Source organism: Nocardioides malaquae (assembly GCF_015070385.1).
Taxonomy (GTDB): domain Bacteria; phylum Actinomycetota; class Actinomycetes; order Propionibacteriales; family Nocardioidaceae; genus Nocardioides; species Nocardioides malaquae.
Genome location: NZ_JADCSA010000007.1, coordinates 1 through 53,974, shown reverse-complemented (window position 1 = coordinate 53,974; position 53,974 = coordinate 1). Strand labels below are relative to the sequence as shown.

Below are 53,974 nucleotides of genomic sequence, written 5' to 3'. Positions count from 1 at the left end.
TCAACGAGGGGTGGGCGCCCCGTCAGGCCGCCGAGGAGACGCGCCGGCGACTGGGTGAGGAGCGCACCCCTGAGCCCCTGAGCGACGACGACGTGCGCCGCAGCCAGGGCGAGGCCGACCGTCTCCGCTCCCAGGACGTGACCGAGGCGATCGAGGAGCTGCTGCTGGCCGCGGAGCACCTCGACGTCGGTGCGGTCACCCGCCTGCTCGACGCCCGCTACGCGGTCGACTCCTTCGAGAGCGTGACCGACGACTGGTTGATGCCGGCGCTGCACCAGCTCGGCCTGGCCTGGGCCTCGGGCCGGGTCAGCGTGGCCGGGGAGCACATGGTCGCCCACGCGGTCGTGCGCAGGCTCTCGGCGGCCTACGAGGCGGCCGGCACGGCCGGGATCGGGCCCCGGGTGATCGTGGGCCTGGCCCCGAGGTCGCGCCACGAGATCGGGCTGCTGGCCTTCGCGGTGGCGGCACGGCGGGCCGGGCTGGCCACCACCTACGTCGGGGCAGACCTGCCGGTCGATGACTGGGTCTCGGCAGTGCACACCCGCCGGGCCGACGCCGTGGTGCTGGCGGCCAGCATGGAGCGCGACCTCGAGGCGGTGGAGGGAGTGGTCGGATCGCTCGGGACCGCCCGCCCCGAGCTCGTCGTCGCGGTCGGCGGCCAGCTGCAGGACCGCGCCCCGGCCTCGTGCGTACGCCTCGGGCACCGCGTCGGCGAGGGCGCCCGGCTGCTCGCCGAACGTCTCGCCTGACGCCCCCCGTACCTCGCGTCATCGGAGGGTTTCAGTCGCCAGGTGACCGAAACCCTCCGATGACGCCGTGCTGGGTGAGTCGGGTCAGCGCGGAGCCATCCGCAGCGCGCCGTCCATCCGGATGACCTCGCCGTTGAGGTAGTCGTGGTCGATGAGGCTCATCGCGAGCTGGGCGTACTCGTCGGGACGACCCAGGCGCTGCGGGAAGGGCACGCCGGCGGCCAGCCCCGCCCGGAACTCCTCCGACACCGTCGCGAGCATCGGCGTCTCGACGATGCCGGGGGCGATCGTCAGCACGCGGATGCCGTACTGCGCCAGGTCGCGCGCGGCGGGCAGGGTCAGCCCGACCACGCCACCCTTGGACGCGGCGTACGCGGCCTGGCCGACCTGGCCGTCGAAGGCCGCGACCGACGCGGTGTTGATGACGACGCCACGCGCGTCGTGCTCCAACGGCTCGGTGGCGGCGATCTTCTCCGCGGCCAGGGTCATCACGTTGAAGGTGCCGGCGAGGTTGACCTGGAGCACCTTGGCGAAGAACGCCAGGTCGTGCGGACCCTTGCGCCCGAGGATGCGCTGGGAGGGCCCGATGCCGGCGCAGTTGACGACGGTGCGCAGGGGGACGCCCGCGTCGGCGGCGATCTCGACGCCGGCCCGGACCTGCTCGGCGTCGGTCACGTCGACCGGCACGTAGGTGATCGCGTCAACCGACGGCGCGGCGTCGATCGAGGAGGGGAGGTCGAAGGCGAAGACCTTCGCGCCTGCCTTGGCCAGGGCGGCGGCGGTGGCCGCGCCGAGGCCGGAGGCCCCGCCGGTGACGATGGCGGCGGTGTCGGTGACCTGCATGCTGTTCCTTCTCTGTGCGGTGCTGCTCTGTGCGGGTGGGTGGGGGAGGACGGGCGTGGTCAGGCAGGGCCGGTGATCGTGCTCTGGTCGTCGCGGTCGAGCGACCGGGCGATGACCATGCGCTGGATCTGGTTGGTGCCCTCGAAGATCTGCATCACCTTCGCCTCGCGCATGTAGCGCTCGACCGGGAAGTCGCGGGTGTAGCCGAAGCCGCCGAGCACCTGGACGGCGTCGGTGGTCACCTTCATGGCGTTGTCGGTGGCGACCATCTTGGCGATGCTGGCCTCGCGGCTGAAGGGCAGGCCGGCGTCCTTGAGGCGGGCGGCGTGCAGCGTGGTGGCCCGAGCGGTCTGCACGGCGGCCTCCATGTCGGCGAGCAGGAAGCCGAGGCCCTGGTGGTCGATGATCCGCTGGCCGAAGGTCTCGCGCTCCTGGGCGTAGGCGACCGCATGGTCGAGCGCGCCCTGGGCCAGGCCGGTGGCGACGGCCGCGATCCCGAGACGACCGGAGTCGAGGCCGGCCAGGGCGATCCGCAACCCGTCGCCCTCCGCACCGAGGCGGCGGTCGGCGTCCACGCGTACGCCCTCGAGCAGCATCGTCGCGGTCGTGGAGCCGGTGAGCCCCATCTTCTTCTCGGGGTGGTCGGCGCGCAGGCCGGGGGTGTCGGCGGGCACGAGGAAGCAGGAGATGTCGTTGCGTCCGTCGCCGGTGCGGGCCATCACCTTGTAGAAGTCGGCCTCGCCGCCGTGGGTCGTCCACGCCTTCGCGCCGTTCAGGACGTACGCGTCCCCGTCGCGCCGCGCGGTCGTGCGCATGGCCGCGGGGTCGGAGCCGGCGTGCGGCTCGGAGAGGCAGTAGGCCCCGAGCAGGTCGCCGCCGAGCATGTCGGGCAGCCAGCGCTGCTGCTGCTCGGCGGTGCCGAAGCTGGCCAGGCCGAAGCAGGAGAGCGCATGCACGCTCACCCCCACGCCGACCGACGACCAGACCGCACCGATCTCCTCGAGCACCTGGAGGTAGACCTCGTAGGGCTGCCCGCCACCACCGAGCTCCTCGGGGTAGGGCAGGCCCAGGATGCCCATCTGCCCCAGGGTGCGGAAGACGTCGCGCGGGAAGGTCTCGGTGGCCTCGGCCTCGGCGGAGCGGGGCAGCAGCTCCTGCTCGGCCACCCGGCGGACCAGGGCGAGCAGGTCGCGGGCCTCGTCGGTGGGCAGGACGCGGCGTGCGGGCATGGAGGTGCTCCTGGGGAAGGGGGCTCGACGGCTTTGTAGCCTCGGCTCATCATACGTTCGTGGATGACAGGAGATCGCGGTGAGTGACCTGACCGGCAAGACCGTCGCAGTGCTCGGTGGCACCGGGCCCCAGGGGCGTGGACTTGCCCGCCGTTTCGCCGCTGCGGGCCTCGACGTGGTGATCGGTTCGCGGGGCGCGGAGAAGGCGGAGCGGATCGCCGCGGAGCTCTCCGAGGCGATCGGGGTGACGGTGCGCGGCGCCGTCAACGCCGACGCGGCCGCGGCCGGTGACGTGGTGCTCGTCGTGGTGCCCTGGGAGGGGCACGCGGAGCTGCTCACCGAGCTCAAGTCGCAGCTTGCCGGCAAGGTCGTCGTCGACTGCGTCAACCCGCTCGGCTTCGACAAGCAGGGCCCCTACGCGCTGGCCGTGGAGGAGGGGTCAGCGACCCAGCAGGCGGCGGCGATCCTGACGGAGTCGAGGGTGGTCGGGGCCTTCCACAACGTCTCCGCGGTGCTGCTGGAGGACCCGGACGTCGAGCGGATCGAGTGCGACGTGCTCGTGCTGGGTGACGAGCGGGAGGCGACCGACCTCGTGCAGGCACTCGCCGACGCGGTGCCCGGGATGCGCGGGGTCTACGGGGGGCGGCGGCGCAACGCCCACCAGGTGGAGGCCTTCACGGCCAACCTGATCGCCATGAACCGGCGCTACAAGGCGCACGCCGGCCTGCGCATCACCGACGTCTGAGCGATGTCGTCCCGCACGGGGTGTCACGGCGCTAGGTTGGCCTCGTGCGCAAGGAATGGTTGGCACTCTCTGCCGCCGCGCTGGTCACGGGGGCCACGGCGCTCTTCTTCGGCGCCCACCTGACCCCTCGCCCCACGGGTGACGGGCACATCTTCCGGCTGGCCTCGGCCGACCCGGGCCTGTGGACGACCTCGGCGCTGGTGCTCTTCGTCGGCGCCCTCGGGACGCTCTTCGGGATCTCCTGCGCCGTGGTGCTGGTGCAGCGGCGCGGGTTTCGCACGGGCGTCTGTGCGATGGCGTTGATCGCCTTCGCCTCGGTGGTGCTCGCGGGCTTCGCGATGCAGCTGGTGCTGCTCCGGGCGCTCAGCGCGGCCGGGGTGGGGGCCGACGCGCTCGCCGATGCCGTGGGTGACCCCCTGCAGCAGGGGCTGCTGGTGGGCGGCTTCGGCTCGTTCTACCTGGGTGAGCTGCTGCTCGCGCAGGCGTTGTTCCGCGCCGGCACCACCCCCACATGGGTGCCGCTGGCGTTGGTCGCCCATGTGCTGGGCGTGCTGGTGGGCGTCGCGTCGGGAGTCGACGCGCTGGGCGACGCCTCGGCCCTGCTCATGGTCGTCGGACTCGCCGGGGTGGCCGTCTCGGCCAACCGCCCCGACGTGCGCCACCGGGCGGGGGCTCACACATGAGTCACCGGATCTTCGGCCTGCCCGTGGCCGACGTCTACCCCCTCTACGTGAAGAAGGTCGAGCGCAAAGGGCGCTCGGCTGACGAGGTCGACCGGGCGATCTGCTGGCTGACCGGCTTCGACGAGGCGACGCTGCGTCACCACCTCGAGTCGGGCACGACGTTCGAGGAGTTCTTCGCAGCCGCTGAGCTCAACCCCGCCGCCGAGCTCATCACCGGGAGCATCTGCGGGGTGCGGATCACCGAGATCGACGACCCGCTGATGCGGAGGATCCGCTACCTCGACAAGCTCGTGGACGAGATCGCGAAGGGGCGTCCCATGGAGAAGGTGCTGCGCGCCTGACTCTCGTGGCGACCCGTGGCGCCCCGGGTGGCGGATCGAGTCAGTTGACCGAATCCGCACTAAGACCCCGGCGAGCAGGCGTACGGTCGGAAGGAACCACTGGACTCCAGGAGCCACCATGCGGTACCTCGACCTGCCGGAGCAGACCCGCCTGTCGCTGTTGCGCGGCTTCGTGGAGCGCTCGTGGCGCACCCCCGGTCCGGGCGCCGACACCGAGGCGCTGCTGCGGGCGCGCATCGGTGACCCCGTCGCGTACGAGGACGGGTTGCGCCTGCGGGCGGCCGTCGACGCGGTGGCCGCTGCCGGTTCCTTCGCCGAGCTCAACGTGGCCGAGCGGGTCTACGACGACCTCGCCCGCGAGCTCGACGCCCGTTACGGCACGGGTCTGGTCGTCGGGATCGACGAGGGGCTCGAGCTGGGGCTGCGGGGTTTCCGCTGCCAGGGGTTCGCGACCCGTTCGAGCGTGCTGGTGGGCGAGGAGCTGGTGGCGGGCTGACGAGGCCCACCGCCTCGCTCAGTCGGCGGGGTCGAGGCTCTTCGGGGTGCGTTCGCGCAGCCAGGTGGTCGTGCCCGGCGCCACGCCCTTGAGCTTGGGGCGCTCCAGCACCGGGGTGACGACGAGCGCCGCGCCCTCGGTCAGCGACCACTTCAACGCGTGGTAGACGGGCGACAGCGTCTCGTCGCTCTCGACGAGCAGCAGCCCGGGCGCGACCGGGCGTACCTCCCGCCACGGACCCTCCAGACGGCCGACCTCCTCGGGCGTCACCACGTCGGAGGTCCAAGCCAGGAAGACGGTCATGGCCCCATCGTGACGCGCCGGCGGTTGCGGAGCCGGGGAGACTGGCCGGATGGAGGACGTACGCGCACAGCTGGAGGACGAGCGACGCCGTACGCTGCGCCGCCTGGCCGCCCTGACCGGTGACCACGACGCGGTGGTCGCGGCCTCGAAGGACACCAACGCCGACGACGAGCACGACCCCGAGGGCGCCACGATCGCCTTCGAGCGCTCACAGATCGCGGCGCTGGTGCGGCAGGCCGAGGAGCACCTCGGCGCCGTCGACTCCGCCCTGACCCGGCTGGCCGACGGCACCTGGGGCACGTGTCGCTCCTGCGGCGGACCCATCGCTGCAGCCCGGTTGGAGGCGCGTCCGGTGGCGACCGAGTGCATCGACTGTGCCCGCGCGGCGGGCGGTCGACCGCGTCAGTGACGAGAGCGAGGGGGTGTCGCTCGCACCGATGGAGCCCTAGCGTGGCGCCATGACCTCCTTCGTCTCGCACACCTCGGTCGACTGCGCCAACGCCTACGCGCTCGCCCGGTGGTGGAAGGAGCTCCTCGGCTACGTCGAGGACCCCGACGACCCCAACGCGCCCGGCGACGAGGAGTGCGCCACCCAGGTGGCCGACCTCCGCGGGAAGTACGGTCCCGGCACCGGCTGGGTCGTGCTGGCCGACCCCGAGGGCAACGAGTTCTGCATCCTGCGCAGCGAGCAGGAGATCGACCGGGCCTGACGTCTGGGGTCGTGGGCGAGGATGGGGCCATGACCGAGGCATCCCGACCCCGCTGGTTCACCGACACCGACGACAACCACTCGCAGTGGTACGTCGACCGTTTCCGCACGCTCGCCGCCGAGGGCGCCGACCTCGAGGGCGAGGCGCGCTTCGTCGACGCGATGGCGGAGCGGGGAGCGCGGATCCTTGACGCCGGCTGCGGCCCCGGCCGGCTGGCCGGCGCCCTGGCGCGCCGCGGTCACACCGTGGTGGGCCTCGACGCCGACCCGGTGCTCGTCGAGGCGGCCCGCGCCGACCACCCCGGCCCGCAGTTCGACGTCGTCGACCTGAGCCAGCTCACCGTCGCCGACGTCGGGGGCAGCCCCGTCGACCTGGCCGTGAGCGCCGGCAACGTGATGGTCTTCCTGGCGCCGGGCACGGAGCGTACGGTCCTGGCGAACCTCTGCGCGGTCGTACGCCCCGGCGGACGCCTGGTGCTCGGCTTCCGGCGCGACGACCACTACCCGTTCGAGCGTTACGACGCCGACCTGGCCGAGCTCGCCGAGGCCGGCGTGGCCCGGGTCGAGCACCGGTTCTCGACCTGGCACCTGGACCCCTTCGAGGACGACTCCGACTTCGCGGTGACCGTGCTGCGAGTCGGCTGAGACGCCGCTCACCCGCCCGAGGGCTGGACCCCTCCGAGCCGGCCACGGCCGTCCTGCTCTACCGTCACGGCGAAGGTGGCGGGACGGTCTCGTCGCCAGAACGGGGGAACACCATGCGTCACCTCACCCGCCGCGTCGCAGCGGCCGCACTCACCGCCACCCTGGCGGTCTCCGCGGTCGGCTGCTCCGCGCTCGGCGGCAAGCCGTCGAAGGACGAGTACCGCGACGCCCTGTCGGCGAACATGGACGAGCAGGGCGGGAGCGCCGCCGACGACGCCGCCTCGAAGGACTTCCTGGACTGCCTGACCGACAACACCTACGACGACCTCTCGACCGAGGCCGTGCAGGCCGTCGTCGACGAGGACGAGGACTACGAGGCCTCGAAGGAGGACGAGGAGGTCATCGAGAAGGCGTCGAAGACGTGCGTCGAGGAGATGATGGGCGACCTCGAGTCCGAGATGCCCGAGCTGCCCGACATGGAGCTGCCCGACTCCGAGTGACTCGACTCCGAGTGACCCAGGCATGAACGACGGAGCCCTTCAGCCAGTGGCTGAAGGGCTCCGTCGTCTGCGGGGGCGTGACCCGGGCTACGGTCAGCCCTTGGCGGCCTTGCGGGCGCGCGACGCGGTCTTGGCGCGCTCACCGGCGTTGAGCACGACCTTGCGGATGCGCACGGTCTCCGGCGTGACCTCGACGCACTCGTCCTCGCGGCAGAACTCCAGGCACTGCTCCAGCGACAGCTTCTTCGGCGGGATCAGCTTCTCGAAGTTGTCGGAGGTGGCGGAGCGGATGTTGGTCTGCTGCTTCTCCTTGGTGATGTTGACGTCCATGTCGTCGGCGCGCGAGTTCTCGCCGACGATCATGCCCTCGTAGACCTCGGTGGTGGGCTCGAGGAACATCGTGCCGCGCTCCTGCAGCGACGTCATTGCGTACGCGGTCGCGGCGCCGGCGCGGTCGGCGACCAGGGAGCCCGAGGCGCGCGAGCGGATCTCGCCGGCCCACGGCTGGTACTCCTCGAAGACGTGGGCGGCCATGCCGGTGCCGCGGGTGATCGTCATGAACTCGGTGCGGAAGCCGATGAGGCCACGGGCCGGCACGACGAACTCCATGCGGATCCAGCCGGTGCCGTGGTTGGTCATGCCCTCCATGCGGCCCTTGCGGTTGGCGAGGAGCTCGGTGATCGGGCCCAGGTACTCCTCGGGCGCGTCGATGGTGAGGCGCTCGACGGGCTCGTGCACCTTGCCGTCGATGACCTTCGTGACCACCTGCGGCTTGCCCACGGTGAGCTCGTAGCCCTCGCGACGCATCTGCTCGACCAGGATGGCCAGCGCGAGCTCGCCACGGCCCTGGACCTCCCAGGCGTCGGGGCGCTCGGTGGGCAGGACGCGCAGCGAGACGTTGCCGACGAGCTCGGCGTCGAGGCGGTCCTTGACCAGGCGGGCGGTGACCTTCGAGCCCTTGACCCGGCCGGCCAGCGGCGAGGTGTTGGTGCCGATCGTCATCGAGATGGCGGGCTCGTCGACGGTGATCAGCGGCAGGGCCACCGGGTTCTCGGCGTCGGCGATGGTCTCGCCGATCATGATCTCGGGGATGCCCGCGATCGCGACGATGTCGCCGGGGCCGGCCCACTCGCCGGGCACGCGCTCGAGGCCCTCGGTCACGAGGAGCTCGGAGATCTTGACGTTCTTCACGGTGCCGTCGCCGCGCATCCAGGCGACGGTCTGGCCCTTGCGGAGCTCACCCTGGTGGATGCGCAGCAGCGCCAGGCGGCCCAGGAAGGGGGAGGAGTCGAGGTTGGTGACGTGGGCCTGCAGCGGCGCACCCTCGGTGTAGGTGGGGGCCGGGATGGTCTCGAGGATCGTCTTGAAGAGCGGCTCGAGGTTGTCACCCTCCGGGAGGGTCGCGTTCTCCGGCTTCACGGTGGAGGCGATGCCGGCCTTGCCCGAGGCGTAGAGCACCGGGAAGTCGAGCGCCTCGGCGCTGTGGCTGTCGTCGAGCAGGTCCATGAAGAGCTCGTAGGTCTCGTCGACGACCTCGTCGATGCGGGCGTCGCCGCGGTCGACCTTGTTGACGACCAGCACGACCGGCTTGTCGGCGTTGAGCGCCTTGCGCAGCACGAAGCGGGTCTGGGGGAGCGGACCCTCGGAGGCGTCGACCAGCAGCACGATGCCGTCGACCATCGACAGACCGCGCTCGACCTCGCCACCGAAGTCGGCGTGGCCGGGGGTGTCGATGATGTTGATGACCATGCCGTCGGGGGCGCTGGGGCCCGCGTACCGCACGGCGGTGTTCTTGGCGAGGATGGTGATGCCCTTCTCCCGCTCCAGGTCGCCGGAGTCCATCACGCGCTCCGCGACGTTCTCCGCCTCACGTTCGGAGAAGGCGCCGCCCTGACGGAGCATGGCGTCGACCAGGGTCGTCTTTCCGTGGTCGACGTGCGCGACGATGGCGACGTTGCGCAGGTCGTTCCTGCGAAGAGCAGTCATGAGCGTGGGGCATCACTTTCAGATCTCGGGATCGGCCGCCCGAACGGGAAGCCGATCCATCCTACGGGTCGAAGGCCCCGCAACCGGATTCGTCGGCCCCGGTGGGCCGGCCGCACCCTCGTACGCCCTGGGCGAGGGTGAGGCAAGACTTGCCTTCGCTGCGCCGTGACCCGGACCGGCCTACAGTGACCCGCATGAAGCTCACTGCCTCCCTCGAAGATGCGTTCAACCAGCAGATCACCCTCGAGTTCCACGCCTCGCTGGTCTACCGGCAGCTGGCCATCGAGATGGAGATCCACGACCTCCCGGGCATGGCCGGGTGGCTGCGCGCCCAGGCCGACGAGGAGATCGTGCACGCCAACAAGTTCATCGACCACGTCGCCGACCGCGACAACCACCCGCGCATCGGCACCCTCGGGGCTCCCGAGGTCACCGCGACCACCCCGCTGGAGGTCTTCCAGGCGGCGCTGGCCCACGAGGCGAAGGTGTCGGAGTCCATCCGGGCCCTCTACCGTCTGTCGGAGGCCGAGGGCGACCTCGACTCCCGTCCGCTGCTCAACTGGTTCATCGAGGAGCAGATCGAGGAGGAGGCCACGGTCCGTGAGCTCATCGGCCGCCTCGAGATGATCAACGACGACGGCCCCGGTCTCCTGCGCCTGGACGCCGAGCTGGGCAGCCGGACCTCCCCGGGCACCGAGGCGGGCTGAGACGTGCGACCCCGGCCGGGGCGCCCGGACCTGTCGCGCTGGGCCCACCTCGCTGACGTGCCCGTCGCGGACGCGGGGTCCCCGGTCCGGGTCCAGTGGCTGGGGGTGAGCACGGTGCACGTCACCGACGGCACCTCGAGCCTGCTCACCGACGGGTTCTTCTCCCGACCGGGCCTGGCCTCGGTCGCCCTGCGTCGGCTCGTGCCCGACGTGGCGCGCATCGATGAGGCGCTGCTGCTGGCCGGCATCGACCGGCTCGACGCGGTGCTGCCGGTGCACACCCACTTCGACCACGTCATGGACTCCGCGACGGTGGCGCTGCGCACCGGGGCGCGGGTCGTCGGCGGCCGGTCGACCGCCCACGTGGCGCGCGGCCACGGCCTGCCCGAGGATCGCATCACCACCGCGACCGCCGGGGAGCCCCTCGAGCTCGGCTCCTTCGAGGTCACCCTCGTCGAGGGCACCCACTGCCCGCCCGACCGCTTCCCCGGCGAGGTCACGGCCCCGGTGCCGCGCAGGGCGTCCTCACGGGCGTACCGCTGCGGCGAGGCGTGGTCGACGCTCCTCCACCACCGCCCCAGCGGTCGGCGGCTGCTCATCCAGGGCAGTGCCGGCTGCGTGCCAGGGGCGCTCGAGGGCCACAGCGCCGAGGTGGCCTACCTGGGGGTCGGCCAGCTGGGCGTGCAGAGCGAGGACTACACGCGGCAGTACTGGGACGAGACGGTGGGGCGGGTGGGTGCCCGCAGGGTCGTCCTGATCCACCACGACGACTTCTTCCGGCCGCTCACCCGGCCGCTGCGGGCGCTGCCCTACGCCGGCGACGACCTGGGCGTCACGATGGAGCGCCTGACCCGTTACGCCGAGCGTGACGGCGTACGCCTGTCGTTCCCGTCGCTGTGGCAACCGAGCGACCCGTGGGTGGGCGCCGTGGCGGACGCGAGCTGAGTCGTGCTCGCCACCCTCACCGGTCTGGGGCTCTCAGCGGCGGCCGGGCTCAACGCCTACATCCCCTTCCTGGTGGTCGCGCTGGTGGCGCGCTTCACCGACGTCATCACGCTGCCGCCGGCGTGGGCGTGGATCGAGTCGCCGTGGGCGATCGGCATCGGTGTCGTGCTGCTGGCCACCGAGGTGGTGCTCGACAAGGTGCCGATCGTCGACTCCTTCAACGACGTGGTCCAGACGGCGATCCGTCCCGCGAGCGCAGGCATCGTCGTCGCGGCGACGACCGCCGCCCAGGACGTGGAGGAGTCCTGGGACTTCCTGCAGGACAACGCCTGGGTCTCGGTCACCCTGGGCGTCGTGGTGGCGCTCCTCGTGCATGCCACGAAGGCGACCGTACGTCCCGTGGTCGACGCCGGCACCCTTGGTGCGGGCGCGCCGGTGGTCTCGACCGCGGAGGACACCGCCAGCGTCGGTCTCGCCCTCACGGCCATCTTCCTGCCCGTGCTGGCGTTCCTGCTGCTCGTCGGCCTTGTCGTGGTGGCCGTCTGGTCGTGGGGCAGGCTCAGGCGAGGGCGCGGTCGAGCGCGGCCTTGACGTGCAGCGAGGTGGAGGCGAAGACGGGCAGCTCGACGTCGGACTGCTTCACCAGGAGCTCCAGCTCGGTGCAGCCCAGGATCACGCCACCCGCGCCGGCGTCCCACAGCGACTCGATGATCGCGATGGCTTCGCGGCGCGAGGAGTCGGTGACCTTGCCGTGCACCAGCTCGTCGTAGATGACCCGGTCGAGCAGGTCCTGCTGCTCCTCGGTGGGCACCTTCACCTCGAGGCCGTGGGAGGCGATGCGGTCGGTGAAGAAGGTGCGCGAGGTCGAGAACTTGGTGCCGATCAGTCCGACGGACTCGAGACGGTGCTCCTTGGCTGCCTCGGCGACCACGTCGGCGAGGTGGATCAGCGGGATGTCCACGGCGTCCTGCACCTGCTCGGCCACGCGGTGGAAGGCGGTGGTGCACATCAGCAGGAAGTCGGCGCCGGCGCGCTCGACCGCGCGGGCGGCCTCGGAGACGATCTCCGCGACCCCGTCCCACTGCTCGTCGAGCTGCAGGGCGGTGACCTCGGCGAAGTCGACCGACGCCATCACGCTCTTCGCTGACGAGAGGCCGCCGACGCGCTCGGTGACACCCTCGTTGAGGAGCTGGTAGTAGACCGCGCTGGATTCCCAGCTCATGCCGCCAATGAGTCCGATGATCTGCACGAGCGACAGTCTGGCATTGATCCCGCAGAAGGGAAGTGCAACCCCCGCTCGTTCAGCCTTCCGTGACCCGGTGCACCTTGTGCTGGGCGGCCTGGGCGCGCGGGCGTACGACCAGCTCGTCGACGTCCACGTGGCTGGGCAGGGAGGCGATCCACCGGATCGCCTCGGCGACGTCCTCGGCGCGCAGCGGGTCGGGCACGCCGGCGTAGACCGCGTCGGCGGCGGCCCGGTCGCCACCCATCCGCACCAAGGAGAACTCGGGGGTGTGCACCATGCCCGGCGCGACCTCGGAGATCCGCACGGGCTCGCCGCACAGCTCCAGGCGCAGGGTCTGGGTGACAGCCCGGGCGGCGTGCTTGGCGGCCACGTAGCCCGCCCCACGTTCGTAGGCGACCCGGCCGGCCGTGGAGCCGACGGTGACGACGAGGGCGTCGCCGCTGGCGCGCAACGCGGGCAGGAGCGCCTGGGTGACCCGGAGCAGGCCCACGACGTTGACGTCGTACATCTGCCTCCACTGCTCGGGGTCGGCGTCCTCCACGAGGTCGTTGCCGAAGGCGCCGCCGGCGTTGTTGACCAGCACGTGCACCACCGGTCCGCAGGCCTCCGCGAGCTCGGCGACGGAGGCGGGGTCGGTCACGTCGCAGACCACCGCGGTGCCGCCGACCTCGGCGGCGACGGCGCTGATCCGGTCGAGGCGCCGGGCGGCGCAGACCACGTGGAAGCCGTCGCCGGCCAGCGCGCGGGCGGTGGCCGCCCCGATCCCGCTGCCGGCGCCGGTCACGACCGCGACCTTCCTGAGCGGGTCCGGACTGGCGTCGGCAGCGGCGGAGCGGGACACGTCGACGGCGTCAGGCGGGGTCATGGGCCTCATCCTCGCACCGGCGGTGGCAGGATCGGCGACCGTGACCATCATTGCGGCAGCAGACGGATCCGCCCTCGGCAACCCCGGTCCCGCGGGGTGGGGGTGGTACGTCGACCCGTCCTGCTGGGCGTCCGGCGGATGGCCCCACGGCACCAACAACATGGGTGAGCTGACCGCGGTGCTCGACCTGCTGCAGCAGACCGCCGAGGTGGAGGAGGACCTCGAGGTCCTCTGCGACTCCAAGTACGCCATCGACACGATCACCAAGTGGATGGCCGGCTGGAAGAAGAAGGGCTGGAAGAAGGCCGACGGCAAGCCCGTCGCCAACCTCGAGATCGTCCAGGCGCTCGACGTCGCGATGCGCGAGCGGCGCGGCAACGTCTCCTTCACCTGGGTGAAGGGCCATGCCGGCCACACCCTCAACGAGGAGGCCGACCGCATCGCCAACGCGGCGTCGCTGGCCTTCAAGGAGGGGCGTACGCCCGACCCGGGGCCGGGGTGGAGCGGTGGGTCCGACCGTGCCGACGACGCTGCCGACGACACTGCCGACGAGGCTGCCGACGACCTTCCCCACGAGCCGGCGCCCGAGCCGGAGCCCAGCCTCGACGAGGAGCCCGCCCTCGACCCGGTGGAGGCCGCCTGGGCCGCGGAGCGCGCCCTGCTCTCCGACGACGTACGCAGCGACCGCGCGGCGCTGGAGGCCCTGCTGCACCCCGGGTGGACGTTGCTGGCCGACCGGGGCCGGCTGTGGCGCCGCGAGGAGTGGCTCGACCGCGCTGGGCCGGCCGGCGACGTGGAGATCGAGGCGGTGGAGAGCACCGTGGTGGCCGACGGCACCGTGCTGCTGGTGTGGCGTGGCCGCGACCGCCTGGGCAGCGCGCTGCACGCCACGTGGTGGGTCCGTGAGGGCAGTCGGTGGCTGCAACGGTTCCACCACGTCTCCCGGACGTCTGACTAGAGTGGCCCCCTGCACGTCCGGGACCGGGAGGGGAGAACCATGACCGTGCGACAGATCGGTGGGCTGCTCGGCGCCTGCGGCGGAGTGGTGTGGATCGCCCGCTGGGCCGTGGCCCCGGGAGAGGGCGCCGCCGAGGCGCTGCGCTGGGTCGGCCTGGTGCTCGTGCTGCTCGGCCTGGCCTGCGTGGGTCTGACCCTCGTCAAGGGCACGGCGCTGTGGCTCGACGCAGTGGTCGCGGTGGCGGCCCCGGCGCTCTTCTGGGCCGTCTACGAGGTCGTCCGCGGCGAGGTGCGCGGGGCCTTCATCCTGCACGCGCTGCTGGGCGTGGTGTGCCTGCTGGTCGGGGCTGTCACGCTGGTCCGTGACCGCTACGGCGCGGCCGACGAGACCGAGGGCGTCGCTGCCCGCCGCTGAGGCCGCCGAGTCTGCTCCTTGGGTGCCGGGGAAGAATTGGCGGCCGGGACGGGTTGAGCCCTCCGGAGACCGGGCAGACGCACCACGGGTCGCCCCACCGACGTGACCGCGACGGTGCCGTATCCCTGACGGAAGGACGTGGCGTGGACCGTGTGGCGATGATCAGCCTGCACACGTCGCCGCTGGACCAGCCCGGCACCGGTGACGCCGGTGGCATGAACGTCTACGTGATCGAGCTCGCGCGCCGGTTGGCGCGCCGTGGCGTGGAGGTCGACATCTTCACCCGCGCCACCTCCTCGCGGCTGCCCGCGGTGGTCCGGGTCGCCGACGGCATCCAGGTGCGCCACGTGGCCGCCGGGCCGTACGAGGGGCTCGACAAGAACGAGCTGCCCAGCCAGCTGTGCACCTTCGCCCGCGAGGTGCTGCGGGCCGAGGTGGTGCACCCGGTGGGTCACTACGACGTCGTGCACTCGCACTACTGGCTCTCCGGGCAGGTCGGCGCCCTGGCCCGCGACCGGTGGAACGTGCCGCTGGTGCACAGCATGCACACGATGGCGAAGGTCAAGAACGCCGCGCTCGCGGTCGGCGACACCCCCGAGCCGCTCTCCCGGGTGATCGGGGAGGAGCAGGTGGTCGCGGCCGCTGACATGCTGATCGCCAACACCGAGCTCGAGGCCGACCAGCTGGTGCGCCTCTACGGTGCCGACCCCACCCGCGTCGACGTGGTGCCGCCCGGGGTCGACCTGCGCGTCTTCACGCCCCGCCGTGACCGCAGCCGGGTGCGGCGCGAGCTGGGACTGCCCGAGGACGCCTCGGTGCTGCTCTTCGCCGGACGCATCCAGCCGTTGAAGGCCCCCGACGTGCTGCTGCGCGCCGTGGCCGTGCTGCTGGAGCAGGACCCCACGCTGCGCTCGCGCCTCGTCGTGCCCGTGGTCGGCGGGCCCTCCGGGTCGGGCCTGGAGCACCCCGAGTCGTTGGCGGTGCTCGCCTCCGAGCTCGGCATCGACGACGTGGTGCGCTTCGTGCCGCCGGTCGACCAGGGTGAGCTCGCCCGGTGGTACTCGGCAGCCACCGCGGTGGCGGTGCCGTCCTACAACGAGTCGTTCGGCCTGGTCGCGGCCGAGGCCCAGGCCTGCGGCACCCCAGTCGTTGCGGCCGCGGTCGGGGGCCTCACCACGGTCGTGCGCGACGAGGTGAGCGGCCTGCTCGTCGACTCCCACGAGCCGGCGGACTGGGCCCACGCGCTGAGGCGCGTCGTCACCGACGACGTGCTGCAGCAGCGGCTGGCCTCCGGGGCGGTGGAGCAGGCGTCGGGCTTCGCGTGGGAGCGCACCGCCGACCTCACGCTGAAGTCGTACGAGCAGGCGCGGGCGCTGATGGGTGGCGCCGACACGCCGCTGCCCGGGGCGGTCACGAGGAAGGTGGCGATGTGAGCGAGCAGGACGGAACCGGGGCCTGGGCGGGCGACGCCCCGCAGGCCCGCGTCGACGAGGCCGTGGCACAGGTGGTCCGCGACCACTTGCGGCAGGCGGAGATCGACTTCGAGGAGGAGACCCCGGGGGTCTTCTCGTTCAGCCTGCCCGGCGAGCGCAAGCTGCAGACCCCGGTGCGGCTCGACGTCGGGCCGCACGCACTCGGCGTGCACGCCTTCGTGTGCCGCAACCCCGACGAGAACCACGCCGGTGTGCACCGCTGGATGCTGGAGCGCAACCTGCGCATGTACGCCGTCGCCTTCGCGGTCGACGCGGCCGGCGACATCTACCTCGACGCGCGGCTGCCGTTGTCGTCGGTGACCCCGGAGGACCTCGACGCCCTGCTGGGCTCGGTGCTGACCTACGCCGACGAGTCGTTCAACACGCTGCTCGAGCTCGGGTTCGCCACCTCGATCCGCAGGGAGTGGGAGTGGCGCAGGGCCAACAACCAGCCCACGGCCAACCTGGAGGCCTTCCGTGGGTGGCTCGAGGCCGGGGAGCAGCCCGCCGGCTCCTGAGCGAGGGTGACCCTCAGAGGTCGAGCTTGTAGCCGAGTCCGCGCACGGTGACGAGGTAACGCGGCTGGCCGGGATCGGGCTCCAGCTTCGTGCGCAGCCGCTTCACGTGCACGTCCAGGGTCTTGGTGTCGCCGACGTAGTCCGAGCCCCACACGCGGTCGATCAGCTGGCCGCGGGTGAGCACCCGCCCCGGGTTGCGCAGGAACATCTCCAGCAGCTCGAACTCCTTGAGCGGGAGCTTCACCGTCTCGCCGTCGACCGTGACGACGTGGCGCTCCACGTCCATGCGCACCGGGCCGGCCTCGAGGGTGTCGGGCAGCAGCTCGGGCTCTGCGCCGCGGCGCAGGACGGCCCTGATCCGGGCCACGAGCTCGCGCGGGGAGTAGGGCTTGGTGACGTAGTCGTCGGCGCCGAGCTCGAGCCCGACGACCTTGTCGACCTCGTCGTCCTTGGCGCTGACCATGATCACCGGCACCGACGAGGTGGCGCGGATCTGTCGGCAGACCTCCGTGCCGGGCACCCCGGGAAGCATCAGGTCGAGCAGCACGATGTCGGCGCCGTTGCGGTCGAACTCCGCCAGGGCCTCGGTGCCGGTGGCGGCGATCGCCACCTCGTAGCCCTCCTTGCGGAGCATGTAGGCGAGGGCGTCGCTGTAGCTCTCTTCGTCCTCCACGACGAGTACGCGGGTCATCAGATCGTGCCTTCCTGCAGGTCCCCGGTGGTGGGGGAGGCGGGTGCTGCTGCTTCGGTGCCGGGAGTCCCGGTGTCGGTGGCGAGGTGGCGCGGGAGCACGAGGGTGAACGTGGACCCCTGACCCTCCACCGACCAGACCTTGACGTCGCCGCCGTGGGTGGCGGCCACGTGCTTCACGATGGAGAGCCCCAGTCCGGTGCCGCCGGTGGAGCGGTGCCGGGCCGGGTCGACGCGGTAGAACCTCTCGAAGATGCGCTCGATCTCGGCGGGCGCGATGCCGATCCCCTGGTCAATGACCGAGATCTCGACGACTCGTTCGTCGGCCCGGGTCTCCACCACCACGCAGGTGTGGTCGCCGGAGTAGGCGACGGCGTTGGCCACGAGGTTGCTGACCGCCGCCGAGACCAGGTGGGGCACGCCCCGCACGGCCAGACCGGTCTCGCCGCGCACCACCAGGGTGACGTCGCGCGAGGCCGCGTCCAGGGCGGAGGTGTCGACGGCCTCGGCGACCACCTGGTCGAGCGGCACGACGCCCTGCAGGTCGCCGGGGTCGGTGGCCTGCAGCCGGGAGAGCTCGATGACCTGGTGCACCAGCTCGGTGAGTCGGTCGGACTCCACCCGCATGCGGCTGGCGAACCGTCGCACCGCCTCGGGGTCCTCGGCCGCGTCCTCCACGGCCTCGGCGAGGATCTTGATGGCGCCCACGGGTGTCTTCAGCTCGTGGCTCACGTTGGCGACGAAGTCGCGCCGCACCTCCTCGACGCGTCGTTCGCGGGTGCGGTCCTCCAGCATCGCCAGCACCAGGCGCGACCCCAGGGGAGCCACGCGCGCGTTGACCGTGAGGGGTGGCGCCAGGTCTCGCTCGAGGGTCATCTCGCGCTCGCGGATCTGTCCGTCGCGGCGCACCTGGCGCACCAGCTCGGCGAGCTCGGGGATCAGCAGCCGGTCGCCGCGCACCAGGCCCAGGGCGTAGGCCGGGGCGGAGGCCTTCAGCACCGTGTCGTGCTCGTCGACCACCACGCCCGAGCTGCGCAACGTGGAGAGCACCGTCGCCACGCCGGCGGGCAGCAGCGGGGCCGGTTGCGGGGCGGGCCGGTGCTGCAACCGGTCGCTCACGTGCCACCCCAGCACGCCGACGGCGCCGACGACGACGCCGACCAGGGCGGCGAGGGCGGCTTGCAGGGTGGGGTCCACAAGCGTGATCGTACGGCCGTCCGGCTCGTGTCCGTCCGCGGGGAGACGCCGGTCAGGCGCTGTTCATCCGGTGTTCACCGGGTGTCGTCCGCTGGTCACCCGCGCCCCCTACGGTCGGCTCCATGCGTGAGGCCTTCCATGACGAGCTCGACTCCGTCTACACCGACCTGTCCGCCATCTGCGAGCTCGTGACCATCTCGGTCGAGCGCGCCACCAGCGCCCTGCTGACCGCCGACGCCACCCTGGCGGAGCGGGTGATCTCGGCCGACGACGAGATCGACCTGGCGCGCGAGCGGGTGGAGGAGAAGTCCTTCCACCTGCTCTCCCTGCAGGCCCCGGTCGCGGGCGACCTGCGGATGGTCGTCGCCGCCCTGCGGATGGTGGGTGAGCTGGAGCGGATGGGCGACCTGTCGGTGCACGTCGCCAAGATCGCGCGGCTGCGGGTGCCGGAGGTGGCGGTGCCCGAGGACCTGCGCCCGACGCTGTCGCGGATGGCGCGGATCGCCGAGGAGATGGTCACCGACGTCGTCACGATCATCGCCGAGCGGGACGTCTCCGGCATCGACGACCTGCACCCGCGCGAGATGGAGATGGACCGGCTGCGGCGCTCCCTCTTCACGACGATGTTCGCCGAGGACTGGACCCACGGCGTCGAGGCGGCCGTCGACGTGGCGCTGCTGGGTCGTTACTACGAGCGGATCGCCGACCACGCGCTGTCGGTGGCCAACCGGATCGTCTTCGTGGTCACCGGCGAGCCCGCGGTCATCTCCTGACCACAGACGCCGGCGCAGACGCGACGAGGGCCGTACGCACGTGCGTACGGCCCTCGTCGTGTGTCCGGGTGCGCCTCGCGGCGCGGAGCTCAGCGACCCTGGTTGGCGACGGCTGCCGCCGCGGCCGCGGCGGCCTCGGGGTCGAGGTACTCGCCGCCGCGGACCAGCGGCTTGAAGTTCTCGTCGAGGCGGTAGACCAGCGGCATCCCGGTGGGGATGTTGAGGCCGGCGATGTCCTCGTCGCTGATGTCGTCGAGCACCTTCACGATCGCGCGCAGCGAGTTGCCGTGGGCGGCGACCAGGACGGTCAGCCCGTCCTCGAGGTCACCGGTGATCTCGGTCTCGAAGTAGGGCATCAGGCGGGCGATGACGTCCTTGAGGCACTCCGTGCGCGGCAGCTCGTCGCCGAGGCCCGCGTAGCGGGGGTCGCCGACCTGGGAGAACTCGTCGGCGTCGTCGAGGGGCGGCGGCGGGACGTCGAAGGAACGACGCCACGTCATGAACTGCTCCTCGCCGTACTGCTCGAGGGTCTGCTTCTTGTCCTTGCCCTGGAGGGCGCCGTAGTGGCGCTCGTTGAGGCGCCAGTCGCGCTTCACCGGGATCCAGTGCCGGTCGCAGGCGTCGAGGGAGAGGGCGGCGGTGTTGATCGCGCGGCGCTGCAGGGAGGTGTGCACGACGTCGGGCAGGACGCCGGCCTCCTTCATCAGCTCACCGCCGCGGACTGCCTCGGCGCGGCCCTTCTCGGTGAGGGCCACGTCGACCCAGCCGGTGAAGAGGTTCTTGGCGTTCCACTCGCTCTCGCCGTGGCGGAGCAGGACCAGGGTGTAGCTCATCAGTGGCCGCTCTCCTGCTCGAGGTCGTTGCCGCTCTCGCAGCGCTCGGAGCCTGCGGGCACGCCGGCGACCTCCGCGTAGGGGCCGCAGTTGCGGACGACGGGCAGCTTCATCTCGGCCTGCTCGCCGTTGTCGAACATGAAGGTGACGGGCACGAAGTTGCCGGCCTCGAAGTCACCCGAGACGGAGATCGGGGAGTCGGAGGTCGCGAGGTTCTCGAAGCCCTGGGGCGCGAGCTCGACCTCGGCCACCTCGCCGACGGTGAGGCCCTGGCCGCTGAGGCCGGTGAGCGTCACGGTCTCGTCGACCGACTTGTTCGACAGGCTGGCGACCACGACGCCGCCACCCTCGCCGTCGGAGACGACCACGCCGGCCAGCACCGCCACGGTGTTGGAGCGGTCGTTGGCGCCCACGCCCGGCGTGTAGTCACGGTCGGTGGCGTAGTCGAACCCACAGGAACTCAACACGGGCGCGAGGACGAGTGCGAGGGACGCGAGCGCAGTCGTGCGGCGGCAAGGCTTCTGCATGCCTGACAGGGTAGCGGTCGCGAGGACCGGGCGGCGCGCTGGGCCACGACGTGGCCGGTGGCAGGGAGGTCGGCGCCGGACCGGCAGCATCGTGCCCCGTGGTGTTTGGGCCTCGCGGCAGGCGGGTAGAACCCCTCTGCGTCATGTGCTCGTGCACTCCACCGGGGGGCCACCCACCCGTGGCCGAGGCACACGACGAACGCCTCTGTCAAGGGCGAGCGACGGTTGCCGTCGACCCCAAAGTGGCCCCTGACCTGCGGAAACGCTCTTCCGGCCGCCGGTGTGACGTGATACACTTCGGCCCGGAAAGGGGAACTGAACACATGACATACACCGTCGGCGAAACGGTCGTCTACCCGAATCACGGGGCTGCAGTCATCGAGGACATCGAGGTGCGGACGATCAAGGGGGAAGACCGGCAGTACCTGGTCCTCAGGATCATCGCCCAGCAGGACCTCGTGGTCCGCGTCCCGTCCAACAACCTCGACCTGGTGGGCGTCCGCGACGTCGTCGACCAGGCCGGTCTCGACCGGGTCTTCGACATCCTGCGCGCCTCGCAGGTGGAGGAGCCCACGAACTGGTCCCGTCGCTACAAGGCCAACCTGGAGAAGCTGCACAGCGGCGACGTCATGAAGGTCTCCGAGGTCGTCCGCGACCTCTGGCGCCGCGAGCGTGACCGCGGCCTGTCGGCCGGCGAGAAGCGCATGCTGGCCAAGGCGCGTCAGATCCTCGTCTCGGAGCTGGCCCTGGCCGAGAAGACCAACGAGGACAAGGCCGAGGCCATCCTCGACGAGGTCCTGGCCTCCTGACGTGCCCACCGCACTCACCACGACGAGACCCCCGGGAAGCCCCCGGGGGTCTCGTCGTACGGTGGAGACCTGATGGACGAGACCACTTCTCCGGCCGACGCCGCACCCGCTGACTTCGCCGAGCTCGCCGCCTCGATCGACCCCCACGACATCGACCTCGGCGACCTGGCCCCGTTGGGCCTGCTTCTCGACGAGGACCGCGGCTCGCTGCCCTACGCCCTCATCCACGGCGAGGCGCTCGTCGCCTGCGCCGCGTGGGCCCTGGGGGAGGCCGGCGTGCAGCCGGTCGACACCGGCACGACGTGGGAGGAGCTGGCCCTCAGCGGTGAGCCCGTCGTGCTGCACGACCCGTTGTGCCCCATGACGCCGTCCGACTTCATCGCCGCCTGCGTGCTGCGCGCGGTCACCGAGGACGTCGTCGTGGTCGCGGTCCGCCCCGTCACCGACACCGTCAAGACCGTCACCGACGGCACGGTGGGGGAGACGGTCGACCGCGAGGAGCTGCGTGCCCTCGCCTCGCCGGTGGTCCTGCCTGCCTCCGTCGTCGCTGCCCTGCCCTCGTTGCCGGCCGTCCACTTCGAGCAGCTCGTCCCGGCGCTCCGCCAGCACTTCCGGGTCGAGCTGGTCCCCGCGCCCGTCCAGGCCCGCCGGGTGGCGGATGCCGACGACGTCGCCGTGCTCGAGGCGCTCACCCGCCGCTGACCACGGGTCCGGCGCTCGTCAGGGCGCGTGACGCAGCAGGCGGTCCGCGAGGGCGACGTCCTCAGGGAAGGTGACCTTCAGGTTGCGCGACGTCGACGGCACCGCCGCGATGCGTACGCCCTCGGCCATCGCCTCCACGCAGCTCGCCGTGTCCGTGCCCTCGAAGCCCTCCCGGGCTGCGCGGTCGTAGGCGGCCAGCAGCACGTCGGCCCGGAAGGCCTGGGGTGTCTGCACGGCCACCAGGCCCGAGGGTCCGGCCTGGCCGTCGGCCGTCACCACGCCGGCCAACGGCACGCCCGGGAGCGCGCCTCCGCGCTCCGCAGCGGCGGCCAGCACCGCGGAGAAGAGCGCGACCGACCCCAGGGGACGCGCGCCGTCATGGATCGCCACGACCTCCACCTCTCCGGCCGCCACCCACGGCACCAGCACCTGCAGCGCGGCCCACTCCGAGGCGTGACGCGTCGCGCCACCGGTCACCAGCGCGACCTCCGGCGCGGCGTCGTCGGCCGGAAGGTGGGGCACCAGGGCCTCGGTGACCTGCGCCTCCTCGCCGGGGCGAGCGACGACGACCACGCGGCGTACGCCCGGCGTGGCCAGGGCCGTGCGCACCGAGTGCGCGAGCACGGGGGCGTCGAGCAGCGGCAGCAGCACCTTGTTGACCGGAGTGCCGTCGCGGTGGGCGCCGACGCGGGAACCTGATCCGGCGGCCAGGACGACGACCGCGCTCGCCGGGGACGGGGAGGTGCTCATGGGGCACAGGGTATCGGCGAGGTCGACGGGCAGTTTTCACGCCTGAAACACGACGAAACCTCCCCGTCAACGTGGGCGACCTACGCTCGCGGTCCTCACTGGATGAAGGAGTGCGATGACGTCGTCGGTCGATCCGCTCCGCCTCGGGACCACCCATGGGGGGTGACACCTGGCAGGCGGTCTGCGCGCTGGAGGAGATCGAGGTCGAGCGCGGTGTGGCGGCGCTGGTCCACGCGCAGGCCGTCGCCATCTTCCGCACGGCCCGCGACGAGGTGCACGCGCTCGCCAACCAGGACCCCGGCCGCCGGGGTGCCGTGCTCGCGCGGGGCATCGTGGGCCGGCGCGGCAGCGTCGACTTCGTGGCGCTGCCGTTGCACCGCCACGCCTTCGACCTCGCGACCGGGGTCTGCCTGCAAGACCCCACGGTGCGGGTCGCGGTCTACGACACCCGGGTCGTCGACGGCGTCGTGGAGGTCGGGGCCCGGCGTGAGCGGGCGCCGGTGCCGACGGTGGTCAGGCGCCCGCGTCGGGGTGCGCCGGTCCGACGACCAGAGCTGTCGCGATGGCCGCCACTCCCTCGCCGCGGCCGGTGAGGCCCAGGCCGTCGGTGGTGGTGGCGCTCAGCGACACCGGGGCGCCGGCGGCCTCGGTCAGGGCGGCGGCGGCCTCGTCGCGTCGCGCCCCCAGCCGTGGCCGGTTGCCGACCACCTGCACGGCGACGTTGCCGATCTCGTATCCGGCGGCCCGCACACGACGCGCGGTCTCGGCCAGGAGCGTACGCCCGGACGCGCCCGCCCACTCGGGCGCCGACGTGCCGAAGTGGCTGCCGAGGTCGCCCAGGCCGGCGGCGGAGAAGAGTGCGTCGCAGGCCGCGTGGGCGGCGACGTCGGCGTCGGAGTGGCCCTCCAGGCCGAGGGCCTCGTCGGGCCAGTGGAGCCCGGCCAGGTGCATGGGCCGACCCTCGACGAGGCGGTGCACGTCGGTGCCGATGCCGACGCGGGGGAGCAGCGCGGGAGGCTGTGCGGATGCCTGAGCGGGGTGCGGGGCCGGGTCGTGGGTCACCCCCCGATCATGCCTGAGGGAGAATCCTCTCCATGACCTCGACGCGAGCATGGGCGGCCGCCGGAGCCGTCACCGGCGGCACGGCGATCGCCGTGAGCCAGCTGGCCGCGTCGGTGCTGTCGGTGCGCGAGTCCCCGCTCGTCGCGGTGGCCGAGGTCGCCACCCGGGCCACCCCGGGCATCGTCGCCACCGAGGCCGTGGAGCTGCTCGCGGGCCTGGCCAAGCCCCTGCTCGTGGTGGGTGTGGTGCTCGCGGTCGGTGCACTCTTCGCCGTGGCCGGCGCGCTGTGGCCGCAGCGGCGCGCGCTCTCGGTGGGCCTGGTCGCCACGGTGGCCGCCGTCGGGCTGGGGGCGGTGGTGCTGCGCAACGGCACCGGGGCGACCGAGACCCTGCCGATCGGGTTGGGCGCGGCGACCTGGCTGCTCGCCATGACCGCCTTCACCGTGGTGGCGCGGCGCCAGGGCGACGCGACCCCTGCGATCCCTGCGCCGTCCGCGACCCCCGCGCCCGGGCGACGGGGCTTCCTGGCCACGCTGGGCGTGGTCGGTCTGGTGGGCGTCTGCTCCGGCGTGACGGCCCGGTGGGTCGAGGGCGGCAAGTCGGCGGTCCAGGACATGCGGCGCCTGCTGCGGATCCCCGGCGTGACGCAGCGCTCGGCGCCTCGCCGCGCGCGCATCGACGTGCCGGGCGTGACGCCCTGGCAGACCCCCAACGACGACTTCTACCGGGTGCACACCGCGATCGCGGTGCCGGCGATCGACCCGGCCACCTGGAAGCTGCGCATCCACGGCATGGTCGAGCGGGAGGTCGTGCTGACCTACGACGAGGTGATCTCCCGGGGGCTGGTCGAGGCGTGGGTGACGCTCGGTTGTGTCTCCAACGAGGTCGGCGGTCCGCTGCTGGGCAACGCCTGGTGGAGCGGGGTGCCGACTCGCGACCTGCTGGCCCTGGCCGGTCCGGCGGCAGGCGCCGACGCCGTGCTGCAGACCTCCGAGGACGGCTGGACCTGCTCGACCCCGCTCGACGCCCTCACCGACGAGCGCGGCGGCATGCTGGCGGTCGCGATGAACGGTGAGCCCCTCCCGCTCGAGCACGGATTCCCGGCCCGGACGGTGGTCCCGGGTCTTTACGGCTACACCTCGGCGTGCAAGTGGGTCGTCGACTGGGAGGTCACCCGGTTCGCCGACGTCGAGGCCTACTGGACGCAGCGTGACTGGGCCGAGCGGGCGCCCATGCGCCTCTCCTCGCGCATCGACGTGCCCCTGGCTGGCGAGGAGCTGCTGGTCGGACCGGTGACGGTGGCCGGGGTGGCCTGGCTTCCCGGCACCGGCGTCGCCGACGTGCAGGTCTCCCTCGACGGGGGTGCCTGGACGTCGGGACGCCTGGCCGCGCCCGTCACCCGCAACACCTGGGTGCAGTGGGCCGCCGACCTCGAGGTGGGGCCGGGGCCGCACACGGTGCGCGTACGCGCGGTGAGCGACGACGGCGAGGTGCAGACCGGCGTCCGGCGCGACCCGCTGCCCGACGGCGCCACGGGGTGGCACGAGGTCGAGTTCACCGCGGTGGAGGAGGCCCCGCTCTGAGGCGGCGGCGTCAGTCCTCGAGCACGTAGGTGAGCCCGCCGGACTTCGTCAGCCAGGCCTTCTCGAACTGGGCGCGGTCGTAGGTGCGTCGCACGCTGGCGTTGTCGGGGGCGGCCGGGTCGTTGACCACCACGTCGCCGGACTCGGTGAAGCCGACGAGCACCATGAGGTGGCCGGCGGTGGCGGAGATCGGGGCGCCGCGCAGCTCGCCACGGTCGAAGGCCACCGACACGATCAGCGGGGTGCCCGCCCGGACGTACTTCTCGGCGGCCCGCAGCTGCGGCAGCCGGGTGACGCGCGCGTGCGGCACGCGCAGCCCTGCGTACGCCGTGTTGAACGCCCAGTTGCCCGTGCCGCGGTAGCCGTGGTCGTAGGTCATCGACGCGGTCCAGTCGACGATGGCGTCGGCGTGCCCCGGCTTGAACCGGTGACCCTTGCGCGGGTTGGCGCCGTAGTGCTCCAGCACCATCGCCGTGGAGGTGGGGGAGCACCAGGCCTCGCCGCCGTTGCCCCACTCGGGGTGGTGGCCGCGGTGCACCATCTGCGAGTAGCGCGGCACGTCGATGACGGTGCCGGCGGCCTTGCCCGGCTTCGAGGTCCGGCTGCGGGCGACCACGTGGCTGGCCATCGCGCCGACCCGCTCGAGTCGCGGCTTCGCCGTCTTCCCCTCGGGACGCAGCAGCACGACCCGGACCTGCCACCCGGTGGCCCCGGTGGCGGCGTTGGTGCGCACGGTGTCGACGGCGACGCGAGCGAGGTCGTCGGTCTGCGCGTCGAGGCTGGTGCGGGCGAAGTGCTTGGTGACGCGGGCCCATCGGGCGACGGTGTCCCAGGTGCCGCGGACGGTGCGGCCGTCGGCCCCCTTCGTGCGCAGCCGGACCCTGACCTCGACGAGGCTGCGACCGGGGGTGCGGGCCTGCCAGGAGGGGATGAGCTCGGTGAAGGCAAACGACTCGTCGACCCACGGTGAGGTCCAGGTGGCGGCGTCGTAGCGCTGCCCGGCGATGCGGCGCACGCGCCTCGGGTCCGTGAGGCGCACGGTGTCACCGACGACGCTCGCCCCGTTGCGGCGGCCGAGCCCGAAGTCGTCGCCGACCTCGAAGGAGGTGTCGGCCACCTTCGTGGCCTTCGGCAGGCTGACGTCCGTCCGTGCTGCGGCCGGCGCCGCGGCGCCACCGGCGACCACTCCGGCGCCAGCCACCGTCAGGGTCACCGCGGTCGCAGTGAGCCGTGCGGTGAGCCCCGAGGTGAGTCCTGGGGTGAGCACGGAGAACGGTCGGGAGATCAGCTGCAGCAGACGCACCCCGAGACCATAAGTCACACCAGTCCCACCCGTCACGGAAATGTCGGCTCGCGATGCGTACGCCCGGCCCCTTCGCCCCTAGACTCGCGGGCGTGAGCCTGCGCATCTACGACACCGCGACCCGAGAGGTCCGTGACTTCGTCCCCCTCGTCGAGGGCAAGGTCGGTCTCTACGTCTGTGGCCTCACGGTCCAGAGCGAGCCGCACGTGGGCCACGTGCGCTCGGGCGTCAACTTCGACGTGCTGCAGCGCTGGCTGCGCGTGCTCGGCAACGACGTCACCTTCATCCGCAACACCACCGACATCGCGGACAAGATCCTCGCCAAGGCCGCCGAGCAGGGCCGCCCCTGGTACAACCTCGCCTACGCCATGCACCGCGAGCTGACGCAGGCGTACGCCTCGCTCAACGTCGCACCGCCGACCTACGAGCCCGCGGCGACCGGTCACGTGCCCGAGATGGTCGAGCTGATCGAGACGCTCATCGCGCGCGGCCACGCCTACGCGGCCGAGGACGGCTCCGGCGACGTCTACTTCGACGTCCGCTCCTTCGGCGACTACGGCGCGCTGACCCGGCAGAAGGTCGACGACATGGAGGCGGCCGCCGACGCCGACCCGCGCGGCAAGCGCGACCCGCGCGACTTCGCGCTGTGGAAGGGGTGGAAGGAGGCCTCCGAGCCGCGCACCGCCTCGTGGCCCTCGCCGTGGGGCCGCGGACGCCCCGGCTGGCACATCGAGTGCTCCGCCATGGCCGGCAAGTATCTCGGCGACGCCTTCGACATCCACGGCGGCGGCATGGACCTGCGCTTCCCGCACCACGAGAACGAGCAGGCCCAGTCCCGCGCCGCGGGCCAGGGCTTCGCGCAGTACTGGATGCACAACGCCTGGATCACCACCGCCGGCGAGAAGATGAGCAAGTCGCTCGGCAACTCGCTCACCATCCCGGCCGTGCTGCAGAAGTACCGCGGCATCGAGCTGCGCTACTACCTCGTGCAGGCCCACTACCGCAGCCACGTCGAGTTCTCCTTCGAGGCGCTCGACGAGGCCGTGCAGGCGTTCGGTCGCATCGAGTCGTTCCTCGAGCGGGCCGGTGCGGCCGGAGCCACCCCGACCACGGCCGGCAGCGTCGCCGTTGCCGACCTGCCGGCGGGCTTCGTGGACGCCATGAACGACGACATCGGCACCCCGGCCGCCGTCGCGCTGCTGCACGACACCGTGCGGGCGGGCAACAAGGCGCTCGCCGAGGGCGACGCCGCGGGAGTGCAGGACGCGGTGCAAGCCGTGACGTCGATGCTCGACGTGCTGGGCCTGCACCCCGGGGACGAGGCCTGGGCCACCGGCGCCTCCGACGACACCGCCCGCCTCACCGAGGCGGTCGACGCCCTGGTCGCCGGTCTGCTCGAGCAGCGCCAGCAGGCCCGAGCCACCAAGGACTTCGCCGCTGCCGACGCGATCCGCGACCGGATCAAGGCAGCCGGCATCGAGATCGAGGACACTCCCTCGGGGCCGCGCTGGTCCCTGGGCCAGTCCTCACCCAACTGAGACGAGGACCGCATGGCAGGCAACTCCCAGCGCAAGGGCGCCATCCGCAAGCAGAAGAAGGGTGCCACCACCGGCACCGGCGGCCACGTGCGCCGCAGCCTGGAGGGCAAGGGGCCGACCCCCAAGGCCTCCGAGCGGCCCTACCACAAGCAGTACAAGATCAAGCAGGCCGCCGAGAAGGCCGCCGCGAAGGGCGGATCCAAGCCGCGCCGGGCCACCAAGAGCACCGACGCCGAGTGGGCCGCGGGCCGCAACTCCGTGCTCGAGGTGCTGCGCGCCGGCATCCCGGTGACGAACGTCTACGTCGCCGAGGGGGCCGAGCGCGACGGCCGGCTCCGCGAGGCCTTCAAGCTCGCCGCCGAGCAGGGCCTCACCATGCTCGAGGTCACCCGCGGCGAGATGGACCGGATGACCGGCGGCGCCGTGCACCAGGGCCTGGCCGCGCGCCTGCCCGCCTACGAGTACGCCCACGCCGACGACCTGCTCGAGCGCGCGGCCGACCTCGAGGAGGTGCCGCTCGTGGTGGCCCTCGACTCGGTGACCGACCCCCGCAACCTGGGCGCGGTCGTCCGGTCGGCGGCCGGCTTCGGCGCCCACGGCGTGCTCATCCCCGAGCGCCGGGCCGCGGGCATGACCGCCTCGGCGTGGAAGACCTCGGCCGGGGCGGCTGCACGGATCCCGATCGCGCAGACGGTCAACCTGGTCCGCCAGCTCAAGGCCTACCAGGCCGCGGGCTGCATGGTCGTCGGGCTCGACGCCGAGGGTGACGTCACCCTGCCCGAGCTCTGCGCGCCCGAGGGGCTGGCCGACGGCCCGTTGGTCGTGGTGGTGGGCTCGGAGGGCAAGGGCCTCTCGCGCCTGGTCGCCGAGACCTGCGACCAGATCGTCTCCATCCCGATGGTCAACGAGCTCGAGTCGCTCAACGCCGGCGTGGCCGCCTCGGTCACGTTGTACGCGGTCTCGCAGGCGCGCGGCTGACCCACGCTCCGCGAGCCACGCAGCCGTCACCGCCGCCTGCGTAGGGTCGTCTCGTGCTGGTGCGTGTGACGAGACCCCGCCTGCTGCGGTGGGCTGCGCTGCTGGCCGTCTGGTGGATCCTCGGCGCGTGCGTGGCGGTGCTGCTCTTCCTCAACGGCAGTCGCAGCGTCGCTGTCGCTGGCCACGACGCGCAGGTCTCGCCCACGCTGGGGCGCCACGTGGTGCTGGAGACCGGTCCGGTGCTGCCGGACGTACGCCTGGAGTCACCGGTGTGGCTGGGTGTGCAGATCGAGCTCGGCAAGACCGACGCGGAGTCGACCGAGGAGCTCTTCTCCCGCTACGCACTGATCGCCTCCAACGTCGAGCCGCAGGTGGCCCAGGTGGGGCGCGCGCTGCAGGAGCTGGCCTGGTCCTCGGCGTTGCGGGGTGCCGCCGCGGGGTCGTTGCCGGTCATCGTCTACCTGCTGCTGGGGCCCGGTCGGCGCCGGGAGGTGTGGGAAGAGCTGCGTGGCCTGCGCCCTCGTCCGGTGCTGGCGGTGGCGCTGGTCGTGGCCTCGGGCGTGGCCCTGTGGCAGCCCTGGTGGCGCGACGAGGGCGCGGTTGCCGCCGAGCGCGAGTGGATCGCGCTGGAGGAGTTCCTGGGCGGCCAGGTGCCCGTGCCCGAGCAGGCGCGCGGTGTGGAGCTGAGCGCCGGGTCGACCACCAGCGGCACCCAACGTCTGGTCGCCAGTGCGGTGGACACCTACGGCAAGTCCCAGGTCTTCTACGACACCGCCGTGCAGGATGCCGCTGAGCTCGCGGTGCGCGAGCCCGACGAGGACGAGACCGTGGTGCTGCTCGTCACCGACCGGCACGACAACGTGGGCATGGACCGGGTCGCCCGGGCGGTGGCGGACCGGGCCGGCGCGACGGCCGTCTTCGGGGGAGGGGACGACACCTCCACGGGCAGGCCGTGGGAGGCCTTCTCGTTGGACTCCATGCAGGAGACCTTCGGTGACCTGGACCGCTGGTTCGTGACCGGCAACCACGACCACGGCTCCTTCGTCGGCGACCACCTGGCCGACGCCGGGTGGACCCGTCTGGCGGGCGAGGTGGTGGAGGGCCCCGCCGGTGGGCGACTGCTCGGGGTGCCGGACCCCCGCAGCTCCGGTCTGGGCAACTGGCGCGACGAGACCGACCTGAGCTTCGACGAGGTCGCCGAGCAGGTGGCCGACACCGCCTGCGCGGCCCACGACGAAGGCGAGCGGGTGCACACGATCCTGGTCCACGACGCCAACCTGGCCAAGGTGGCGCTCGAGCGCGGATGCGCCGACCTGGCGGTGGGCGGGCACACCCACGTGCCCGACGGTCCCACGCTGGTGGAGGGGGAGAACGGCGAGCTGGGCTACACCTGGACCAACGGGACCACCGGCGGTGCGGCGTACGCGATCGCGGTGGGCTCGAAGCCACGACGCGACGCCTCGATGACCCTGCTGACCTATGCGGAGGGTGGACGCCCGGTGGGCCTCCAGCTGGTCACCCTGCGCACCAACGGTCGTTTCGAGGTCGCCGACTTCGAGGAGCTGCGCTACCCCCAGGGGGTGTGAGGGCGGGCGCGTGCCCGGCCGTTCGCCGCGTCGACGTGGTGCACTTCACGCGCCGATCGGACGCCGAGGATTGGCATACCATACCCAAGTTTGGGGATAGTAGGGGGGTACGCCTCTATGGCCGCCCCCAGAGCAGCGGCCAGGTTCTCGGGAGGAACCCATGCGTCGTCTTCTTGTCCTCTTCGTCGCGCTCGCGCTGGTCGCGTTCAGCGCCGGTGCCGCGTCGGCCATGCGCAAGGGAAGTCGCGGCGACGACGTGATGCGCGGCAACGCCAAGGCCAACACCATGCACTCCTTCGCCGGCGACGACCGGGTCTCGGGACTGCGCGGCAACGACACGATCTTCGCCGGCCCCGGCACCGACCAGGTGTGGGGCGGACCGGGCCGCGACAACATCCTGCTCGGCCCCGACGACGACCGCGGCAAGGGTGACCGCGGCAACGACCGGCTGGTCGGTCAGGGCGGCCACGACCGCCTCTGGGGTGGTGCGGGGCGTGACGTGATCCAGGCCGGCCCCGACAACGACTGGCTGCACGGCGGCCCCGGTGACGACAACATCAAGATCGCCACCGGTCTGGGCCTCCAGGGCGGTGAGGGCGACGACGAGATCTATGGCGGACCGGGCAACGACACCGCCATGGGCGGCCCCGGCATCGACGAGATCTTCGGCGGCGAGGACCACGACCTGCTCTACGGCAACGACGGCGACGACCTGCTGCACGGTGACGACGGCAACGACGAGATGTTCGGCAACCCCGGTGCGGACGAGATGCACGGTGACGACGGCAGCGACATCGTCTTCGGCGGCGACGGCAACGACGTCCTCTTCGGCGGTGCCGGTGACGACGTGCGTACCCGCGCCGGCAAGCCCAACGAGCCCGGCGGTGTCTACGGTGGTGCGGGTGACGACCTCGCCTTCGGCGGCGAGGGCCACGACCACGTCTCCGGTGGCGCCGGCAACGACAAGGTCTACGGCGGCGCGGGCAACGACCACATGGACGGCGACATGGGCGACGACCTGCTGATCGACGGTGCCGGCCACGACAACGACGTGAGCGGCGACGAGGGCAACGACGTCTTCTACATGGGGCCCGGCCGCGACCAGGTCTACGGTGAGGAGGGCAACGACGTCATCTACGTGCTGCCCGACGGCGACCACGACCGCATCCACTGCAACATGGGCTACGACCGGGTCTACTTCGTGGGCTACCAGGACCCCGAGGACGCGATCCAGAACTACTCCGGCTACGACGACTGTGAGGTCGTCGAGGTGATCGGCTGGGACGAGGTGCCCGCCGACTGGCCCTACGGCCCGGACGCGGTCGACGCCGAGGCGGAGGCCCGCGCCGAGGCGCGCTCGCCCTACGCCGTGAGGCGTTGATCAGTACAGCGCCTTCAGGCGCTCAGCAGTCCCGCAGCGCGGGCCGGCGCTGCGTACTCGACGGCCAGCGTCTCCACCGTGTGGTGGGCGTTGAGGCCCGACGGGTTGGGCACCACCCACAGCTCGGCACCGGCCAACCTCTCCGGCTGGAGCCCCGTCACCGCCTTCGGCAGGCCGAACGCCTGTCGGTAGGCGGTGATCCCGGCCACCGCGACCACCCGCGGGGCGGCCCGTTCGACCGTCGCTCGCAGCTGCTCCGCCCCGACGCGCAGCTCCTCGCGGGTCAGCTCGTCGGCCCGGGCGGTGGCCCGGCGCACCAGGTTGGTGATGCCGATGCCGCGACCACGGACGTACGCCCGGTCCTCGTCGCTCATCCCGGCCGCCGGGTCGATCGCGCGCTCGAGGATCCCGGCGCGCAGCAGCGCCGGGTAGAACCGGTTGACGGGGTGGGCGAAGTGGGTCTGCGTCGCCGCGGTCCACAGGCCGGGGTTGATGCCGACGAAGAGCAGGCGGACGTCGTCGCCGATCAGGTCCGGCACCTCCGCGTCGCGGAAGGACTCGAGCTCGGCGCGGGAGAAGCGGGCCATGGCCAGTGAGGGTAGCCAGTCCAAGCCGGCTGGTCCTCGGCGGGAACCGGTCGGGCGCGGCTATCGTCTCATCACCATGGACACTCACCTCGCCTCCCGCCGCCTCGCCACCCTCGCCGGTCTCGCGCTCTGTGGCGCGCTGGTGAGCGCCTGTGGCTCCGACGAGCCCGCCGACGAGCCCTCTGCCGAGCCCACACCCAGCGTGACCGCCGAGCCGTCGGGCGGCACCGTGCCCGCCCCCCGCAGCGGAGAGGTCGACTTCACCGAGTTGGCGGCCTTCTCCCAGGCGCGACTGCGCATGGAGCCGGGCACCGCCACTCCGCTCACCTCCGAGGAGGCCGTGCGTGACTGGCTGCCGGCCAACGCGCCGGCCCGCCTGGTGCGCAAGGTCGACGCCGCCGCCGCACAGGTCGGCGACGGGACGACGGCCTACGGGCTGGTCCTGGCCGTGGGCTGCGACGCGCCGAAGGACTACACGGTCGAGCTGATCGACGGAGGTCTCAACGTCGTCGTCGAGAAGAGCATGGCCACCGCCACCCAGTGCCTGGTGCCGACCACGTGGCTGGCGGTCGTCGCCGTCGACGCGGCTCCCTGAGGTCGTTTCGGCGTGGGCGTCTGGAACACCTTCGTCGAGGGCGACAACCTCGCGGTGATGCAGGGTCTGGCGCCCGGCAGCATCGACCTGGTCGTGACCGACCCGCCCTACAACACCGGCTCGCTCTTCTCCTACGTCGACGACTTCCGCGGCGCCGACGGGGGACGCGCCGGCCGGCACGCGGCCTGGGTGGACTTCATGCGGCCGCGGCTGGAGGCGATGCGGGCGGTGCTCGCCCCCACCGGTGCGCTCGCCATCAGCATCGACGACAACGAGCAGGCGCGGCTCCGACTGCTGCTCGACGAGGTCTTCGGGGAGCACAACTTCCTGGCGCAGGTGGTGGTCAACCTCAACCCCAAGGGACGGCAGCTGGGAGGAGGATTCGCGACCGACCACGAGTACCTCCTCGTCTACGCCCGTGAGGCGAGGTCGTGCCTGCTCGACGCCCGGACCTCCGACACCGTCGACCCCGCAGACTTCGGGCTGCGCACCGACGACGGTCGGGCCTACCGGCGCCTGCCGCTGCGCAACACCAACAAGAAGTTCAACCCCGTGACCTCCCCGAGCCTGCACTTCCCGGTGTGGGGCGACCCTGAATCCGGGCGCGTCGCCACGACCCCCTTCGAGGGCGCCGTGGAGGTCCTGCCGGTCTTCGGTGACGGCCGGCCCGCCGTCTGGCGCTGGTCGCGTCCGCGCATCGACGAACGCCCCGACGACCTCGAGTGCCGGGAGATCAAGGGCCGGCAGGGAGCACGCGTCGACGTCTTCCAGCGTGACTGGCTCGAGTCGCCCGGCGGGCGGCGCAAGAAGTTGCGCACCATCTGGCACTCCGAGGAGGTCGGCTCCACGGACACGGCGGTCGCCGAGCTCAAGCAGCTGGTCGGCCACGTCTTCGAGTCGCCCAAGCCGACCGGTCTGGTGCGCCGGGTGCTGCGCACGATGCCGGCCGACGCCCGGGTGCTGGACCCCTTCGCCGGCAGCGGTACAACCGGCCACGCGGTCGCGCTGCTCAACGCCGCCGACGGGGGCAGCCGCACCTGCCTCTCGGTCAACGTCGCCGAGCCGGTGCGCCCGGGGTCGAACGCCGACCTCGCCGGTCTGCGTACGGTCGCCGACATCACCCGCGCGCGGTTGCGCGCCGTCGCCGAGCACGTCGGTGGCGGCCTGGAGGAGCGCTGAGCACGACGGGGCCGACGGCCCCCTAGGATCGCGGCCATGGACACCCTCGCCGAGATCACCGAGGTGGCCCGCCTGCGGGCCGAGCGCGACCACCTGACGGCGCGGCACGCCGCCGCCAGCCAAGAGGTCGAGCTCCTCGAGGAACGCGTCCAGCAGGCGTCGCAGCACCTCGCCGCCGAACGCCGCGACGTCGAGAAGCTCGAGTCGATGTCGCTGACCCGGGTCCTCTCGGCCGTGCGTGGCCGTCGACTCGACGACCTCGACCGCGAGCAGGCCGAGGCGCGCGCCGCGGAGTACGCGTACGCCACCGAGCACGCCCGGTGGCAGGCCGCGCTGCGCGAGCAGGCGGAGCTGGTGCGCCGGCTCAACGGGCTGGGGCTGCTCGACGAGCGGTGGGCGGCGGCGCTGTCGGCGCGGGAGGCCGAGCTGGCGCCCGACAGCGTGGAGGGAGCCCGGTTGGCCGAGGTGGCGGAGGCGACGGGACGCCTGGAGGCCGACCGGCAGGAGGTCGTCGAGGCCCTGACCGCCTGCCGACACGCCGGACAGGTGCTCGCCGCCGCGGCCAAGCACCTGGGCCAGGCCGGCAACTGGGCCACCTACGACACCTTCTTCGGCGGCGGGCTGATGGCCGACATGGTCAAGCACCAGAAACTCGACCGGGCCGCCGAGCTGCTCCGCGACGCCGACGCCGCGCTGCACCACCTCGCGACCGAGCTCGCCGACGTCGGCATCGGCCCGGTCGGCGGGGTGGGGGTCACCGAGCTGACCAAGGTCTTCGACGTGTGGTTCGACAACATCTTCAGCGACTGGTCGGTGGCCACCCGGATCGACGGGGCGAGCCGGCGCGTCAACCACACCCTGCAGACCCTGGCCCACCTCGACGCCGAGCTGTGCGCGCGCCTGTCGGCGATCGACGAGCGGCGCACCCGACTGGCCCAGGAGCGCGAGGAGCTTCTGCAGGCGTAGCGCTGCCGCGCTGCGCGCGACGTCATCGGAGGAGTTCAGGCACCAGGTGACCAGAAACCTCCGATGACGCCAGATGTACGGGCCTCACGGACATTGGTCGCAGCGGAGCAGCTCTCCGGTCCACCCGCGAAGCCGGAGCAGCTCGGCGAGGTGGACGGCGGTGCGGCACGGTGTGTGGAACACCTGTCCCCACCCGATCCGCACGGTGTGGAAGCCGGCCAGCGCGGCAGTGACGTCGCGCTCGAGGTCGACGTAGCGTTCCCGCGCGAGCGAGTGGTACGCCCGACTGTCGAGCTCGACGACGACGCGCCCGCCCTCGTACTTCACGTCGCGGCGTTCGGCCTGCCCCACGAGCCGGCTCTGACGCTGCCCCACCGGAAGCCCGTGGGCCCGTTCGACCCGCACGAGGTAGCCGTGCTCGAGCGCCGAGTCGGTGCCCAGCTCCAGGTCGCGCAGCAGCTGTCGCAGGTGAGCCCGGTGGCGCAGCTTCGGACGCACCTCCAACGCGTCTCGCAGACGTCCCGGGGTGACCAGACGGGACTGGACCGCGTCGGTCACCGCCGCGATCCGGTCGAGCTCGCCACGCGCGGCACCCGCTGTGTCCAGGACCGCGAGCTCGATCTTCATCCGGGGTGGGGAGGCCTGCAGGCGGGCGACGCTGGCGAGCCGGCTGACTCGGTGGACGACGACGCCGTCCGGAGGGTCCACCCGGCGGAGCTCGTCGACTGCCACGTGAAGGGGGCCGGGTGGGGAGTCGGACCGGGAGCGTTCAGCGGCGAGGGCCGACGGGCCCCACAGTGCGGCGGGATGGAGGAACAGGACAGCAGCCCACGCCCGCTGCCGCCACGACAGCGGACCCGTGTGCGCCACGAAGACGCCACGGTGCACGGCGGTGAGGTCACGGCGGCGCAGCATCCGGCGTACGTCGTGGTCACCCAGCCCCAGGGCCAGCAGCTGTCGCCGGGCCACCAGACCTTCCTGACGCCGCGTCAGCTCCTCCCAGTCCACCCCGACATCGTCCCGCGATCCGAGCCTCGCCGTGGATGGCCTGTGGAGAGTCACCCCTACGCGACGTCATCGGAGGACTTCAGTCACCAGGTGACCAGAAACCTCCGATGACGCGAGGTGCACGGGCCCTGCAGCTCAGGCCAACGACTCGCGCAGCTCGGTGACCACCGAGTCGACGACCGCCACGAGGTCACCACCGGTCGCCGCGGCCACCGCGCGCTGGCGCTGGTAGGAGGCGCCACGGCGGAGGAGGTCGTCGACGCTGCGCAGCTCCTCGACGCAGTCCAGGCGGCGGGCGACCGGTTCGAGGCGCTCCAGCGTGTCGGCCAGGTCGTCGGTGACCAGCTTCTCGTTGCTCTGCGCGTCGAGGATGACGATCGCGTCGAGCCCGTAGCGGGCGGCGCGCCACTTGTTCTCCTGCACGTGCCAGGGCGGCAGGGTGCCGACCTCCTCGCCGGCCGCCAACCGGTCGTCGAGGTCGATGGCCAGGCAGTGCACGAGCGCGGTCAGGGCGCCGAGCTCCTCCAGCGTGGAGACACCGTCGCAGACCCGGTGCTCGACCGTGCCCAGGTGGGGTGCCGGACGCACGTCCCACCGGATCTCGGAGAGCTCGTCGATGACGCCGGTGGTGAGCTGGTCGTGCGCGAAGGCCTCGTACTCCGCCCAGTCGGTGAACTGGAAGGGCAGGCCCGCGGTCGGCAGCTGCTGGAACATCAGGGCCCGGGTGGAGGCGTAGCCGGTGTCGACCCCCGCCCAGACCGGCGACGAGGCGGAGAGGGCCAGCAGGTGGGGGTAGTGGTTGAGCAGCCCGTTGAGCACGCCCAGCACCCGCCCCCGCTCGGGCAGGCCGACGTGCACGTGCACGCCCCAGATCAGCATCTGACGCCCCCACCACTGGGTGCGGTTGATCAGCTCCTCGTAGCGGTGCCCGCTGCTCAGCTGCTGTCCCGACCAGCTCGCGAAGGGGTGCGCCCCGGCGCCGAAGAGGTCCAGGCCCAGCTCGTCGGCCACCGGCAGCACGGCGCGCAGGGTGTCGCGCATCTGCCCGGTGGCCTGCCGGGCGTTGTCGCAGACACCGGTCACCACCTCGACCGTGTTGCGCAGCAGCTCGCGGTGGAGTCGCTCGGGGTGGGGGAGGTGCGGCTGGGCAGCGGCGAAGAGGTCGCTCGCCCGGTTGGCGAGGTCGCGGCTGGTGCGGTCGACCAGCGCCAGCTCCCACTCCACGCCCACGGTGGGTCGGGGCGACGGCGTGAAGTCGATGCGCACGAGCCCACCCTAGGGGAGCGGTCGCCACCCGTGACGTCATCGCGCGGGTGCGTGGGGGCGTACGCCCGCGATGACGCCCCGGGTGTGGGCGCCGCCGCCGTTGGGGACGACTGGCACCATGTCCAAGGTGCCTCACCCAGACGAGACCGACGTCAAGGAACTGAACCTCTCCATCGACCTCTGCCTGCGCATCGGCGAGATGCTGCTCAGCAACGGCGCGGGCGCGGCCGACGTCACCGCAACCATGCGGGCGGTCGCCCAGCACCTGGGCCTGCGCCACCACATCGACATCGACGTGACCTTCACCCAGGTCTCGATGAGCTACCAGTACGACCCGTCCGAGCCGACGCTGGTGATGATCCGGCAGGTCTACCAGCGCACCATCGACTACGACGACGTCACCAAGGTCGACCACCTCGTGCGCGACCTGCTGGCCGGCGAGCTCGACCTCTACCTGGCGCGCAACCGGATGGCCACGATCGTCTCGGTGGGGCCCTCCACGCCGCGGTGGGCGATCAGCGTGGCGACGGGCGTGACCGGCGCCTCGGTCGGCCTCTTCCTCGGCGGCGACTGGCTGGTGGTGACGGTCGCGTTCGTGGCCGCCGTCCTCATCGACCGGATCCAGCTCGTGCTCGCCAAGCAGCGGCTGCCCAACTTCTACCTGCAGGTGGTGGGCGGCGTCGTCGCGAGCCTGATCGCGGTGGCGGTCGCAGCCACCCCGCTCGACGCCGACCCGTCGCTGGTGGTCACCGCCAACATCATCATCCTGCTCGCCGGCATCGGTTTCATGGGCGCCCTGCAGGATGCGCTCTCAGGCTTCTACCTGACCGGCACCGCACGCATCACCGAGGCGATGATGGCCACCGTCGGCATCGTCGCCGGTGTCAGTGGCGGACTCTCCTTCGGCAAGCTCATCGGCGTCGACATCGGACGCTACGAGCCCGGGCTCTCGGGATGGCAGGACATCGGCGTGCTGGTGCTCGGTTCGGCGCTCTGCGCGGCCGCCTTCGCCTTCTCGGTCTACGCGCCCCGCCGCTCGTTGCTGCCGATCGCGGCGATCGGCGGCGTCGCCGCCGCGATCTACCGCCTCGTCGTCGACACCGGGCTCGACCGTCCGTGGGCAGCGGCCGGTGCGGCCCTGGCGATCGGCCTCGTGGCGTACGCCGTCGCGGGACGCGTGCGAGTGCCCCCGCTCGTGGTGGTCGTGCCCGCCGTCGTCCCGCTGCTGCCGGGTCTCTCGATCTACCGCGGACTCTCGCTGCTCACGCAGGAGGGCGCCTCCACGTCCGAGGGCCTGCTCGCCATGGCGACGGCCGGTTCGGTGGCGCTCGCGCTGGCCTCCGGCGTCATCCTCGGCGAGTTCGTCGCCCAGCCGGTCAAGCGTGAGGCGCGCCGCCTCGAGCAACGCCTTGCCGGGCCCCGGCTCGTGGGAGTGTTCCGGCCCCGCTCGCGCGCCAGCGAGCGGGAACGGCGTCGACGCCGCCGCGACGAGGGATCGGTCGTCGAAGAGCTGTGAGCGGAGGCTGAGGCGATCGGCTCAGGACGACTCGAACCGCTTGGCGAACCGCGCCACCACGTCCTGGTAGCGGGCACCGACCAGGCGGGCGAGGTGGTGCACCACGTGGGCGTCGGCGCCCACCAGCAGGCGCGCCCGACCCTTCAGCATGCCCTCGAGGATCACCCGCGCCGCCTCGTCGGCGGTGGTGCGCGCCAGCTTCTCGTCGAAGCGGCGGGCGGTCTCGGCCAGGTCGTGGCGCCCCGCGGCGCGGCCGTTGCGGGCGATGCCGGTCCGGATCCCGCCGGGGTGCACGACGGTCACCTGCACCGGGTGGCCGGCGACCAGCATCTCCTCCCGCAGCGACTCGCTCAGGCCGCGCACCGCGTACTTCGAAGCGTTGTAGAGGCTCTGCGACGGCATCGAGACCAGGCCGAAGAGCGAGGAGATGTTGACGAGGTGACCGTCGCCCGAGGCGATCAGGTGGGGCAGGAAGGCGCGGGAGCCGTGCACCACGCCCCAGAAGTTCACCCCCATGATCCACTCCATGTCGGCGGGGTCGAGCTCGGCGAAGTCACCGGTGAGCGAGACGCCGGCGTTGTTGACCACGGCGTCCACCCAGCCGTAGTGCGCCGCCACCTCCGCGGCCCAGGCCTCGACCGCCGCGCGGTCACTGACGTCGACGACCCGGGTGTGCACGCCCTTGGCGCCCGCGGCGGTGGCCTGCTCGCCGGTCTGCGCCAACCCGGTCGCGTCGACGTCGCTGAGCGCCAGCCGGGCGCCGCAGCCCGCAGCCCGTAGCGCCAGGGCACGACCGATGCCTGACGCCGCTCCGGTGATGACCACGACCTTGCCCTGGAGGGTGTGCATGGCCAGACCGTAGCGGTCCGCCGCGCAGGGGGCGACGAGCCCGGCCCTGACGTGGGACGATGCCGACATGGACCAGAGCCGAGGAGAGTCCCACGCCCGGATCGGGTCGGCCGTCGAGCTCTCGCGCGACGAGTGCTGGCAGCTGCTCTCGACCCAGCAGGTCGGTCGCGTCGCCTACGTCGGCGACGACGGCCCGCGCATCGTGCCGGTCAACTACGTCCTGCGCGAGGGCCACGTCGAGTTCCGCACCACGTCCTACTCCGAGCTGGCCACCCATGCCCCCGGCCACCCGGTGGCCTTCGAGGTCGACGAGCTGGACACCGCCCACCACGCCGGCTGGAGCGTCGTCGTGACGGGTCGTTGCGAGCGGGCGATGGACGAGTTCAACACCGTCTTCTCCTCGCCCACCGAGCAGAGCGCCACCCCGTGGGCCGGAGGCCGCCGACCCATGGTGCTGCGCATCGAGGTCGGTCACGTCTCCGGACGCCACGTGGGCGAGACCGGCTGGCACCACCCCGAGCCGCGCCGGTCCTGAACTGCGCCGTCCAGACTGACGCAGGCACAATGGGGTCCACGATGTCCGCACCCCCGCAGCAGCCTGACCAGCCCGTGACCGCCGGCGCCCCCCGCGGTGACGGTCAGCCCTTCGAGGGGCTCCGGATCACCTACCCCGAGCACCTGCCGGTCTCGCAGCGTCGCGACGACATCGCCGAGGCGATCCGCGACCACCAGGTCGTGATCGTGGCGGGTGAGACCGGGTCGGGCAAGACCACCCAGCTGCCCAAGATCTGTCTTGAGCTCGGTCGTGGGCGGCGTCGCGGGCGCGGCGACAAGGCCACGGGCGGGTTGATCGGACACACCCAGCCTCGCCGGATCGCTGCCCGCTCGGTCGCGGAGCGGATCAGCGAGGAGCTGGCCGCCGACGGCATCGGCACCGGCCTGGGCGACGTCGTCGGCTACCAGGTGCGTTTCACCGACCAGACCTCACGCTCGAGTCGGGTCAAGCTGATGACCGACGGCATCCTGCTCGCCGAGCTCCAGCGTGACCGGATGCTGCGCAAGTACGACACGATCATCATCGACGAGGCCCACGAGCGCAGCCTCAACATCGACTTCCTCCTCGGCTACCTGCGTCGGCTGCTGCCGAAGCGGCCCGACCTCAAGCTGATCGTCACCTCGGCCACCATCGACGTGGAGCGCTTCGCCCGCCACTTCGCCGACCGCGACGGCACACCCGCACCCATCGTCGAGGTCTCCGGGCGGACGTACCCCGTCGAGGTCCGTTACCGCCCGCTCATGGAGCTCTCCTCGACCGACGAGGAGGGCGAGACCGTCGTCCGTGACCAGACCGAGGCGATCGTCGACGCGGTGCGTGAGCTGTCGGCCGAGGGCCCCGGCGACGTGCTCGTCTTCCTGCCCGGCGAGCGGGAGATCCGTGACACCGCCGACGCCTTCGACGCGCTGAAGTCTGACCGGCTCGAGATCGTGCCGCTCTACTCGCGGCTCTCCGCCGCCGAGCAGCACCGCGTCTTCTCGTCGCACCCCTCGACGGTGCGCCGTGTGGTGCTGGCGACCAACGTCGCGGAGACGTCGCTGACGGTGCCGGGCATCAAGTACGTCGTCGACACCGGCGTCGCGCGCATCTCGCGCTACTCGGCGCGCACCAAGGTGCAGCGGCTGCCGATCGAGCCGATCAGCCAGGCGTCGGCCAACCAGCGTTCGGGGCGCTGCGGCCGCGTCAGCGAGGGCATCGCCATCCGGCTCTACTCGGAGGAGGACTTCGAGGGGCGCCCCGAGTTCACCGACCCCGAGATCCTGCGCACCAACCTCGCCAGCGTCATCCTGCAGATGACCGGGCTCGGGCTCGGCGACATCGGGCGGTTCCCCTTCGTCGAGCCGCCGGACAAGCGCAACGTCACCGCGGGCGTACAGCTGCTCGAGGAGCTCGGCGCGTTCCGCGTGAATCAGCAGGGCGCCTTCCGCGTCGGCGGCGCTGCCCCGGGACGTCATACGGAGGGAGCCTCCCAGCGCCCCGACCGTATGACGTCCGAGCGGCAGGGGCCGCGGCTCACCAAGATCGGCCAGCGGCTCGCCCGGCTGCCGATCGACCCGCGGCTGGGCCGGATGATCCTCGAGGCCGAGCGGCTCGGTTGCGTGCGCGACGTCATCGTCATCGCGGCCGCCCTGTCGCTGCAGGACCCGCGCGAACGGCCGGCCGAGGCGCAGGCCCAGGCCGACCAGCTGCACGCCCGCTTCAAGGACAAGAGCTCCGACTTCCTCACCTGGCTCAACCTGTGGCAGTACCTGAAGACCCAGCAGAAGGAGCTCTCGTCGTCGGCCTTCCGCCGGATGTGCCGCCGCGAGCACCTCAACTACCTGCGCGTGCGCGAGTGGCAGGACTTCGAGTCGCAGCTGCGCCAAGTCTGCAAGGAGATGAAGGTCGACCTCGGCGCGCCCACCAAGGTCGGTGAGAGCGGTGGCGCCGCCTACGACGCCGACGGCATCCACCAGGCGCTGCTCTCGGGCCTGCTCTCCCACATCGGCGCGCTGGAGGAGCGCGAACGCCCCCGCCCCGGGGCGAAGCCGACCGAGCGGCGGGCGATGCGCGAGTACGTCGGTGCTCGCGGCGCGCGGTTCGCGATCTTCCCCGGCTCGGCGCTCAAGGGCGTCAACCCGGCCTTCGTGATGGCTGGCGAGCTCGTCGAGACCTCGCGGTTGTGGGCGCGGCAGAACGCTGCGATCAAGCCGGAGTGGGCCGAGCGTCTCGGTTCCCACCTGGTGCGGCGCAGCTATTCGGAGCCGCACTGGTCGAAGAAGCGGGCCGCCGTCACGGCGATGGAGAAGGTGACGCTCTACGGGGTGCCGCTGGTCTCCGACCGACCCGTCAACTACGGCCGCATCGATCCCGAGCTCTCCCGCGAGCTCTTCATCCGCCACGCTCTGGTGCAGGGGGAGTGGGGCGAGCTGACCTCGGGTCGGCACCGCTTCTTCACCCGCAACAACGAGCTGCTCGCCGAGGCCGAGGAGCTCGAGCACCGGGCGCGGCGACGCGACATCGTGGTCGACGAGCACACCCTCTTCGACTTCTACGACCAGCGGATCCCGGCCGACGTCGTCTCCGGCGCCCACTTCAACGCGTGGTGGAAGGACGAGCGGCGCAAGCGGCCCGAGCTGCTCACCTTCGACCTGGAGATGCTGACCAACGAGGCGGCCGATGAGGTCGCCGCCAGCGACTTCCCGACCCAGTGGCACGGTGACGCGCTGACCTTCTCGCTCAGCTACCACTTCGAGCCGGGTGCCGCCGACGACGGCATCACCATCGAGGTGCCGGTCGCCACCCTCAACCAGGTCGAGGCCGACGACTTCTCCTGGCTGGTGCCGGGGTTGCGCGAGGAGCTCGTGGTCAACCTGGTCCGCACGTTGCCCAAGCACCTGCGGGTCTCGTTCGTGCCGGCGCCCAACACGGCCAAGGCGTTCCTGGCGGCGGTGCCCCCGGGCGAGGAACCGCTCCTCGACTCGCTCGAGCGTTTCCTGCGCGCCACCACCGGAGTGCACGTGCCGCGCGAGGCGTGGCAGCTCGACAAGCTGCCCGACCACCTGCGTCCGACCTTCCGGGTCGTGGGCGACGACGGCGCGGTGGCTGCCACCGGCAAGGACCTCGACGCCCTCAAGGCGCCGTTGCGGCCGAAGTTCGCGGCGGCGATGGCGGAGGTCGCCCAGGACACCGGGGTCACCTCGACCGGGCAGACGTCGTGGACGTTCGGCACCATCGAGGAGTCGTTCACCCAGCGGCGCGCCGGTCACGAGGTGCGGGGATTCCCGGCCCTGGTCGACGAGGGCCGCACCGTGGGTCTGGGGGTCTTCGGGTCCGCCGACGAAGCCGCGGCGCGGCACCGCCTGGGCGTACGCCGCCTGCTGCTGCTCGCGCTGCCGAGTGCGGAGCCGCTGCTGGGCCGGCTCTCCAACCTGGAGAAGCTGGCGCTGGCCTCCTCGCCCTACACGAACGTGCAGGAGATGGTCGAGGACCTGCGTGCGGCGGTCGTGGGCGACCTGGTCGACGCGCGACCCGCGGTCCGCGACGAGGCGGCGTACGACGCCCTGCTCGCTGCGGCGCGTGACGAGCTGGAGCGCATGATGCCCCGGGCCCTCGACGACCTGGCGACGGTGCTGGCCGGGTGGCGCGAGGCCGAGAAGGCGCTCTCGGGCCGCGCCGAGATCCAGACCCTGCCGGCGTTGACCGACATGAAGGGTCAGCTCGAGCGCCTCGTGCACCGGGGCTTCCTCGGTGAGGCCGGTCTGGCCCAGGTGCGCCACTACCCCCGCTACCTGGCCGCGATCGTCCAGCGGCGCGAGAAGCTGGCCGGCCAGGTCGCGCGCGACCGGCAGCTGATGGACCAGGTGGGTGACCTCCAGGCCGCCCACCTGCACCAGGTGGCGGCGCTGCCCGAGGGCCGTCCTCCGCACGAGTCGCTGCGGAAGGTGCGCTGGATGCTGGAGGAGTACCGGGTGCAGCTGTGGGCGCAGCAGCTCGGCACCGCCCAGACCGTCAGCGACCAGCGGATCCGCAAGCTGCTCGGGTGAGGTCGTGGCGCGTGGCGCCGGGCGTAGCCTGACGACATGGACGAACCGCGCTCGACCCCCCGACGCCACCACCGTCCGATCGTGCGGACGGACGCCTTCTTCGACGACCGCACCGGGGCCGACCCCGCCGCGATGCGCGAGGCCGGTGAGCTGGCTGCGACCGTGCTGGTGAGGGGCGTACGCCGCTCCGGCGACGAGGTGCTCATCGACCGGGTGGTGCGGCTGGCCGAGACCGAGGGGCTCGAGGTGCTCGCCGACATCTGGTCGGGCTGCCCGAGCGACTCGCTGGCCGGCACCCTGTGGCGGCTCTACCTGCTGACCTCCTGGGTGCGCAGCAACCCGCAGAGCGTGGCCGAGGAGTTCCGGGCCGGTCGTGACACCGCCCAGGCCGCCGGCGTGGTGGCCGGGATCGCCGACCCTCCGGGGCCCGAGCAGGTGATGGTGATGATCGACGAGGTGCTCCACGGCATCGTGCGGGGCGACTTCGTCGACGTGCTGCACCGGGCCGCGGCCTTCGCCCACGTGGTGGCGACGGGGCGGGCCCACCTGGGGCACGCCAGCCACGCCGAGACCGTGCGCATGCTCCAGCTCGCCGAGCAGCTGGAGGCGGCCTCACGCCTCGAGTCGCGCGGAGCGCTGGTCTGATCCCGATCGCCGACCTACACTGAGGGGGCACCGGGCTGCGGCAGCCCCGGGTCCCACAATTAGCCGCCTAGAGCGGCCACGCGCCGAGAGGCGCTCCCAGCCCGGTGCACCCCCTCCCTCGCCCCGGCGCGCTGCGGCGATGCCACGGTTGACGGCTGGTCGACGCCGGGCCGACGTGCACCGGATCGGTAGGCTGACCCGGCGGTCGCGCCCGGCGCCACCGCGTCCGCACGCCGCGAGAGAGAAGAACTGCTCCATGACCACCCGTCGCCCCGTCCTCGCCCTGGTCTCCCTACTCACCGTGGGGCTCGTCGCTGCCGGGTGCACCGACGGTGGCACCACCGCTCCGGAGCCCGGTCCGCAGGAGCCGACCGTGAAGGCGGAGCCCGACACGATCACCTTCGGTGCCTTCGGCACGGAGGAGGAGATGGTGGCGTGGGACGCGGTGCTGCGCGACTTCAACCAGGGCAACGACGCGACCCGTGCCTCACTGGTGGAGTGGACCAGCCGGGAGGCGGCCCGCGAGGCCCTGGCGAAGGGCGACCCGGACCAGGTGCCCGACGTCTTCCTGCTCTCGCGCCAGGACCTGCGGATGGTCATGGAGGAGGAGCTCAACCGGCCGGTGAGTGAGCTGCTCGACGAGCGCGGCGTCGACTTCGGCGACAAGTTCTCCCGCGACGCGGTCGAGTCGTTCAGCTTCGACGGCGACCTGCAGTGCATGGCCTACTCGATCTCGCCGACGGTGATGTACCTCAACGAGCAGCTCATCGACTTCGACGTCATGAAGCAGCGCGGGATGGCCGTCTCCAACCGGTGGGACCGCTGGTGGATGCAGGACTTCGCGGCGGCCGCGAAGTTCGGCACGAAGCCGCGCCGCGGTGTGGCCGGCGTGCACATCGAGCCGACGGTCGAGGGGCTGGCGCCCTTCATCCACTCAGGCGGCGGCAAGGTCTTCGACGACGAGCGCAACCCCACGACGTTGGCCTTCTCCTCCGACGAGACACGCGAGGCGTTGGAGCAGGCCCTGCCGGTGCTCCGCGACGCGAGCCTGACCCTGTCGGAGCAGCGGCTGGAGAAGCGTGACGCCCTGGAGTGGTTCACGCGCGGCAAGGTGGCGATGATCGCCGGCGAGCGGGGTCTCGTGCCCGAGCTGCGCGGCCACAAGGACCTCGCCTTCAACGTCATGCCGATGCCCTACCTCGGCAACGCCGCCACCACCGGCGACGTCAACGGTCTCTGCCTCTCCGCCGCCACGCGTACGCCCGGTCAGGCCGCCGACCTCATCGCGCACCTCGTCAGCGACGAGGCCACGGCCGAGGTCACCCGGGCGGGGGCGACCGTGCCGGCCAACCTCACGGTGGCGGCCTCCGAGGACTTCCTGCAGCCGGAGCAGCGTCCGGAGCGGGCCCGGGTCTTCAACTCCGTCGTGCGAGGCATCGCGTTCCCGCCGTTGCTGGAGTCGTGGGAAGAGCTCGAGTCGGCCGTGGCGCCGCACGTGCGCCGGCTGCTGCTCGAGCCCGGCGAGATCGACCTGGAGGAGATCACCGAGCTGATCGACGAGGCGTCGCGCTCGGTCCTCGACCCGGAGTACGTCGACCCGGAGTCCGAGGGTGAGGGCGAGGGCGAGGGCGACCGAGAGGCTCCGTCGGAGGACGCCTCCGAGACCCCCTGACCCGTTTGCGCGGCCCGTAGGTGTCACCCAGTGACACCTACGGGCCGCACAGAGGGAACGGGGTCGCGCGGTGGTGACCCGTGGTTCAGGAGGCGGGCGGCTCGGGTACGTCCGCGGCGAGCGTCGCCTCCACTAGCGCGTCGGTGACCAGGTCGAGCTGCCACGGACGCGCGCCGTAGCCCGCGAGCTGCTCGCGCATCTCGACGGCCAGGGCGGCGGGCTCACGGGTCGCCGGGGGAGTCCACATGGCGCGGCGTACGTAGTCGGGCGTGATCAGGTTCTCCACCGGCACCGAGTGCTCCTCGGCGATGCGCAGCGTCGCCTCCCGCGCGGCCTTGAAGCGGCGGTCGGCGACCGGGTCCCGGTCGGCCCAGGCCTTCGGCGGCGGCGGTCCGTCGCCCCGCAGGGTGCGGGGCGGAAGGTCGCCCTCGGGCACCTGCAGACCTGCCGCCACGGCGTCGAGCCACTTCTGCGCGTAGCGGTCGGCGCCTCGGCCGTGGAAGCCCTTCGTGCCCAGCAGGGCGTTCCGGTTCTGCGGCTGGGCGGCAGCGACCGCGACCAGGGCGGAGTCCGGCACGATCCGCCCCGGCGTCACGTCGCGCTGCCGGGCGATCTCGTCGCGGGTCTCCCACAGGGCGCGGGCCACCGCCAGGGCCCGCCGGCTGCGCAGGCTGTGGAGGCCGGACGTACGCCGCCACGCGTCGACGCGCACGGTGGGGCGGAAGTCGAGCAGGTGGGTGAACTCCTGCTGCGCCCACTCCCACTTGCCGGCTGACTCCAGCTCGCGCTGCATGTGGTCGCGCAGCTCGACGAGCACCTCGACGTCGAGCGCGGCGTACTCCAGCCAGGCGTCCGGCAGGGGACGCTTCGACCAGTCGGCCGCCGAGTGCTCCTTGCGCATCCGCAGCCCGAGCACCTCCTCGACCAGGGTCGCCAGCCCGACGCGGGGGAGGCCCAGCAGTCGGCCCGCCAGCTCGGTGTCGAAGATGGTCGTGGGCTCCAGGCCCGCCTCCCGCAGGCACGGCAGGTCCTGGGTGGCGGCGTGCAGGATCCACTCCTCGTCGCCCATCGCCTCGGCGAGCAGCGGCAGCTCCTGGCCGAAGGCTGCGGGGTCGACGAGCCAGGTGCCGGAGTCGCCGCGGCGCAGCTGGATCAGGTACGCCCGCTGCGAGTAGCGGTAGCCCGACGCGCGCTCCGCGTCCAGGGCGATGGGGCCGGTGGCGGCGGCGAGCGCGTCGCAGGCCTCCTCGAGGCGCGAGGGGGTGTCGACGACGTCGGGGATGCCGCCGCTCAGCGTCAGCAGCGGGGCAGGCTCAGGAGCGGTCGTGCCCGCACCCTCGTCGTAGGGACCGGTCTCGGGTGCGTCGTCGTCTGTCATGGGGTGGTGGAGCTCCGCTGTGCGCGTCGTTGGGGGAAGGCGGCCACGCCTTCGGGCACCGGCGGGAGGCCGACTGCCGTGCAGAGAAGTTCACCCCATGCCTCCACGTGGGTGTGCAGGGAGGTCTGGTCGTCGTCGACGTCGGGGGTCCAGGACGCGCGGATCTCGAGCTGGGCCGTGCCCGGTTCGTCGTCCATCTGCCCGAAGCTCTCGGTGGCCACCCGGGTCACGGTGCCGGAGGCGGCTCGCCAGGTGGCGCCGTGCGCGGTGAGCGCGTCGGTGAGCCACGTCCAGGCCACCTCGCCCAGCAGGGGGTCGTTGACCAGCTCGGGGTCGATCTGGGCGCGGGCATAGGCGACCAGCCGGAAGGTGCCCTGCCACACGTCGTTGCCCGCCGGTTCGTGCAGCAGGATGAGGCGGCCGGTGCCGACCTCGTCGTCGTCGACCTCGACGTCGGCGCTCAGGGCGGCCGAGAAGGGGGCGATCCGTTGCGGCGCCGGCATCTCCTCGAGGGAGACCTCCTGACGCACCCGGGCTCGACGCAGCTCCTCGAGCGCCGCCGTGAAGGCGACCGGCGTTTCGCCCACCCCTGACCCCGGGCGGCCCTGAGAGTGCACGACCATGGCCCCACGCTAGGTCAGGGCCACCGCAGCGATGTGCCAACACGCCGCTGGCCTGCGATGATCGGGGGGTGAGCCCCTCCCCCGCAGCAGCCGACAGTGTCTTCCTCGCCGCCGCCCGTGGGGAGGAGGTGAGCCACACGCCGGTCTGGTTCATGCGCCAGGCGGGCCGGTCGTTGCCGGAGTACCTCAAGGTCCGCGAGGGCGTCGCCATGCTCGACTCCTGCATGGACCCCGACCTCGTCGTCGAGATCACCATGCAGCCCGTGCGCCGCTACGGCGTCGACGCGGCCATCTTCTTCTCCGACATCGTGCTGCCGCTGAAGTCGGTCGGTGTCGACCTCGACATCGTGCCCGGCGTCGGCCCCGTGATCGCCGAACCGGTGCGCACGCTGGCCGACGTCGAGCGCATCCCCGACCTCACCCCCGACCAGGTGCCCTACATCACCCAGGCCGTCGAGGGCCTCGTCGGCGAGCTCGGCGCGACCCCGCTGATCGGCTTCGCCGGTGCCCCCTTCACCGTCGCCTCCTACCTGGTCGAGGGCGGTCCGTCGAAGGACCACGCGAAGACCAAGGCCATGATGCTGGGCGCCCCCGATGTGTGGGACGCGTTGATGCGCAAGATCGGCCAGATCGCCGCGGCCTACCTCAAGGTCCAGGTCGACGCCGGCGCCTCGGCGGTGCAGCTCTTCGACTCCTGGGCGGGCGCGCTGACCCCGCAGGACTACGTCGAGCACGTCATGCCCCACTCCGCGCGGGTCCTGGCTGCCGCCGGCGAGCTGGGCGTGCCGCGCATCCACTTCGGCGTGGGCACCACCAACCTGCTCACCCTGATGGGTGAGGCGGGTGCCGACGTGGTCGGCATCGACTGGCGTACGCCCCTGGAGCGCGGCATCGAGCTCGTCGGGCCGGAGCGCGCGGTGCAGGGCAACCTCGACCCGGCCCTCGTCTTCGCCCCCACCGAGGTGATGACGGCGCGGGCCGGAGCGATCATCGAGGCCGGCCGCAAGGCCAAGGGCCACATCTTCAACCTGGGCCACGGCGTCATCCCCAGCACCGACCCCGACCAGCTCAAGAAGCTGACGGACTTCGTGCACGAGTACCCGCTGGGCTGAGGCGTGCCGCTGCAGGATCAGGGCGCCAGCGCGCCGGTCGTCGTGGTCGGGGCCGGTATCGCCGGGCTGGCCGCTGCCCGCGCGCTGGCCGAGGCGGGCGAGGAGGTCCTGCTGCTGGAGGCCAGCGACCACCTGGGCGGCAAGCTCCGGACCAGCGAGGTCGCAGGCGTCCGGGTCGACGTCGGTGCCGAGGCGATGCTCAACCGTCGTCCCGAGGGCGTCGACCTGGCCCGGGCCGTCGGGCTGGCACTGGAGCACCCGACCGTGGCGTCCTCACGCATCTGGACCCGCGGCGCCCTGCGGCCGTTGCCCCGCTCACTGATGGGTGTGCCGCTCGACCTGGCGGCGCTGGAGGCCTCCGGCGTGCTCTCCGAGGAGGGGCTGGAGCGGGTGAGGCGTGAGCCGTCGCTGCCGCCCCTCGACCTGGCGGGCGCCGACGTGTCGGTGGGTGACCTGGTGGCGCAGCGGTTCGGTGACGAGGTCGTCGACCGGCTGGTCGAGCCCTTGCTCGGCGGGGTCTACGCCGGTGACGCGCGCCAGCTCTCCGCCCGCGCCTGCATCCCGCAGCTCGTCGCCTTCGCCGAGCGGGGCTCGCTGCTCGAGCAGGCCGCCGCGATCCCCACGACCTACGACGTGCCGGTCTTCGCCGGCATCGCCGGCGGCATGGGGTCGTGGCCCCGGCGCATCGTCGACGACGTCTCGGGCCTGCGGGTGCGCACCGGGGTCACGGTGCGCGAGCTCACGCGTACGCCCTCGGGCTGGCGGCTGGTGGTCGGGCCGACGACGGCGCCCGAGGCGATCGAGGCGCGCGCCGTCGTGCTCGCGACGCCCGGCGCCCCCACCGCGCGGTTGCTCGCGGAGGTGGCTCCGGCGGCGAGCGCGGACCTGGCGGGTGTCGAGTACTCCTCCATGGTCGTGGTGACCTTCGCCTTCGACGTCAGCGACGTGGCCGGGCTGGACGCGACCGGCTCGTCGGGCTTCCTGGTGCCCCCGACGGAGGCCCGCCGCATCAAGGCCTCCACGTTCGCCTTCGCGAAGTGGGGCTGGATCCGCAGGGCCGGTGCCGCCGCGGGCGTCGCCCACCTGCGTACGTCGCTGGGCCGGCACGGCGAGGCCACCGCGCTGCAGGCCAGCGACGACGAGCTCGTGGCCTGGTCGTTGGCCGACCTGGCCGAGGCCACCGGGCTGCGGGCACGACCGGTCGACGTGCACGTGCAGCGCTGGGGTGGCGGACTGCCGCAGTATGCGCTCGGGCACCTGGAGACCGTGGCGCGGGTGCGTGCCGCTCTTCCGGAGGGGCTCGTCGTGGCCGGGGCGGCCTACGACGGTGTCGGCATCCCTGCGGTGATCGGGTCTGCGCAGCGCGCGGTGGCGGATTTGCTCGCGCACCTGCGTGACCTGCCTCGCTGACCTGCGGGGTGTGGCCACACCCACGTCGAACCCGTCCTCGGGCAGGGGCACAATGGCTGCATGAGTGACGCGCAGCCTGAAGCGAAGACCAACGCCGCCCGCATCAACGAGCTCAACGACACGATCCGCTACACGATGTGGTCGGTCTTCAAGCTGCGTGACGTGCTCGGGGAGGCCGACCGCGCCGCAGAGGCCACCGAGGTCGAGCGCCTCTTCGCCGACCTGGCGGGGGAGGACGTCAAGGTCCGTGGCATCTACGACGTCTCCGGGCTGCGCGCCGACGCCGACGTGATGGTCTGGTGGCACGCCGAGGACTCGGTGCAGCTGCAGTCGGCCTACAACCGCTTCCGCCGCACCGCCTTCGGCTCGCGCCTGGAGCCGGTGTGGTCGCAGATGGCGCTGCACCGTCCCGCGGAGTTCAACCGCAGCCACATCCCGGCGTTCCTGGCCGACGAGACGCCGCGCAAGCACATCTGCGTCTACCCGTTCGTGCGCTCCTACGAGTGGTACCTCCTCGAGGACTCCGAGCGGCGCCGGATGCTCTCCGAGCACGGTCAGATGGCGCGCGACTACGTCGACGTGCGTGCCAACACGGTCGCGTCGTTCGCGCTGGGTGACTACGAGTGGATGCTGGCCTTCGAGGCCGACGAGCTCTACCGCATCGTCGACCTCATGCGTCACCTGCGGGCCTCTGACGCGCGACGCCACGTGCGCGAGGAGGTGCCGTTCTACACCGGCGCCCGCGTCGAGGTGGCCGAGCTGCTCGACCTGCTGCCCTGATGGCCGGCGGCAGCGTCGGCTTCGGCGTGCCGCCGGAGCGTGCGTACGACTTCCTCGTCGACCCCACGCAACGGCCGCGCTGGCAGTCGTCGCTGCGCGCCGTCGAGCTGCTCGACGGGTGGCGGCCCGGCGACCCGGTGGAGGCCGGGTTGCGCTGGGTCGACGTGACCTGGCCCGGGTTGCGGCCCCGGATGACGCTGACCGAGGCCGAGCGTCCGGAGCGGTGGTCGGAGTCGGGCGTGTGGCGCGCGTTCTCCGCCGACCTGACCCTGACGTTCGCGGCGACGCCCTTCGGATGCCGCGTGCACGCCGATTTCGAGGTGCGCGCCGCCGGCGTGTGGGCGCCGCTGGGGCGCGTGGCGACCGCTGCGGGCGTACGCCCCGTGCTCGCCGACCTGCGTCGGGCCGCGCGCGACCTGGGCGTGGGGTAGCCCGTCAGTCCTTCTCGTGGAGGCGGATGCTGAGCGAGTTGATGCAGTAGCGGTCGCCGGTCGGGGTGCCGTAGCCATCGGGGAAGACGTGGCCCAGGTGCGACCCGCAGCTGGCGCAGCGCACCTCGACCCGCTTCATGCCGAACGAAGTGTCCTCGATGTACTCGATCGTGTCGGTGATCGGCTGGTAGAAGCTCGGCCACCCGCAGCCGGAGTGGAACTTGGTGTCGGAGACGAAGAGCTCCGCGTCGCACGCCCGGCACGAGTAGGTGCCCGGGGTGTCCGTCTGGTCGTACTCGCCGGTGAAGGCGCGCTCGGTGCCGGCCTCGCGGAGCACGTGGAACTCCTCCGGCGTCAGCTGCTCACGCCACTCGGCGTCCGTCTTCTCCACCTGGTAACCCATGCGGTCAAGCCTACGAGGGTGGGGAAGCGGGGACGGGGCCACGCAGTTCCCGACGTCTCAGTTGTGGTTGTAGCCGTGGGGACGGCGAGTCAGCAGTGCCCGCTTGAAGTGGGACTCGGCGGCGTCCGCGTCGGCGGTCGGGGTGCTTGGTCCGAAGACCCGCAGAAGGCTGAAGACGAAGTGATCCCGGGCCGCAGGATCGACCTCGGCGAGCTCCAGCAGCCCTGTGTTGCCGCCGTGCCCGTCGCGGGCGTACGTGGCCCAGCGCCCGAGGATGCGCTCGGAGCCATCGGCCTTGCCCACGTAGAGCCGTCCGTTCAGAGAGTCGGCGATCAGGTAGATGCCTTGAACGGATCCGAGGGCTGTCCGCCACGACGTGTACCGGGAGTCTTCGACCACGGATGTCAGCTCACCGAAGGTCAGCACCAGGTCGTCGAAGCCGGGGGCGGTCCGTGAGCTCCCCGCGGTTCTCGTAGGCGACCCCTTGCACGCGGGTGTAGTCCAGCACGGCTTGGGGCGTGAGGGCTCCGGGAGTGAGTCCGCCGGGCGTGTAGGTGTGCCGCAGCATGACGACGTCACGGGGCTCGATCTCTGCAGCGGCGAGCACGTGTCCGAGGTTGAGGTCGCCGGTGAGGGAGGTGGTCACACCGTCCAGCATGGCGGACGCAACCGCGGCAGGGGAGTGGTTCGGCATTGGCAAAGTTGTCGGCGCCCTCCGGTTGAGTTGACCCATGGACGAGGACCTCACCCCGAGCGCTTTGCTCGACGAGCTGCGGATGCGCCATGTCGTGGTGGCTGCGGCGCAGGTGGAGGAGCTCGAGGGTGTGTACGCGTGGGCGCTCGCGCACCCGGCGCTGGGGGATGCGGGGGTGTTGTCGCGCGACGAGTTCCCGGCCGGGGACGGCGC

Annotated in this window: 59 protein-coding genes (1 of these 59 cut by a window edge); 37 read left to right on the top strand and 22 right to left on the bottom strand. The window is 72.3% G+C overall.

The window, feature by feature from the left end; all coding sequences use genetic code 11:
• Positions 1–749 carry the 3' portion of a MerR family transcriptional regulator gene (locus tag IEQ44_RS08685; protein WP_193638066.1) on the top strand. Its footprint begins 172 nt before the window's first position, so only the last 749 of its 921 coding nucleotides appear in the window; its start codon lies off the left edge, out of view; the stop codon is at positions 747–749.
• Positions 750–833: 84 nt separating this feature from the next.
• On the opposite strand, the gene IEQ44_RS08680 is transcribed toward IEQ44_RS08685, so the two are convergent.
• The gene (locus IEQ44_RS08680; protein WP_193638065.1) at positions 834–1,592 is read right to left on the bottom strand and encodes an SDR family NAD(P)-dependent oxidoreductase; all 759 of its coding nucleotides are present in this window, start codon (positions 1,590–1,592) and stop codon (positions 834–836) included.
• A gap of 59 nt (positions 1,593–1,651) precedes the next feature.
• Positions 1,652–2,821: an acyl-CoA dehydrogenase family protein gene (locus IEQ44_RS08675; RefSeq protein WP_193638064.1), complete on the bottom strand. Its 1,170-nt coding sequence runs from the start codon at positions 2,819–2,821 to the stop codon at positions 1,652–1,654.
• A gap of 79 nt (positions 2,822–2,900) precedes the next feature.
• Between IEQ44_RS08675 and npdG the strand changes: the two genes are divergently transcribed.
• The 4 genes from npdG to IEQ44_RS08655 all read left to right on the top strand — a co-directional run bounded on the left by npdG (position 2,901) and on the right by IEQ44_RS08655 (position 5,086).
• Entirely contained in the window at positions 2,901–3,566 is a 666-nt protein-coding gene (gene npdG / locus IEQ44_RS08670) for an NADPH-dependent F420 reductase (protein WP_193638063.1), read from the top strand.
• A gap of 44 nt (positions 3,567–3,610) precedes the next feature.
• On the top strand, positions 3,611–4,249 hold the full coding sequence (locus tag IEQ44_RS08665) for a hypothetical protein (protein ID WP_193638062.1): 639 nt from the start codon (positions 3,611–3,613) through the stop codon (positions 4,247–4,249).
• On the top strand, positions 4,246–4,590 hold the full coding sequence (locus tag IEQ44_RS08660) for a DUF2200 domain-containing protein (protein WP_193638061.1): 345 nt from the start codon (positions 4,246–4,248) through the stop codon (positions 4,588–4,590). Before IEQ44_RS08665 ends, IEQ44_RS08660 begins: the two co-directional genes overlap by 4 nt.
• A 118-nt stretch (positions 4,591–4,708) precedes the next feature.
• A complete protein-coding gene (locus IEQ44_RS08655) occupies positions 4,709–5,086 on the top strand; it encodes a hypothetical protein (RefSeq protein ID WP_193638060.1) in 378 nt (125 codons plus the stop codon).
• 18 nt (positions 5,087–5,104) lie between these two features.
• On the opposite strand, the gene IEQ44_RS08650 is transcribed toward IEQ44_RS08655, so the two are convergent.
• Positions 5,105–5,389, bottom strand: a complete 285-nt coding sequence (locus tag IEQ44_RS08650; protein WP_193638059.1) for a hypothetical protein — start codon at positions 5,387–5,389, stop codon at positions 5,105–5,107.
• Positions 5,390–5,438: 49 nt separating this feature from the next.
• Between IEQ44_RS08650 and IEQ44_RS08645 the strand changes: the two genes are divergently transcribed.
• The 4 genes from IEQ44_RS08645 to IEQ44_RS08630 all read left to right on the top strand — a co-directional run bounded on the left by IEQ44_RS08645 (position 5,439) and on the right by IEQ44_RS08630 (position 7,243).
• The gene (locus IEQ44_RS08645; RefSeq protein ID WP_193638058.1) at positions 5,439–5,798 is read left to right on the top strand and encodes a TraR/DksA family transcriptional regulator; all 360 of its coding nucleotides are present in this window, start codon (positions 5,439–5,441) and stop codon (positions 5,796–5,798) included.
• A gap of 49 nt (positions 5,799–5,847) precedes the next feature.
• Positions 5,848–6,099: a VOC family protein gene (locus IEQ44_RS08640; protein ID WP_193638057.1), complete on the top strand. Its 252-nt coding sequence runs from the start codon at positions 5,848–5,850 to the stop codon at positions 6,097–6,099.
• A gap of 29 nt (positions 6,100–6,128) precedes the next feature.
• Positions 6,129–6,743, top strand: a complete 615-nt coding sequence (locus IEQ44_RS08635) for a class I SAM-dependent methyltransferase (protein WP_193638056.1) — start codon at positions 6,129–6,131, stop codon at positions 6,741–6,743.
• Positions 6,744–6,856: 113 nt separating this feature from the next.
• A complete protein-coding gene (locus IEQ44_RS08630) occupies positions 6,857–7,243 on the top strand; it encodes a hypothetical protein (RefSeq protein WP_193638055.1) in 387 nt (128 codons plus the stop codon).
• 93 nt (positions 7,244–7,336) lie between these two features.
• Here IEQ44_RS08630 and typA read toward each other — a convergent pair whose 3' ends face one another.
• A complete protein-coding gene (typA, locus tag IEQ44_RS08625) occupies positions 7,337–9,229 on the bottom strand; it encodes a translational GTPase TypA (RefSeq protein ID WP_193638054.1) in 1,893 nt (630 codons plus the stop codon).
• A 194-nt stretch (positions 9,230–9,423) separates the two neighbouring features.
• Here typA and IEQ44_RS08620 point away from each other — a divergent pair, with 194 nt between their 5' ends.
• From IEQ44_RS08620 to IEQ44_RS08610, 3 genes are read left to right on the top strand one after another with little or no spacing between them, the layout of a single operon-like run.
• A complete protein-coding gene (locus IEQ44_RS08620) occupies positions 9,424–9,936 on the top strand; it encodes a ferritin (protein WP_193638053.1) in 513 nt (170 codons plus the stop codon).
• Between the two features lie 3 nt (positions 9,937–9,939).
• Positions 9,940–10,881, top strand: coding sequence for an MBL fold metallo-hydrolase (locus tag IEQ44_RS08615; protein WP_193638052.1), 942 nt, complete (start codon positions 9,940–9,942; stop codon positions 10,879–10,881).
• Between the two features lie 3 nt (positions 10,882–10,884).
• Positions 10,885–11,472 carry a DUF4126 domain-containing protein gene (locus IEQ44_RS08610; RefSeq protein ID WP_193638051.1) on the top strand — a complete coding sequence of 196 codons (588 nt, stop codon included), beginning with the start codon at positions 10,885–10,887 and terminating at the stop codon, positions 11,470–11,472.
• Here the strand turns inward: IEQ44_RS08610 and IEQ44_RS08605 are convergent.
• Positions 11,441–12,130 (bottom strand): aspartate/glutamate racemase family protein, encoded by a 690-nt coding sequence (locus IEQ44_RS08605; RefSeq protein ID WP_193638050.1) that lies wholly within the window; start codon positions 12,128–12,130, stop codon positions 11,441–11,443. The genes IEQ44_RS08610 and IEQ44_RS08605 overlap by 32 nt on opposite strands.
• Before the next feature lie 52 nt (positions 12,131–12,182).
• Positions 12,183–12,992, bottom strand: a complete 810-nt coding sequence (locus IEQ44_RS08600; RefSeq protein WP_193638049.1) for an SDR family oxidoreductase — start codon at positions 12,990–12,992, stop codon at positions 12,183–12,185.
• On the opposite strand from IEQ44_RS08600, the gene IEQ44_RS08595 reads away from it, so the two are divergent.
• The 4 genes from IEQ44_RS08595 to IEQ44_RS08580 all read left to right on the top strand — a co-directional run bounded on the left by IEQ44_RS08595 (position 12,991) and on the right by IEQ44_RS08580 (position 16,354).
• Positions 12,991–13,950: an RNase H family protein gene (locus IEQ44_RS08595; RefSeq protein WP_227487178.1), complete on the top strand. Its 960-nt coding sequence runs from the start codon at positions 12,991–12,993 to the stop codon at positions 13,948–13,950. The two genes, IEQ44_RS08600 and IEQ44_RS08595, sit on opposite strands and share 2 nt — an antisense overlap.
• 39 nt (positions 13,951–13,989) lie before the next feature.
• Positions 13,990–14,364, top strand: coding sequence for a hypothetical protein (locus IEQ44_RS08590; RefSeq protein WP_193638048.1), 375 nt, complete (start codon positions 13,990–13,992; stop codon positions 14,362–14,364).
• Between the two features lie 143 nt (positions 14,365–14,507).
• Complete coding sequence (mshA, locus tag IEQ44_RS08585) at positions 14,508–15,797, top strand: D-inositol-3-phosphate glycosyltransferase (RefSeq protein WP_438861847.1); 1,290 nt, start codon at positions 14,508–14,510, stop codon at positions 15,795–15,797.
• On the top strand, positions 15,794–16,354 hold the full coding sequence (locus tag IEQ44_RS08580) for a type III secretion system chaperone family protein (protein WP_319804579.1): 561 nt from the start codon (positions 15,794–15,796) through the stop codon (positions 16,352–16,354). Before mshA ends, IEQ44_RS08580 begins: the two co-directional genes overlap by 4 nt.
• A gap of 13 nt (positions 16,355–16,367) precedes the next feature.
• On the opposite strand, the gene IEQ44_RS08575 is transcribed toward IEQ44_RS08580, so the two are convergent.
• Positions 16,368–17,045, bottom strand: coding sequence for a response regulator (locus IEQ44_RS08575; RefSeq protein WP_193638047.1), 678 nt, complete (start codon positions 17,043–17,045; stop codon positions 16,368–16,370).
• Entirely contained in the window at positions 17,045–18,241 is a 1,197-nt protein-coding gene (locus IEQ44_RS08570) for a sensor histidine kinase (protein ID WP_193638046.1), read from the bottom strand. The genes IEQ44_RS08575 and IEQ44_RS08570 overlap by 1 nt, the downstream gene beginning before the upstream one ends.
• Positions 18,242–18,363: 122 nt before the next feature.
• Here IEQ44_RS08570 and phoU point away from each other — a divergent pair, with 122 nt between their 5' ends.
• On the top strand, positions 18,364–19,014 hold the full coding sequence (phoU, locus tag IEQ44_RS08565) for a phosphate signaling complex protein PhoU (protein WP_193638045.1): 651 nt from the start codon (positions 18,364–18,366) through the stop codon (positions 19,012–19,014).
• Between the two features lie 89 nt (positions 19,015–19,103).
• On the opposite strand, the gene IEQ44_RS08560 is transcribed toward phoU, so the two are convergent.
• Both IEQ44_RS08560 and IEQ44_RS08555 read right to left on the bottom strand, forming a co-directional pair.
• Entirely contained in the window at positions 19,104–19,847 is a 744-nt protein-coding gene (locus tag IEQ44_RS08560) for a phosphoglyceromutase (protein WP_193638044.1), read from the bottom strand.
• Positions 19,847–20,374 carry a hypothetical protein gene (locus tag IEQ44_RS08555; RefSeq protein ID WP_193638043.1) on the bottom strand — a complete coding sequence of 176 codons (528 nt, stop codon included), beginning with the start codon at positions 20,372–20,374 and terminating at the stop codon, positions 19,847–19,849. The genes IEQ44_RS08560 and IEQ44_RS08555 overlap by 1 nt, the downstream gene beginning before the upstream one ends.
• A 323-nt stretch (positions 20,375–20,697) precedes the next feature.
• Here IEQ44_RS08555 and IEQ44_RS08550 point away from each other — a divergent pair, with 323 nt between their 5' ends.
• The gene (locus IEQ44_RS08550) at positions 20,698–21,183 is read left to right on the top strand and encodes a CarD family transcriptional regulator (RefSeq protein WP_193638042.1); all 486 of its coding nucleotides are present in this window, start codon (positions 20,698–20,700) and stop codon (positions 21,181–21,183) included.
• 72 nt (positions 21,184–21,255) lie between these two features.
• Positions 21,256–21,885 (top strand): 2-C-methyl-D-erythritol 4-phosphate cytidylyltransferase, encoded by a 630-nt coding sequence (locus IEQ44_RS08545; RefSeq protein ID WP_193638041.1) that lies wholly within the window; start codon positions 21,256–21,258, stop codon positions 21,883–21,885.
• Between the two features lie 18 nt (positions 21,886–21,903).
• Here IEQ44_RS08545 and IEQ44_RS08540 read toward each other — a convergent pair whose 3' ends face one another.
• Positions 21,904–22,635 (bottom strand): IspD/TarI family cytidylyltransferase, encoded by a 732-nt coding sequence (locus IEQ44_RS08540; protein WP_193638040.1) that lies wholly within the window; start codon positions 22,633–22,635, stop codon positions 21,904–21,906.
• A gap of 155 nt (positions 22,636–22,790) precedes the next feature.
• Here IEQ44_RS08540 and nirD point away from each other — a divergent pair, with 155 nt between their 5' ends.
• Positions 22,791–23,228 carry a nitrite reductase small subunit NirD gene (gene nirD, locus IEQ44_RS08535; protein ID WP_193638039.1) on the top strand — a complete coding sequence of 146 codons (438 nt, stop codon included), beginning with the start codon at positions 22,791–22,793 and terminating at the stop codon, positions 23,226–23,228.
• On the opposite strand, the gene ispF is transcribed toward nirD, so the two are convergent.
• Complete coding sequence (ispF, locus tag IEQ44_RS08530) at positions 23,149–23,586, bottom strand: 2-C-methyl-D-erythritol 2,4-cyclodiphosphate synthase (protein ID WP_264674458.1); 438 nt, start codon at positions 23,584–23,586, stop codon at positions 23,149–23,151. The two genes, nirD and ispF, sit on opposite strands and share 80 nt — an antisense overlap.
• 143 nt (positions 23,587–23,729) lie before the next feature.
• On the opposite strand from ispF, the gene IEQ44_RS08525 reads away from it, so the two are divergent.
• Positions 23,730–25,280: a molybdopterin-dependent oxidoreductase gene (locus tag IEQ44_RS08525; protein WP_193638037.1), complete on the top strand. Its 1,551-nt coding sequence runs from the start codon at positions 23,730–23,732 to the stop codon at positions 25,278–25,280.
• Positions 25,281–25,290: 10 nt separating this feature from the next.
• Here the strand turns inward: IEQ44_RS08525 and IEQ44_RS08520 are convergent, their stop codons facing one another.
• Positions 25,291–26,583: a C39 family peptidase gene (locus IEQ44_RS08520; protein WP_193638036.1), complete on the bottom strand. Its 1,293-nt coding sequence runs from the start codon at positions 26,581–26,583 to the stop codon at positions 25,291–25,293.
• Between the two features lie 92 nt (positions 26,584–26,675).
• Here IEQ44_RS08520 and cysS point away from each other — a divergent pair, with 92 nt between their 5' ends.
• From cysS to IEQ44_RS08500, 4 genes are all read left to right on the top strand, one after another.
• On the top strand, positions 26,676–28,121 hold the full coding sequence (gene cysS, locus IEQ44_RS08515; RefSeq protein ID WP_193638035.1) for a cysteine--tRNA ligase: 1,446 nt from the start codon (positions 26,676–26,678) through the stop codon (positions 28,119–28,121).
• 12 nt (positions 28,122–28,133) lie between these two features.
• Complete coding sequence (gene rlmB / locus IEQ44_RS08510) at positions 28,134–29,099, top strand: 23S rRNA (guanosine(2251)-2'-O)-methyltransferase RlmB (protein WP_193638034.1); 966 nt, start codon at positions 28,134–28,136, stop codon at positions 29,097–29,099.
• Positions 29,100–29,152: 53 nt separating this feature from the next.
• Positions 29,153–30,685 (top strand): metallophosphoesterase, encoded by a 1,533-nt coding sequence (locus IEQ44_RS08505; protein ID WP_319804578.1) that lies wholly within the window; start codon positions 29,153–29,155, stop codon positions 30,683–30,685.
• Between the two features lie 160 nt (positions 30,686–30,845).
• The gene (locus IEQ44_RS08500) at positions 30,846–32,066 is read left to right on the top strand and encodes a calcium-binding protein (protein ID WP_193638033.1); all 1,221 of its coding nucleotides are present in this window, start codon (positions 30,846–30,848) and stop codon (positions 32,064–32,066) included.
• A 14-nt stretch (positions 32,067–32,080) separates the two neighbouring features.
• Here IEQ44_RS08500 and IEQ44_RS08495 read toward each other — a convergent pair whose 3' ends face one another.
• Positions 32,081–32,653 carry a mismatch-specific DNA-glycosylase gene (locus tag IEQ44_RS08495; RefSeq protein WP_193638032.1) on the bottom strand — a complete coding sequence of 191 codons (573 nt, stop codon included), beginning with the start codon at positions 32,651–32,653 and terminating at the stop codon, positions 32,081–32,083.
• Here IEQ44_RS08495 and IEQ44_RS08490 point away from each other — a divergent pair.
• The 3 genes from IEQ44_RS08490 to IEQ44_RS08480 are packed head-to-tail and all read left to right on the top strand — an operon-like array spanning position 32,652 to position 35,393.
• Complete coding sequence (locus tag IEQ44_RS08490) at positions 32,652–33,248, top strand: hypothetical protein (RefSeq protein WP_193638031.1); 597 nt, start codon at positions 32,652–32,654, stop codon at positions 33,246–33,248. The genes IEQ44_RS08495 and IEQ44_RS08490 overlap by 2 nt on opposite strands.
• Positions 33,249–33,260: 12 nt before the next feature.
• Positions 33,261–34,427 carry a site-specific DNA-methyltransferase gene (locus tag IEQ44_RS08485; protein WP_193638030.1) on the top strand — a complete coding sequence of 389 codons (1,167 nt, stop codon included), beginning with the start codon at positions 33,261–33,263 and terminating at the stop codon, positions 34,425–34,427.
• A 36-nt stretch (positions 34,428–34,463) separates the two neighbouring features.
• The gene (locus IEQ44_RS08480) at positions 34,464–35,393 is read left to right on the top strand and encodes a hypothetical protein (RefSeq protein WP_193638029.1); all 930 of its coding nucleotides are present in this window, start codon (positions 34,464–34,466) and stop codon (positions 35,391–35,393) included.
• 84 nt (positions 35,394–35,477) lie between these two features.
• Here the strand turns inward: IEQ44_RS08480 and IEQ44_RS08475 are convergent, their stop codons facing one another.
• On the bottom strand, positions 35,478–36,401 hold the full coding sequence (locus IEQ44_RS08475; protein ID WP_193638028.1) for a hypothetical protein: 924 nt from the start codon (positions 36,399–36,401) through the stop codon (positions 35,478–35,480).
• Positions 36,402–36,536: 135 nt separating this feature from the next.
• Positions 36,537–37,667 (bottom strand): glutamate--cysteine ligase, encoded by a 1,131-nt coding sequence (locus tag IEQ44_RS08470; RefSeq protein WP_193638027.1) that lies wholly within the window; start codon positions 37,665–37,667, stop codon positions 36,537–36,539.
• 118 nt (positions 37,668–37,785) lie between these two features.
• On the opposite strand from IEQ44_RS08470, the gene IEQ44_RS08465 reads away from it, so the two are divergent.
• Positions 37,786–39,183: a threonine/serine exporter family protein gene (locus tag IEQ44_RS08465; protein ID WP_193638026.1), complete on the top strand. Its 1,398-nt coding sequence runs from the start codon at positions 37,786–37,788 to the stop codon at positions 39,181–39,183.
• 21 nt (positions 39,184–39,204) lie between these two features.
• Here the strand turns inward: IEQ44_RS08465 and IEQ44_RS08460 are convergent, their stop codons facing one another.
• Positions 39,205–40,101 carry an SDR family NAD(P)-dependent oxidoreductase gene (locus IEQ44_RS08460; protein ID WP_227487177.1) on the bottom strand — a complete coding sequence of 299 codons (897 nt, stop codon included), beginning with the start codon at positions 40,099–40,101 and terminating at the stop codon, positions 39,205–39,207.
• On the opposite strand from IEQ44_RS08460, the gene IEQ44_RS08455 reads away from it, so the two are divergent.
• From IEQ44_RS08455 to IEQ44_RS08440, 4 genes are all read left to right on the top strand, one after another.
• Positions 40,100–40,567: a pyridoxamine 5'-phosphate oxidase family protein gene (locus IEQ44_RS08455; protein WP_193638025.1), complete on the top strand. Its 468-nt coding sequence runs from the start codon at positions 40,100–40,102 to the stop codon at positions 40,565–40,567. The genes IEQ44_RS08460 and IEQ44_RS08455 overlap by 2 nt on opposite strands.
• A 41-nt stretch (positions 40,568–40,608) precedes the next feature.
• The gene (hrpA, locus tag IEQ44_RS08450; RefSeq protein WP_227487176.1) at positions 40,609–44,613 is read left to right on the top strand and encodes an ATP-dependent RNA helicase HrpA; all 4,005 of its coding nucleotides are present in this window, start codon (positions 40,609–40,611) and stop codon (positions 44,611–44,613) included.
• Between the two features lie 36 nt (positions 44,614–44,649).
• Entirely contained in the window at positions 44,650–45,258 is a 609-nt protein-coding gene (locus IEQ44_RS08445; protein WP_193638023.1) for a hypothetical protein, read from the top strand.
• A gap of 139 nt (positions 45,259–45,397) precedes the next feature.
• Positions 45,398–46,930 (top strand): ABC transporter substrate-binding protein, encoded by a 1,533-nt coding sequence (locus tag IEQ44_RS08440; protein WP_193638022.1) that lies wholly within the window; start codon positions 45,398–45,400, stop codon positions 46,928–46,930.
• Between the two features lie 85 nt (positions 46,931–47,015).
• Here IEQ44_RS08440 and IEQ44_RS08435 read toward each other — a convergent pair whose 3' ends face one another.
• Both IEQ44_RS08435 and IEQ44_RS08430 read right to left on the bottom strand, forming a co-directional pair.
• Positions 47,016–48,308, bottom strand: a complete 1,293-nt coding sequence (locus tag IEQ44_RS08435) for a ribonuclease D (protein WP_193638021.1) — start codon at positions 48,306–48,308, stop codon at positions 47,016–47,018.
• On the bottom strand, positions 48,305–48,931 hold the full coding sequence (locus tag IEQ44_RS08430) for a DUF3000 domain-containing protein (protein ID WP_193638020.1): 627 nt from the start codon (positions 48,929–48,931) through the stop codon (positions 48,305–48,307). The genes IEQ44_RS08435 and IEQ44_RS08430 overlap by 4 nt, the downstream gene beginning before the upstream one ends.
• 68 nt (positions 48,932–48,999) lie before the next feature.
• On the opposite strand from IEQ44_RS08430, the gene hemE reads away from it, so the two are divergent.
• From hemE to IEQ44_RS08410, 4 genes are read left to right on the top strand one after another with little or no spacing between them, the layout of a single operon-like run.
• A complete protein-coding gene (gene hemE, locus IEQ44_RS08425) occupies positions 49,000–50,043 on the top strand; it encodes a uroporphyrinogen decarboxylase (RefSeq protein WP_193638019.1) in 1,044 nt (347 codons plus the stop codon).
• Between the two features lie 3 nt (positions 50,044–50,046).
• Positions 50,047–51,453: a protoporphyrinogen oxidase gene (gene hemG / locus IEQ44_RS08420; protein ID WP_319804576.1), complete on the top strand. Its 1,407-nt coding sequence runs from the start codon at positions 50,047–50,049 to the stop codon at positions 51,451–51,453.
• 60 nt (positions 51,454–51,513) lie between these two features.
• Entirely contained in the window at positions 51,514–52,233 is a 720-nt protein-coding gene (gene hemQ, locus IEQ44_RS08415; protein ID WP_193638018.1) for a hydrogen peroxide-dependent heme synthase, read from the top strand.
• A complete protein-coding gene (locus IEQ44_RS08410) occupies positions 52,233–52,664 on the top strand; it encodes an SRPBCC family protein (RefSeq protein WP_193638017.1) in 432 nt (143 codons plus the stop codon). Before hemQ ends, IEQ44_RS08410 begins: the two co-directional genes overlap by 1 nt.
• A 4-nt stretch (positions 52,665–52,668) precedes the next feature.
• Here the strand turns inward: IEQ44_RS08410 and msrB are convergent, their stop codons facing one another.
• From msrB to IEQ44_RS16910, 3 genes are read right to left on the bottom strand one after another with little or no spacing between them, the layout of a single operon-like run.
• Complete coding sequence (gene msrB / locus IEQ44_RS08405) at positions 52,669–53,067, bottom strand: peptide-methionine (R)-S-oxide reductase MsrB (protein WP_193638016.1); 399 nt, start codon at positions 53,065–53,067, stop codon at positions 52,669–52,671.
• A gap of 57 nt (positions 53,068–53,124) precedes the next feature.
• The gene (locus tag IEQ44_RS16915; RefSeq protein WP_227487175.1) at positions 53,125–53,493 is read right to left on the bottom strand and encodes a GIY-YIG nuclease family protein; all 369 of its coding nucleotides are present in this window, start codon (positions 53,491–53,493) and stop codon (positions 53,125–53,127) included.
• Positions 53,477–53,761, bottom strand: a complete 285-nt coding sequence (locus IEQ44_RS16910; protein ID WP_227487174.1) for a hypothetical protein — start codon at positions 53,759–53,761, stop codon at positions 53,477–53,479. The genes IEQ44_RS16915 and IEQ44_RS16910 overlap by 17 nt, the downstream gene beginning before the upstream one ends.
• Positions 53,762–53,974 lie beyond the last annotated feature (213 nt).

What these genes read in the sequence shown, in the direction of transcription:
- IEQ44_RS08435 (WP_193638021.1), bottom strand. Translation starts at nt 48,308, where the DNA reads ATGACAGACGACGACGCACCCGAGACCGGTCCCTACGACGAGGGTGCG.
- hemQ (WP_193638018.1), top strand. Translation starts at nt 51,514, where the DNA reads ATGAGTGACGCGCAGCCTGAAGCGAAGACCAACGCCGCCCGCATCAAC.
- IEQ44_RS08655 (WP_193638060.1), top strand. Translation starts at nt 4,709, where the DNA reads ATGCGGTACCTCGACCTGCCGGAGCAGACCCGCCTGTCGCTGTTGCGC.
- nirD (WP_193638039.1), top strand. Translation starts at nt 22,791, where the DNA reads ATGGGGGGTGACACCTGGCAGGCGGTCTGCGCGCTGGAGGAGATCGAG.
- IEQ44_RS08440 (WP_193638022.1), top strand. Translation starts at nt 45,398, where the DNA reads ATGCCACGGTTGACGGCTGGTCGACGCCGGGCCGACGTGCACCGGATC.
- rlmB (WP_193638034.1), top strand. Translation starts at nt 28,134, where the DNA reads ATGGCAGGCAACTCCCAGCGCAAGGGCGCCATCCGCAAGCAGAAGAAG.
- IEQ44_RS08650 (WP_193638059.1), bottom strand. Translation starts at nt 5,389, where the DNA reads ATGACCGTCTTCCTGGCTTGGACCTCCGACGTGGTGACGCCCGAGGAG.
- IEQ44_RS08630 (WP_193638055.1), top strand. Translation starts at nt 6,857, where the DNA reads ATGCGTCACCTCACCCGCCGCGTCGCAGCGGCCGCACTCACCGCCACC.
- IEQ44_RS08525 (WP_193638037.1), top strand. Translation starts at nt 23,730, where the DNA reads ATGACCTCGACGCGAGCATGGGCGGCCGCCGGAGCCGTCACCGGCGGC.
- IEQ44_RS08465 (WP_193638026.1), top strand. Translation starts at nt 37,786, where the DNA reads ATGTCCAAGGTGCCTCACCCAGACGAGACCGACGTCAAGGAACTGAAC.
- IEQ44_RS08540 (WP_193638040.1), bottom strand. Translation starts at nt 22,635, where the DNA reads ATGAGCACCTCCCCGTCCCCGGCGAGCGCGGTCGTCGTCCTGGCCGCC.
- IEQ44_RS08460 (WP_227487177.1), bottom strand. Translation starts at nt 40,101, where the DNA reads ATGTCGGCATCGTCCCACGTCAGGGCCGGGCTCGTCGCCCCCTGCGCG.
- IEQ44_RS08410 (WP_193638017.1), top strand. Translation starts at nt 52,233, where the DNA reads ATGGCCGGCGGCAGCGTCGGCTTCGGCGTGCCGCCGGAGCGTGCGTAC.
- IEQ44_RS08555 (WP_193638043.1), bottom strand. Translation starts at nt 20,374, where the DNA reads ATGCAGAAGCCTTGCCGCCGCACGACTGCGCTCGCGTCCCTCGCACTC.
- IEQ44_RS08680 (WP_193638065.1), bottom strand. Translation starts at nt 1,592, where the DNA reads ATGCAGGTCACCGACACCGCCGCCATCGTCACCGGCGGGGCCTCCGGC.
- IEQ44_RS08430 (WP_193638020.1), bottom strand. Translation starts at nt 48,931, where the DNA reads ATGGTCGTGCACTCTCAGGGCCGCCCGGGGTCAGGGGTGGGCGAAACG.
- IEQ44_RS08480 (WP_193638029.1), top strand. Translation starts at nt 34,464, where the DNA reads ATGGACACCCTCGCCGAGATCACCGAGGTGGCCCGCCTGCGGGCCGAG.
- IEQ44_RS16910 (WP_227487174.1), bottom strand. Translation starts at nt 53,761, where the DNA reads ATGCCGAACCACTCCCCTGCCGCGGTTGCGTCCGCCATGCTGGACGGT.
- IEQ44_RS08640 (WP_193638057.1), top strand. Translation starts at nt 5,848, where the DNA reads ATGACCTCCTTCGTCTCGCACACCTCGGTCGACTGCGCCAACGCCTAC.
- IEQ44_RS08550 (WP_193638042.1), top strand. Translation starts at nt 20,698, where the DNA reads ATGACATACACCGTCGGCGAAACGGTCGTCTACCCGAATCACGGGGCT.
- ispF (WP_264674458.1), bottom strand. Translation starts at nt 23,586, where the DNA reads ATGCACCTGGCCGGGCTCCACTGGCCCGACGAGGCCCTCGGCCTGGAG.
- IEQ44_RS08500 (WP_193638033.1), top strand. Translation starts at nt 30,846, where the DNA reads ATGCGTCGTCTTCTTGTCCTCTTCGTCGCGCTCGCGCTGGTCGCGTTC.
- IEQ44_RS08455 (WP_193638025.1), top strand. Translation starts at nt 40,100, where the DNA reads ATGGACCAGAGCCGAGGAGAGTCCCACGCCCGGATCGGGTCGGCCGTC.
- IEQ44_RS08545 (WP_193638041.1), top strand. Translation starts at nt 21,256, where the DNA reads ATGGACGAGACCACTTCTCCGGCCGACGCCGCACCCGCTGACTTCGCC.
- IEQ44_RS08675 (WP_193638064.1), bottom strand. Translation starts at nt 2,821, where the DNA reads ATGCCCGCACGCCGCGTCCTGCCCACCGACGAGGCCCGCGACCTGCTC.
- hrpA (WP_227487176.1), top strand. Translation starts at nt 40,609, where the DNA reads ATGTCCGCACCCCCGCAGCAGCCTGACCAGCCCGTGACCGCCGGCGCC.
- IEQ44_RS08575 (WP_193638047.1), bottom strand. Translation starts at nt 17,045, where the DNA reads ATGACCCGCGTACTCGTCGTGGAGGACGAAGAGAGCTACAGCGACGCC.
- msrB (WP_193638016.1), bottom strand. Translation starts at nt 53,067, where the DNA reads ATGGGTTACCAGGTGGAGAAGACGGACGCCGAGTGGCGTGAGCAGCTG.
- IEQ44_RS08560 (WP_193638044.1), bottom strand. Translation starts at nt 19,847, where the DNA reads ATGAGCTACACCCTGGTCCTGCTCCGCCACGGCGAGAGCGAGTGGAAC.
- IEQ44_RS08600 (WP_193638049.1), bottom strand. Translation starts at nt 12,992, where the DNA reads ATGACCCCGCCTGACGCCGTCGACGTGTCCCGCTCCGCCGCTGCCGAC.
- IEQ44_RS08590 (WP_193638048.1), top strand. Translation starts at nt 13,990, where the DNA reads ATGACCGTGCGACAGATCGGTGGGCTGCTCGGCGCCTGCGGCGGAGTG.
- IEQ44_RS08620 (WP_193638053.1), top strand. Translation starts at nt 9,424, where the DNA reads ATGAAGCTCACTGCCTCCCTCGAAGATGCGTTCAACCAGCAGATCACC.
- IEQ44_RS08445 (WP_193638023.1), top strand. Translation starts at nt 44,650, where the DNA reads ATGGACGAACCGCGCTCGACCCCCCGACGCCACCACCGTCCGATCGTG.
- IEQ44_RS08645 (WP_193638058.1), top strand. Translation starts at nt 5,439, where the DNA reads ATGGAGGACGTACGCGCACAGCTGGAGGACGAGCGACGCCGTACGCTG.
- typA (WP_193638054.1), bottom strand. Translation starts at nt 9,229, where the DNA reads ATGACTGCTCTTCGCAGGAACGACCTGCGCAACGTCGCCATCGTCGCG.
- IEQ44_RS08660 (WP_193638061.1), top strand. Translation starts at nt 4,246, where the DNA reads ATGAGTCACCGGATCTTCGGCCTGCCCGTGGCCGACGTCTACCCCCTC.
- IEQ44_RS08490 (WP_193638031.1), top strand. Translation starts at nt 32,652, where the DNA reads ATGGCCAGTGAGGGTAGCCAGTCCAAGCCGGCTGGTCCTCGGCGGGAA.
- IEQ44_RS08595 (WP_227487178.1), top strand. Translation starts at nt 12,991, where the DNA reads ATGGGCCTCATCCTCGCACCGGCGGTGGCAGGATCGGCGACCGTGACC.
- phoU (WP_193638045.1), top strand. Translation starts at nt 18,364, where the DNA reads ATGCGTGAGGCCTTCCATGACGAGCTCGACTCCGTCTACACCGACCTG.
- IEQ44_RS08495 (WP_193638032.1), bottom strand. Translation starts at nt 32,653, where the DNA reads ATGGCCCGCTTCTCCCGCGCCGAGCTCGAGTCCTTCCGCGACGCGGAG.
- IEQ44_RS08635 (WP_193638056.1), top strand. Translation starts at nt 6,129, where the DNA reads ATGACCGAGGCATCCCGACCCCGCTGGTTCACCGACACCGACGACAAC.